The organism is Stutzerimonas stutzeri (assembly GCF_051028275.1).
Taxonomy (GTDB): Bacteria; Pseudomonadota; Gammaproteobacteria; order Pseudomonadales; family Pseudomonadaceae; genus Stutzerimonas; species Stutzerimonas stutzeri_AS.
In genome coordinates this window covers 4,174,243-4,231,609 of the sequence record NZ_CP069269.1, presented here as the reverse complement: position 1 = coordinate 4,231,609, position 57,367 = coordinate 4,174,243, and the positions used below count along the sequence as shown (strand labels likewise).

Below are 57,367 nucleotides of genomic sequence, written 5' to 3'. Positions count from 1 at the left end.
GTGCCTTCGTTGAGGATGGTGAAGTTATCGCCGCCGCCCGCGAGGAAGGAGTTCACGGTGACGCGGTAGGTTGCGGCAGGGTTGATGAGCGCGCCGGTGGCGTCGCGCATTTCGATCACGCGGTTACCTATGGGGCGGCTGGCGGACCAGCTGTACTGGATGCCGGAGGGTTTGAGCAGGCGCGCGTAGCTCTGGCCGATCCACTGCTGTTCGAGCAGCGTCTTGATCTGCGCGCCGGTCAGGTCCATGGACACCAGATCGTTGGCGAAGGGCTGGATAGCGAACAGCTCGCCCCAGGACACCTCTCCGCCCGCCAGATCCGCACGGATGCCGCCCGGATTCATAAAGCTGATCTGCGCGTCGGTGGCCACACGCTGAGCATCGGCAATCAAGTTGCCCAGTGCTGACTCGCCGGCTGGCGTTTCGGTGCGGGTGATGTCGCCCTGGGCAACGCCTACTACGCGCGCTACCAGCGGCTCGACGCGTGTATCGGCCTGTGCCACCAGTGCGGCGACCTCCGGGTCTGGCGTCAGGCCGACGCCCTGGTCGGCCCAGGTGGTGAATACGGCGGCCGATTTCTCGACGACATCGCGGCTGCGGCGGCTTACCGTCAGTTCGATATCGGCATAGGCGGTGCCGGCCGAGAAGGCCTGGGTCACCAGGATCGGTTTGCCGTTGGCGTTGGGCACCAGAGCGTTGGTGAAGCCATGAGCGTGACCGGAAATGACCACATCCACGTCGTCATCCAGGCGCTTGATGATGTCGACCACCGGGCCGGTAACCGTGTCGGCTTCCGGATTGGTCGGCCCCTCATAGCTGGTCTGCTGGCCGCCCTGATGCAGCGCGACGACGATGGCGCGCACACCATGGCGGCGCAACTCGGCCACCGACTGGTTGATGGCATCCGCTTCGTCGATGAAGCGCAAGCCGGCCACCCCGCTCGGCGAGACGATGGAGGGGGTTTCCTTGAGCACGGCGCCGATCACGCCGATGCGCACGCCTTCGCTGTAGTAGATGGAGTAGGGCGGCAACAGGGATTCGCCGGTGCTCTGGTCGATCACGTTGCTCGATACCATCGGAAAGCGCGCCCCTTGCCACGGATCTTCGAGAAAAGGACCGTTGCGATGGTTGCCTCCGGTGTGCAGGCGCAGCAGCTCGTCGCGGCCATCGTCGAACTCGTGGTTGCCAAGCGTACCGATGACGTTGCAGCGCTGCTGGGCAAAAGGCTGCACGCTCCGCGGCATCTGCATTTGCCGGCTGAACGCGCGGCATTGGGCGTTTGCCAGCAGGTTCAGGAAGCTGATGGAGGGTTCGTCCTGCAGCAGCGCGGAGTTGGGCGGGGAAGCGCCCACCTGATCGCCGTCGTGCACGATGAGGGTATTGTCGTTACTGGCGGCCTTCAGATAAGCCGCCAGCACCGCCGCACCACCAGCGGGACGGCCGGCCACGCTCCGGGGCGAAAGCTGGCCGTGGAAATCATTGATGCTGAGCAGGTTGATCGATACCACCGGCTCGACCCGCCAGTCGGGGGCGCGCCAGCTGCGGCGTTCGCTGGCCTGCTGTCGAGCCTTCAGGCCATCCAGACGCTCTTCACGGAAGTCCCGCTCAATGGAACCGTGTTGGGCCTGTACTTGCGTTTGTGCCAGCGTCGGGGCGGCTATGCCGACCAGACAGGCGGCGAACAACCAATCCAGGATGCGCGTGCGCATGAGTGTTTCCTCGGTGCGGTGGGGTCCGACAGAAACTAGAAAGCGCAGGTGGCAAGTTGATGACTGATTCTTGGCGGTTTTGCGTGAGGCGACGTACGGTTGGCTGCAGCGCCGCGTTCGGCTGTCGGTGAACGGGTGCGGGCAAGCTCGGTCGATAGGGAAACTACGTAGCGCCAGTGCTTGAACAGCGCAGGGGGTAATGCGTTTGCTATCGTTGCGCCACTGTCCAGATTGGCTCTCACGGCGAACGGTCCTGCCCGGAGGCGCTGGGGCTCAAAGGCCACGACACCGATGAGGCTAAACATTCAGGGAACAACCTTTTGCTCAGCAATGCAGCTCGCCGACCGGCTCGTCTCATCCCGCTCGCCTTTCTTGCCGCAACTGTGCTGGGCACGGTGCTGCTGTTACTGCCGGTGTCGACCACCGGACCAGACAGCGCGTCATTCCTGACGGCGTTGTTCACAGCGGTCTCGGCCGTCTGCGTGACAGGGTTGATCGTGCAGGACACGGCGACCTATTGGTCCTTCTTTGGCCAGTGCGTAATCCTGCTGCTGTTTCAGGTGGGTGGCTTCGGCATCATGAGTGGCGCGACGCTGCTCGGGCTTTTGGTCAAACGTCGGCTGCAGCTCAGCAGCCGTATCGTCGCGCAGCAGGAGACGCGGTCGTTGGGTCTTGGTGACGTGACCGGTGTTCTGCGGCTGATTCTGCTTGTCACCGTGGGCGTAGAGCTGGTCGTTACGGCCATTCTCACCCTTCATCTGCATTTCACCTATGACCTGTCCTGGCCAAAGGCGCTCTGGGACGGCCTCTTTCACGCTGTATCGGCGTTCAACAACGCGGGCTTCTCAACCTATTCGGACAGCCTGATGAGCTTCGCGACAGACCCGGTGGTGCTGGTGCCCATCATGGTTGCTCTGATCATTGGCGGTCTGGGCTTTCCGGTGCTCTATGAGTTCCGCCGGGATCAGCGCGGCAAGCCATGGACGATCCATACCCGCATCACGCTCTGGGGTTCGGCTGTGCTTCTGCTTGGTGGTACGGCGGCGATTCTGTTCTACGAGTGGAGCAACCCCGGCACGATGGGGGGCATGTCCGTTGGGGACAAGCTGCTGTCCGCTCTCTTCCATTCCGCAGTAGCCCGCACGGCAGGCTTCAACAGCTTGGACGTCGGGCAGTTCGAAGCGCAGACGCTGGCGGTGCACTACTTTCTGATGTTTGTTGGCGGCGGGAGCGCGAGTACAGCTGGCGGCATCAAGGTCACGACGTTCTTTCTGCTGTTCTTCTTCATCTGGGCCGAAATCCGAGGCAATGCCGACACCGTCGCCTTCCGCCGGCGCATTTCCTACCAGACGCAACGTCAGGCGCTGACGGTGCTGTTTCTCGGCTCGCTCACCGTTTGCATCGGCACCATGATCCTGCTCAGTGTGACGGACTACGAACTGGGCATCGTGCTGTTCGAGGCGGTGTCCGCCTTTGCCACGGTCGGTCTGTCCACCGGCATCACGGCGGACCTGCCCCCGTCCGGCCAATTGGTGATCATCGCGCTGATGTTCATAGGCCGGGTTGGGACCATTACCCTGGCGACGGCCCTCGCGCTGCGCAGCGTGACCAAACATTACCGCTATCCGGAGGAGCGCCCCATTGTTGGCTAATCTGTTCGGCAAGAAATTCGAGAATGACAGCGTCGCCGTCATCGGTCTGGGCCGCTTCGGTTCGGCCGTAGCCGACTCGCTGATCTCCATGGGCCATGAGGTGCTGGGTATCGACAGCAATAACGCCAACGTGCAGCAGTGGGTCGATCAGTTGACCCACGTGGCCCAGGCCGATGCGACCGACATCCGCGCGCTGCGCCAGCTGGGTGTGGATCAGTTCCGCCACGTAGTGGTGAGCATCGGTACCGATCTGGAGGCCAGCGTGCTGACCGTACTTGCCCTGCAGGAGCTGGGCGTGCCCGACATCTGGGCCAAGGCATTGACCAAGCGTCACGGCCTGATCCTCGAGCGCACCGGCGCGCACCACGTCGTCTATCCCGAAACCTCCATGGGCGAGCGGGTGGCACATCTGGTCACCGGCAAGATGTTCGAGTTCATCGAGTTCGACGACGGTTTCGCTATCGCCTCGACGCACGCACCGAGCCATATCTACGACAAGACACTCGCCGAGGCCGGCGTGCATAAGCGCTACGGCGTGACCATCGTCGGGGTAAAGCGGCAGCACGAGGATTTCATCTATGCCAAGCCGGAGACGCGGATTCACAAGGGCGACATCCTGATCGTCGCTGGGGAGACCAAGCTTGTGGAGAAGTTCGCCGCGGTCACTGCCTGACCGCTTGCCTTTCGCTTGCCTTTGGAGCGGGATGACCGCTCGGGCATCAGACATGAACGGCAGCTGCTCGGGACCGGTCGCAGATAAAGAGCCCAACCGGAGACCTTGAGCATGACCAATTCGAACAGTGTTCTATGGGGCGCCCTGGCGCTTGGCCTGGTAACCGGCATGCGCAGCATGCTGGCGCCGACCCTGACCAGCCGGGCCCTGGCGGCGCGCGATGACATCGGCGACGCCGACGAGCCCGCCCGCTCCCTCGCCGCACACCGCACACGACAGTTTTTGATGCCTCTCGCCGCGGGCGAACTCCTGGGCGACAAGATGACCTTTGCCCCGGACCGGACGATTGCTGCATCGATAGTGGCGCGTGCCGTCTCCGGGGGCGTTACGGCAGCTGCGTTGGCGGGCGTACGGCGCGAGTCGGTGCTGCTGCCAGCGCTGATCGGCGCGACGGCTGCCTGCCTCTCGGCCAAGATTGGTCTGAATCTGCGTAAACCCTACCAGGACAACCCTGTGACCAACGCCGTGCTAGGGTTCACCGAAGACTGCCTGGCGCTGGCCATCGGCAGTGCAGGGTTGCGGCGGGCGCTGGGTCATCGCTGAGCTCGGGCGGAGTGCGATGGCGTTAGTTGAGGCTGAGCAAAATATAGAAGCGCTGTCGTTTCGAGGCCCTGGGGTCAGAGAACCCTCCACGCCTGTCGGTGGAGCTGGCTAAAACAACGGGCCGCAGCATGCGGCCCGCAGTGGCTGAGGAATGATCAGCTTGAGCGTTGAATCATGCAGATACGGTCGCTGCATGGCTCTTCCCGGGCGCCAACGCTCTCCGTTGCATGATGGGTGCCGACACCTCCACCCAGGCCGGTTATTCCGCCCCCAGTCGGGTTCGCCGTGGCAGTGGTGGTCGGGTAATCCGTACCAGCCCGCTTGGCGCTGCCACCCACATCGTAACGGCCGGTATCGGCAGTTCGCGTGTCGGCGTGAGTCGTCGAGGGGGTTTCGCCTGCGTGGCTTGTGCCTGCTGTGGTGGCCGTTGAGCCACTGGTGCTGTGGTGGCTGGTATCACCGTGGCCGGCCACGGCGGCCGGAGAGCCTACGAATTGCTTGTCGAGATGGCTGTCCCCACCAGTCGCGCCCGCGTAGGGGCTGCTCGGGCCGGAATAGCCGCCTGAACCTCCGGTATGACCCGCGCCGACGCCTTGCTCGTTGACGCTGATGGCGCCGTTGTATTCCAGCGCGTCGCGCGCCTTGGCCAGCTGGTCGTCATCGTAAACGTCGACCGCAATCACCAATGCACCGCGGCGCACCGCTTCGGGGTACGCCTTGGCGTGGTGCCGGTGGCGTTCGTGCGGCTCGTGACCGAACAGCGAGCTGAAGAAGTTCGCGATCTTCGAGTCGTGGTGCGGCCGGTCCACGGTGCTGCTGGTCGTGGAGTAGGGCTCGTCGTACGCATGGATGTCTGCGCTGTCGGCGCCTACGGAATGGATCTGCTCTCGGGCGATGCCACGTGACATCAGGTCACCCTGGGTGCGGTTGGCATCGGTCAGCGTTGGGAACGCTGCAACCAGTGTGTGTTTCATGGTTCACCTCGCGTTGTGTTGAACAACTGGGTATTCCGAGCACTGCGCTTATCCCGGGCCGAATGAGTACAGCTGCCGTAACGATGGCGGCTCATCCGCTCTTCAAGAGCAGCGCTCATGAATATTGGGTCTGGCGGGCCGGCCATAGTTCAGAAAAATAAGCGGTAGCAGGTCGGAGCGCCTCGGTTGAGCAGGCGGCAGCTGGAAGAATAGGATCACCAACGCGTTTTCTGAGCGGAGTTGCGGTAGGGGCTTTCGTAGGCGCGGTCTTGCCCGCGAATGGAGTGAGGCACGGTTTACGAGCCAGTTGGTGCTCAGCGGTATCGGCTTGCGATAAGTCCTGCTCAATCGGGCGTAACGCCCGCGCGGCGCGGCCCCAATTGACGCTCAAGGCCGCTCCCACAACGGAGGTGAGGCCGCCCGCTAGCGAGCGGCCCGCGTCGTTGGTTGGGCGTGGGCGGTCAATCCAGATCCGCCGCGCTGTGGCGTTCAGGTGCCTGTTCGGACTCGTCACCCCAGGTGCGGTTGACCTTGCGTCCACGCACCACGCCTGGCCGCTCGGCGACTTCAGCCGCCCAGCGCTGCACGTGCTTGTAGTCCTGCACGGAGAGGAACTCAGCAGCGTTGTAGAGTTCGCCGCGTACCAGCCCGCCGTACCAGGGCCAGATGGCCATGTCGGCGATGGCGTATTCATCGCCCGCGATGTAGCGATTCTCGGCCAGTTGACGGTCCAGCACGTCGAGCTGGCGCTTGACCTCCATGGCGTAACGGTTGATCGGATACTCGTACTTCTCTGGCGCATAGGCATAGAAATGGCCGAAACCGCCGCCGAGGAAAGGCGCCGAACCCATTTGCCAGAACAGCCAGTTCAGGGTTTCGGTGCGCGCGCGGGTTTCGGTCGGGAGGAAGGCACCAAACTTTTCAGCCAGGTAGACCAGGATCGAACCGGACTCGAACACCCGTAGCGGTTCGCCTTCAACGCTGTGATCGGCCAGAGCCGGAATCTTGGAGTTCGGGTTGACTTCGACGAAGCCGCTGCCGAACTGGTCGCCATCGCCGATCTTGATCAGCCAGGCGTCGTATTCCGCGCCGCTATGACCCAGGGCAAGCAGCTCCTCGAGCATGATCGAGACCTTCACCCCGTTAGGTGTGGCCAGTGAGTAGAGCTGCAACGGATGCTTGCCAACCGGCAGCGTCTTTTCCTCCCGCGCACCGGCCGTAGGGGCGTTGATGCTGGCGAATTTGCCGCCCGAGGGCGCGTCGTGGGTCCAGACCTTCGGTGGGACGTAAGTGCTATCGGGCATGAGAACTCCTCGGGTGGGTGATTGGGACAGTGCGGGACATGCTACGCGTTCGACCGGCGCGGCCGAAATCGAGCCGGTTGATATTGGTCATCGACACCTGCTGGTTTGTTCGGGTGCGCGGGTTGCGAAGACCCGCTACAGCAAACTGCCGACTGCTGGCCAGGAGGCAGGTGACGCTAATCCGCAGTGCCGTGCGCTGAGCGATACGCACGGCGCGATTGGCATACCCGTTCATGATTGGTATCGGCCCATTGCACTAGTGCCAGCATGGGCACCAGGAATCCTCGACCCAGCTCGGTCAGCTGATACTCCACGCGCGGTGGCACTTCTGCATAGAGCGTCCGGTGGACGAAGCCGTCCATCTCCAGCCGCTTGAGCGTGCGCGAAAGCATCTGTTTGGAGATATCACCGATTTCCCGGCTGAGTTCATTGAAGCGCAGCGTGCGCTCGGCCAATGCTTCGAGCACCAGAAAACTCCATTGATCACCAATGCGATCAAGCACGTCTCGGATCGGGCAGGGGTGGTCGAAGATGGGGTTTACGGCATCACCGTGAGGCATCGGGTATCTCCATGGGTGCGTTCAGGTCAGCGTGGCGTGACCAGGTATCAAAAACCTGACTTCTTGTGGGGTAAGGCGGCGAAACGTAGCATTGCTCGCTTCTAAGGTCTACTACACATACCTGGTCCAATTACTAGACGAAAGGATACGCCATGTCTCATATCGCATTGATTGGCGCCTCCGGCTCTGCCGGCTCGCGCATTCTCAAAGAACTAACCGACCGCGGACACAGCGTCACCGCCATCGCTCGCAACCCCGAGCGTATCGCAACGCTCCCGGGAGTCACGGCCGTTGAGGGCGACGCCTTGGATCTGAAAGGCCTGGCCTCGATGCTGCGCGGCCACGATGCCGTCGTCAGTGCGGTCAACTTTATCTCCTCGGAGCCACACATCCTCATCGAGGCGGTACGCACCGCTGGTATCAAACGCTACCTGGTCGTTGGGGGTGCTGGCAGTCTGGAAGTCGCGCCAGGACAGCTGGTGATCGACTTGCCTGATTTTCCCGAGGAGTACAAAGCAGAAGCCGCTGGTGGAGTGTCGTTTCTGAAGCAACTCAGGCAGGAAACGGAGCTGGATTGGACGTTTCTGTCGCCTTCGGCCGAGTTCGTCCCCGGCGAGCGAACCGGGCAGTTCCGCCTTGGCAAGGATGCGCTGCTCAGCAACGAGCAAGGCAGCCGCATCTCTTTTGAAGACTTTGCCGTGGCGCTGGTCGACGAGTTCGAGAAACCGGCGCACGTGCGTCAGCGTTTTACCGTGGGCTACTAAGGAGAACTATTCATGCTTCGCACATTCTTGGTGACAGCGGCGCTGGTGTCCGCTGTGTCCACGACAGCAGTCGCCGGCGACCCGTCGACACGGGATTTCGCAGCCGAGGAAGCCAATCGCGCCTTGGTCATCGAGTTCTATGACCAATTCTTCAACGAGCATAATGTGGATGAGGCTGCGCGTGTCGTAGCTGAAGACTACAAGCAGCACAACCCGGACGTGCCGGACGGGAAAGCCCCCTTCGTTGGCTACTTCACGGGCTTTTTCAAGGACAACCCGCAGTCGCGCGCCCGAATCGTGCGTAGCGCAACGGATGGCGATCTGGTCTACCTGCACGTCCATTCGACCACCGGCCCCCAAGACCGCGGTCAAGCTGTGGTGGATATCTTCCGGGTCGAGGATGGCGTCATCGTCGAACATTGGGACGTGATCCAGGATGTGCCCGCCGAGGCAGCGAACGACAACACGATGTTCTGAACAGCCGTACCGGTGCTCGCCAACGATCCAGAGGTGCAGCATGTCGGATCGTTGGTTTTTTGCACCGCCACATTTTTTCTGAAACCAAGCACGCGTACCGATGGCGCCGACGCGCCTGAGGAGCGGTACGCCTATGTGCACCTGCTCGGAGCTTTTGCGTGAAAGATGCACCGCTGAACCCAGCCACCGATTCGATGGGCCTGAGACTGGTCATCCTGCTTGCCCTGCTGACGGCCCTCGACGCCATGGCGATCGATATGTACTTGCCCGGTATGCCCGCCATCGCAGCGGACTTCGGCGTCACGGATGGCCGTATTCAGCAGACCCTTGCTGTTTTCCTGGCAGGCCTGGCGATAGGCCAGGGCCTGTATGGGCCCGTACTCGATCGATTCGGTCGTCGTCTGCCATTGATTCTGGGGCTGGGGATATTCGTCGCCGGATCGGTGCTGGCGGCGATTGCGCCATCTGTCGAGTGGTTGATGGCTGCTCGTTTTCTCCAGGCCATCGGTGCCGCCGGCGGGCTGGTCGCCCCGCGCGCCATCGTTGCGGACCGTTGCAGTCTGCAGGCCTCGGCGCGTATCTATTCACTGCTCATGCAGGTCATGATGATCGCGCCCATCGTGGCACCGCTGCTTGGCGGCTATGTGTTGGCTCATGGCTCGTGGCGCCTCATCTTCTGGGTCCTCGCCGGGCTTGGCGTCATCGGGCTGCTGTGGAGCATCGCCTCGCTTCCCGACTCGCTGCCCCGGGCGCAACGCGTACCGCTGAGCCTGATCAATACGCTGTCTGCCTACGGCAGGCAGACCCGCCGACCCGCTTTCCTAGCCTACACGCTTGCTGGAGGCTTCATCCTGGGCTCGCTGTTCACCTATATCAGTGCGTCGGCCTTTGTCTTTACCCAACATTACGGCCTCACACCCACCCAATTCAGCTACCTGTTCGCCGCCAACTCCGTTGCGCTCGTCCTCGGGGGAGCGCTCAGCAACATGGCGCTCTCGGTGTGGGCCAATCCACAACGGATCACGCTCGTTGGCGTTGCGCTTCATGTCCTGGCTGGGCTGTCGCTGTTCATGTTGATCCAGACGGACCTCGCTGGCCTCATCAGCTATGGTCTGCTGCTAGGGCTGGCAATCGGGGCGCTCGGCTTGGTATTCGGCAACCTCACTGCGCTGACCATGGGCGATGCCGGTAAACAGACCGGGATCGCCTCTGCCTTGATGGGCGTACTGCAGTACCTGTTGTCTGCTGTCATCGGCTACGTCGTCAGCCTCGCCCCGCAAGGGGCTGGTCTGCTGCCGATAACCATCGCCACCTGCGGCTGCCTCGCGGCGTTGATGACAGTCATCGGCGGCCGCGCCGCTGAACGCGCGCCAACGCAAGCTGAACCGGAGCTGGGGCGTTGAGGGGCTTCGTGCGAGCCTAAATGCAGACCCTCCACGACGCGGCCTCCGAAAAGTTTTGATCGCCAGCAAGCTGGCTCCTACAGGGGAGGCTTGCTGCTGGTCCGGAGAAGCCGCTGCTTTGATCCGGCAGCCGGGCGGGTCGATCAGTAGAGATTCACCGGACGGCTTTTCGTAGGAGCCAGCTTGCTGGCGATCCCGGGCTGCAGGGCAATGTGGGTCGCCCACAAGCCGCTTCCTACAGTGAGATTGGTTACCGCCGTTATGAAAAAGCCGCTGCCCGGCTCATGGTGCAGCGGCTTTGGGTTTCGTTTTGCGGGGGCGCTTAGCTGCGAGCGCCGCGAACCCCTTCGCTCAATTCACGACACAGGCCGAGTACGCCGCTAACGGCTTGTTCGGGCGTTTCGGCACTGGCGATCTGGTCGATCAATGCCGAGCCCACCACCACGCCTTCGGTCAGTCGGGCGATGGCGGCGGCCTGTTCCGGCGTGCGAATGCCGAAGCCGACGCATACCGGCAGATCGGTATGACGCTTGAGGCGTGCCACGGCTTCTTCGACGTGTTCCAGGGTGGCGGAACCGGCACCCGTCACGCCGGCCACCGAGACGTAGTAGACGAAGCCCGAGCTGCCGTTGAGCACGGTGGGCAGGCGCTGGTCGTCGGTGGTCGGGGTGGTCAGGCGGATGAAGTCGATGCCAGCGCTCTGGGCCGGGTCGCAGAGTTCGTCGTTATGCTCCGGCGGCAGGTCGACGACGATCAGGCCGTCGACGCCGGCTTCTTTTGCATCGCTGACGAAGCGCTCTACGCCATAGGCGAAGATCGGGTTGTAGTAACCCATCAGCACCAGCGGGGTACTGCTGTTGGTCTCGCGGAATTCGCGGACCATCTGCAGCGTCTTCGGCAGGTTCTGCTTGGCTGCCAGGGCGCGAATGTTGGCCAGCTGGATCGCCGGGCCGTCGGCCATCGGGTCGGTGAACGGCATGCCCAGCTCGATGACATCGGCACCGGCGTCCGGCAGGCCCTTGAGGACGGCGAGCGAGGTGGCGTAGTCCGGGTCACCGGCGGTGATGAAGGTCACCAGGGCCGCGCGGTTTTCCTGCTTCAACTGTTCGAAGCGCGTCTGCAAACGGCTCATATATGTTCTTCCTGTTCCTCGTAGTGGTGCATGACGGTCTGCATGTCCTTGTCGCCGCGGCCGGAGAGGTTGACCACCATCAGATGCTCCTTGGGCAGCTTCGCCGCGCGCTTGAAGGCTTCAGCCAGGGCGTGGGCGGATTCCAGCGCAGGGATGATGCCTTCCAGGCGGCAGCACTGGTGGAAGGCGGCCAGGGCTTCGTCATCGGTGCAGGGCACGTACTCGACGCGCTTGATCTCGTGCAACCAGGCGTGTTCCGGGCCGACGCCGGGGTAGTCGAGGCCGGCGGAGATGGAATGCGCGTCGGTGATCTGGCCGTCGGCGTCCTGCAGCAGGAAGGTGCGGTTGCCGTGCAGTACACCCGGTGCGCCACCGGCCATGCTGGCGGCGTGCTTGCCGGTGTCGATGCCGTGACCGGCCGCTTCGACGCCGACGATCTGTACCGCTTCGTCATCGAGGAACGGGTGGAACAGGCCGATGGCGTTGGAGCCACCGCCGATGCAGGCGACCAACGAGTCGGGCAGGCGGCCTTCCTTCTGCATGATCTGCTCGCGCACTTCGTTGCCGATTACGGACTGGAAATCGCGGACCATGGCTGGATAGGGGTGCGGGCCGGCAGCAGTGCCGATCAGGTAGAAGGTGTTGTGGACGTTCGTTACCCAGTCACGCAGGGCTTCGTTCATCGCGTCCTTCAGCGTGCCGGTGCCGGCGGTGACCGGGATCACTTCGGCGCCCAGCAGCCGCATGCGGAAGACGTTGGCCTGCTGGCGCTCGATGTCGGTGGTGCCCATGTAGACCACGCACTGCATGCCGAAACGCGCGGCCACGGTGGCGGTGGCCACGCCGTGCATGCCGGCGCCGGTCTCGGCGATGATGCGCTGCTTGCCCATGCGCTTGGCCAGCAGAATCTGGCCGATGCAGTTGTTGATCTTGTGCGCGCCGGTGTGGTTCAGGTCTTCACGCTTGAGGTAGATCTTGGCGCCGCCGAACTCCTCGGTCAGGCGCTCGGCGTAATACAGCGGGCTGGCGCGGCCGATGTAGTCGCGCTGGAAGTAAGCAAGCTCCTCGAGAAATGCGGGATCGTCCTTGGCTTTCTCGTATTCGGCCGCCAGCTGGTTGATCAGTGGCATCAGGGTTTCGGCGACGAACTGGCCGCCGAAGCGGCCGAACAGGCCCCTGGCGTCAGGGCCGCTGCGAAATGAGGTCATGGTCATCTCCTGCGCAATGAGTGACGGCAACCCAGGCGCGAGCAAGGATTGCGCGATGGGCCAGAACTTAACCGACATGGACCGAGAGAAAAAGCGATAAGATCGCGCTGACTTGTCAGGAAAACTCACCTATGCGCAAAGCCCTGCCACCTCTCAATGCGCTGCGTGCCTTCGAGGCCGCGGCACGGCTGCAGAGCGTAAGCCAAGCGGCAGCGGAACTCAGCGTGACCCATGGTGCAGTCAGTCGGCAGATCCGGCTGCTGGAAGACGACCTCGGCGTGGCCCTGTTCAGTAAGGAAGGGCGCGGCGTAAAACTCACCGATGCGGGGTTGCGGCTGCGTGATGCGGCAGGCGAGGCGTTCGAGCGTTTGCGCATCACGTATGGCGAGCTACGCCAGCAAACAGTGGATGCGCCGTTCGTGCTCGGCTGTCCGGGCAGCCTGCTGGCGCGCTGGTTCATTCCGCGCCTGGACAGGCTCAATCGTGACCTGCCGGACCTGCGCCTGCAGCTGTCGGCAAGTGAAGGTGAGCTGGACCCGCGGAGGCCCGGGCTCGATGCCACCCTGTGCTTTGCTGAACCGCCATGGCCGGCCGACATGCAGGTGTTCGAGCTGGCGACCGAATGCATCGGCCCGGTGCTTAGCCCTCACCATCCCAATTGCGCCGCGTTGCGCCAGGCACCGCCGTCGGTGTTGTTCAACGAAGCGCTGCTGCACACCGCGTCCCGACCGCAGGCTTGGCCAGCCTGGGCACAGGGGAACGGTCTTGATCCCAATGCCTTGCGTATGGGGCAGGGCTTCGAGCATCTCTATTTTCTGCTGGAAGCGGCGCTGGCCGGGCTGGGTGTCGCCATCGCGCCGCAACAGCTGGTGGCCGATGACCTGCACCAGGGCCGCTTGCTGGCGCCGTGGGGGTTCGTCCAAACCAGGGCGCGCCTGTCGCTTTGGGTTCCTTCACGGCGCAAGGATCGAAGGGCAGAGCGCCTGGCAGACTGGTTGCGCCAGCAATTGGTGTGATGGGGAGCGGCGCGGATGGTGGCGCATTGAAGCTAGAGCCGTTCCTGCTTCGTTTACAGGTGTGCTGAAGCCCAGACTACGGGAGCGGCAATCCCATACAACAGTGCCGAAAGAGTTTCCATCTAGAAATATTTCGTATCATTTTGGCGCGGTTGCGCGGGAATTTCCCGCAACCGGCACCAAAAGCGCATTTGGCGTTTCGTTTCTTTCGTTGCCGCACGCCACTAAACGGCCGATTCCGTATTTCTCATGAACTCACAAACGGCGCAGGGGCTCACTTTTTATGTGAGCGCCATCCTCTGGTGCTGACGCCCAATCAATCACAGAGGAGAAGCACGATGAATAACAAACTTCACACAATGCTAGGTGGGTATCGCACTCGCAACGGCCATGGCGGCAAGCGCTCCGGCTTTCGCACAAGATGGCGATTTCGGTGTTTGGGACAAGGACAACTCCGGCGTGATCACCATGGGTGAATGGGACACCGGTTTCGATGATGAGAACCTGTTGACCAACTGGGACAGCAACAAAGACGGCATGCTCGACGACAACGAGTACGGTGAAGGTATCTACAACGCCTATGACGCCGACGGTAGCGGCGACTGGAACGAGGAAGAGTACAACGCCTTCCGTGACGACGCTGGCGACGGTGGCTGGCTGGACGTCTAACGTTCTGCACTCATGGAAAAGCCGCCTTGGGCCGTGGCGGCTTTTTCATGATGCGGGCCGCTCGCCGAGCGGTGTCTCGTGAGCATTGAACCCAGGTTCGCCGCTCTACAAAACACCTATCGAAGGAGAGGTTTCTATGAAAACGCTTACGAAAACCCTCGTCGCAACCGTAACCGCCGCTTTGGCTACCTCCTCGCTGGCAGCAGTATCCAGTAACGCACCACGCCCCTACCAGCAGCCGGACGGAACCTGGATAGGTATGAAAGGCACGGTGGAATCGGTCAAGCCGGACTCTTTCATTCTTGACTACGGCATGGGCAGCATCATCGTCGAAATGGACGACTGGGACTGGTACGCCGAAGGTAATGCCTTGAAGAAGGGCGACAAGGTCACGGTCTATGGCGATGTGGATGATGACCTGTTCGAAGTCACCTCGATCGAAGCCAACAGTGTGTACGTTGAAGGTCTGAACAGCTTCTTTTATGCCAGCGCCAACGATGAAGAAACGCTCTGGCGGACGGCGACCTTTGTGCCATCTAGCGAAACCACGATTCAGGGCACCGTCCAGTCAGTCAAAGATCGAGAGCTGACCCTCGATACGGGCGACGGCTCGTTGACCATCAACACCCTGACCATGTCGTATAACCCGGTTGATAAGGAAGGCTTTCAACAGGTCGAAAAGGGAGACCGCATCAGCGTAACCGGGCAGATGGACCCCGCCTTCTTCGGCAATCGCGAATTCAATGCGCAGTCGATCACGACGATTTCCGAAGACAGTAACAAGCCGCAGAACAGCTAACTTCCCATCGTTTTATTTCAGCCCGTTTCGCAGCAGCGAAACGGGCTATTCCACGCGCATGACATCGATAACGCCCTTTGCAGCAACAACCGAGGAGGTTCGGATATTCAGCTGGCCATCGCCGTTTCGGCATTGGCTGCGGGTTGTTCGGTGGCAGTGGCGTCTTTGGCGTAGCCCTGCGGGTTGCTGCTTTGCCAGCGCCAGGCGTCGGTGAGCATTTCCAGCAAACCACGCTCCGCTTCCCAGCCAAGATCGTCGCGGGCTTTGCTCGGGTCCGACCAGCACTGCGCGATGTCACCGGGACGGCGGGCCTTGAACACATGGGGCAGCGGCCGACCGATGACCTCTTCGAAAGCGGTGATCATCTGACGGACCGAATAGCCTCGTCCGGTTCCGAGGTTCCACGTGGAAACACCGTGAACGAGGTCGAGACGCTCCAGCGCCTTGAGGTGCCCTTTGGCCAGATCCACCACGTGGATGTAGTCGCGCACCCCTGTACCGTCCGGTGTCGGGTAGTCCGCGCCGTAAACGCTTAACTCCTTACGACGACCTACCGCCACCTGCAGCATGTAGGGCAGCAGATTGTTGGGAATACCGTTGGGGTCTTCGCCAATCAGACCGGACTCATGCGCGCCAATGGGGTTGAAGTAGCGCAGCAGGGCGATCGACCAGCGTGGGTCGGACTCGGCCAGCCCTTTCAGGACATTTTCAGCCATCAATTTGGACTGGCCATAGGGATTGGTCGGTATGCCGGTCGGGCAGTTTTCGGTGATCGGCATCCTCGGCGAGTCACCGTACACGGTCGCCGATGAGCTGAAAACCAGCTTGAAGATGCCCGCTTCGGCCATCGCCTGGCACAGCGCAATGCTGCCGCTGACGTTGGTTTCGTAATAGCGAAGGGGCTCGCGCACGCTTTCGCCTACGGCTTTAAGGCCGGCAAAGTGCAGCACCGCCTTGACCGGGTATGAGGCAAACAGCGCATTGAGCAATGAGCGGTTGCGCACGTCGCCCTTGACGAACTGAATCTTGCGGCCGGTCAGTAGCTCGACCCGATCCAGCGCGACTTTAGAACTGTTGCAAAGATTGTCCAACACCAGCACTTCGTGGCCAGCTAGCAGGAGCTCCAGCACTGCATGGGACCCGATGTATCCAGCTCCACCCGTGACCAGAATCATGTATCTACCTCGCTTACCAGATTTCGACGCGCACGAGATTGCACGGCTGACCGTATGAGCGCGGCCGCTGCAAGCATCTCCAGGGTTTGGGTCGGCGAGTCGGTCGGTGCTGACTGCAGGAAGCACGCGGGGCCGATGCCGGGTTGAATCAGGCGTCCTGTGATAGGGACGGGGGAAGGTGCAAGCAAGTTCCAGCGAAGCGGCAGTCACCCGATGACCGACCTCTCCGGCAGGGGGCTAGGGAACCTTGGATCATTCGGCGTCGTCCATAGCCGGCGGACAGCGCTTGCGGGTTGGTCTTTTTGTGCTACCGAACGAGCGCCATCAGGTTTTGCTTTGCGCGGGCTGCGCAGGTTTATGCGATGCGGCAGAAGGGAGTCTGGAGGGCATTGCCACCTTTTACGAGGTTTCCATGAGCTGGGCCGGTCCCTACCAATACGAAATTGGCAAATCCCCTGATAAACAAGCGACGCCACCAGAAGTCATCTTCGATGAGCTGGTGCCGACCTTGCTGTGCCTTTCACACCTGCGCTGGAGCTTCGTCTATCAACGCCCTCAGCACCTGATGTCTCGGTTCGCGCGGGACTTCAACGTACTGTTCGTCGAGGAGCCGATTCCCACCGAGGACGCCCAGCCCTGGCTGGAAGTGCGGCCCGAGGAAAATGGCGTGCAGGTACTGATCCCGCGTCTGCCTCAGGGCTGCGGAGGGGACACAGCGCTGCGCGTGCAGCGTGATCTGCTCGACGGCTACCTCGAGAAGCTCGGCGTTAATGAACTCATGCTCTGGTATTACACCCCGATGGCGCTGGGTTATGCCGGTCACCTGAAGCCCAAATTAACCGTTTACGACTGCATGGACGAGCTCTCGGCCTTTCGCGGTGCACCGCCAGAGCTGGTGGAGCGCGAGCGCGAGCTGCTCAAGCGTGCCGATCTGGTGTTTACCGGCGGCTACAGCATCTGGGAAGCCAAGCGCGAGCTGCATGACAACGCGTTCGCTTTTCCCAGCAGCGTCGATGTGGCGCACTTCGCCGAGGCGCGGCGGACCCAGGCAGACCCCGATGACCAGGCTGAAATCCCTCATCCGCGACTGGGGTTCTACGGCGTGATCGACGAGCGCTTCGATATCGAACTGGTCGCTCAGGTCGCCGAGCAGCGTCCGGACTGGCAGTTCGTATTGGTCGGGCCCGTGGTGAAGATAGACCCAGCCGATCTCCCACAGCGGGACAACATCCACTACCTGGGCGGGAAGACGTACGACGAGTTGCCCAGATACCTGGCCGGATGGGATGTGGCGATCATGCCGTTCGCCATGAACGAGTCGACACGATTCATCAGCCCGACCAAGACCCCCGAGTACCTGGCTGGTGGTCGTCCGGTGGTGTCCACGCCAATCAAAGACGTGGTGCGCACTTACGGCGATACCGAGATCGTGTACATCGCGGATACGGCCGAGGCCTTTATCGACGCGGTGGATAAAGCCCTTGCCGATGGCCAGGATCGTGACCATTTGTTGAATACCGCTGACGAGATTCTGGGCGACATGTCCTGGGACCATACCTGGGCGCTGATGAAGGAGAAGATGCTATGCGCGATGTAAGCCTGCGAGACAGCAACCCAGAATACGCAGGCGGTGGCGCCGGCGATGGCTCGTCCAAGCGTCGTGGTTTCGACTACCTCATCGTCGGTGCCGGTTTCGCCGGCAGCGTCCTGGCCGAGCGCCTGGCCGCCGGGCTGAACAAGCGCGTGCTGGTGGTCGATCGCCGCTCGCACATCGGCGGCAATGCCTACGATCACTACGACGAAGCCGGCGTGCTGATCCACCGCTACGGCCCGCACATCTTTCACACCAATGCCCAGCGCATCGTCGATTATCTCTCGCAATTCACCGAGTGGCGGCCATATGAGCATCGGGTGCTGGCGCAGGTAGACGGGCAGGAAGTGCCAATCCCAATCAACATGACCACGCTGAACAAGCTTTACGGCCTGAGCATGACCACCGAGCAGGAAGCGGCGGATTTCCTCGCAAGTCGCGCCGAGCCGGTAGACGACATCCAGACCAGCGAAGACGTGGTGATCAATGGCATTGGCCGCGAGCTGTATCAGAAGTTCTTTCGCGGCTATACCCGCAAGCAGTGGGGGCTGGATCCCTCGCAGCTGGACAAGTCGGTGACCTCGCGGATTCCGACGCGCACCAACACGGATGATCGCTATTTCACCGACACATTCCAGCAGATGCCCAAGTACGGCTACACCAAAATGTTCGAGAAAATGCTCGCGCACCCGAACATCAAGGTGATGACCAATACCGACTACCGCGAGATCCGCGACGAAGTGCAGTACGATCACCTGATCTTCTGCGGGCCGATTGACGAGTACTTCGACTACCGCTTCGGCAAGCTGCCCTACCGCTCGCTGAAGTTCGAGCACAAGCGGCTCGAGCAGGAGCAGTTCCAGGCGGTGGGCACGGTCAACTACCCCAGCGAAGACGTGCCTTACACCCGCATCAGCGAGTACAAGCACCTCACCGGCCAGGTGCATCCACGCACCAGCATCACCTACGAGTACCCTTCGGCCGAGGGTGATCCTTACTACCCGATCCCACGACCGGAAAACGCCGAGCTGTACAAGCGCTACCAGAAGCTGGCGGACGAGACGCCCGGCGTGACCTTTGTCGGCCGGCTCGGCACCTACAAGTACTACAACATGGATCAGGTCGTGGGGCAGGCGCTGGCGCTGTACAAGCGAATCGAGGAGGCCGAGCAGGGCCCTGCGGTGGGCGAGAGCGCAGCGCACAGCCAGTCCCTTGCCGAACAGGCTCCCTGAGAGAGGCACACGGATGCATCAGCCAAGCTTGTTTCAGAGCTTTTTCCTGGGCGGTTTCGAGTGCTCGACCCACCGTCGCAGCGACGGGCGACGGCTCGATCTGCTGGCCGCCACCGGGCATGACCGCTGGGCCGCGCACGACTACGCAGTGCTGCATCGACATGGCCTGCACAGTGCACGTGACGGCCTGCGTTGGCACCTGATCGAGCCGACGCCGGGGCATTACGACTGGTCGAGTTTCTTGCCTATGCTGCACGCGGCGCAGCGCCAGGGCACCCAGGTGATCTGGGACCTGTGTCATTACGGCTGGCCGGATGACATCGACATCTGGCGGCCACAGTTCGTTGAGCGGTTCGCTCGTTATGCCGCTGCGGCGGCGCAGCTGATCAAGGACGAGACCGATACGGTGCCGTTCTACGCGCCTCTGAACGAGATTTCGTTCTGGGCCTGGGCTGGCGGTGACGAGGCCTATTTCAACCCGATGGCACGCGGCCGTGGCTTCGAATTGAAGCATCAGCTGGTGCGCGCCACCATCGCTGCGATGCAGGCGATCCGCGCTGTTGAACCAAGGGCTCGCTTCGTCCAGGTCGATCCGGCGATTCACGTGGTCGCACGCAACGACCGGCCCGGCCCACAGCGTGATGCCGAGCGCTTCCGTCAGTCGCAGTTCGAAGCCTGGGACATGCTTTGCGGCGAGTCCTGGCCGGGCCTCGGTGGCGCGCCGGAGTACCTCGATGTGCTGGGCGTCAATTACTATTCCAACAACCAGTGGTACCACGGCGACGGCGCCACCATTGAACGCGATAGCCCGGAATACAGGCCCTTCAAGGGCATCCTCAATGAGATCTGGCAGCGCTACAAACGGCCAATATTGATTGCCGAGACGGGTGCCGAAGGCGACGTGCGCGGCGACTGGTTGCGGTACGTCAGCGAGCAGGCCGGCCTGGCCATGCAGCGCGGCGTGCCGGTGGAAGGCATCTGCCTTTATCCGGTGCTGGACTACCCCGGCTGGACCGACGACCGACATTGCCCGGTGGGGTTGCTGGGCTTTCCGGACGAAGCGGGCAACCGCTGTGTGCATCAGGGCCTGGCCGATGAGTTGCGGTTGCAGCAGGCGCGCTTCAGCCACCTGAGTCCGGTTTCGCGCTTGGCCGAAGCCTTGCCATGAACGCCCTCGCGCCGCGCAAACCGCCGCTGGTGCCGCTGCTGCCGGATCGGCCGGTCGCTTTTCTATGGCATTACGTCTGCGCACGGCCCTGGCACTTTGGCGGCCTGCTGCTGCTGATCGTGGGCGCTGCAACCTGTGCGGTAGCGGTGCAATACGGCATGAAGCTGCTGGTCGACGCCATGGCGCAGGGAAGCTCCAACCGGGACGCGGCGGATGTGTGGTTTCCGCTGGGGCTGTTCATCGGCCTGATCGTGGTCGAAAACGTGTTCTGGCGCCTTGGTGGATGGCTCGGCTGCCGCACGGTGGTGGCGAGCATGGTGGACATTCGAGTCGACCTGTTCAAGCATCTGACCGGACACCCGATGCGCTACTTCACCGAGCATTTCGCCGGCTCGCTGGGCAATCGCATCTCGGCGCTGGGCCAGGCGGCAGGCGCGATCTATGGTGGCCTGGCCTGGAAAATCGTACCGCCCATCGTCGACTTCATCGGCGCGGTGGTGGTGCTGCTGACCGTCGACTGGCGCATGGCCGTTGCGCTGATCCTGTTCGTCGCTATCGTTGCGGCGCTGATCACCGGGTTCGGCATTCGCGGTCGCTCCAAGCATCAGCGCTTCGCTGCGCAATCGGCACGGGTCGGCGGCGAGCTGGTCGATGCGGTGTCCAACGTCTGGACCATCAAAGCCTTTTCCGCGCGTGACCGGGAGGCCGAACGTCTGGCCAACGAGATCGGGTACGAGGCCAAGGCCCAGCGTCGCAGCTGGATGTACTTGGAGAAGGCCCGTGTCATCCACGATATCTGCCTGTCGTTGATGGCCGGCGGTATGTTGGTCTGGGCCATCAGCCTGTGGGTGGACGGTTCGGTGACCTCCGGCGATGTAGTGCTTGTCAGCGCCCTGACCTTCCGCATCCTGCACGGCTCGCGGGATCTGGCGCTGGCGCTGGTCGACACGACGCAGCAGATCGGAGCCATTGACGACACCCTGCGCATCATTGTCCAGCCCCACGGGCTGGATGATCCCGAAACGCAGCTGATGCTGGCTCAGGGGGACATTACCTTCGACGACATCAGTTTTGGCTATGCCACGCGCGGGATGATCTTCGAGCACCTCAATCTGCATATCCCGGCCGGGCAGAAGGTCGGGGTTGTCGGACCCTCCGGTGCGGGCAAGTCGACCCTGATCCAGTTACTGCAACGTCTCGACGATGTGCATGCAGGGCGCATTCTTATCGATGGTCAGGACATCCGCTCCGTCAGCCAGAATAGCTTGCGTGAACGGATCGCCGTGGTGCCGCAGGAAACGGCGCTATTCAACCGGTCGATCCGCGAGAACATCCGCTACGGGCGCCCTGAAGCCAGTGATGAAGAGGTGGTGGAGGCGGCCCGCCGCGCCTTCTGCGACGGCTTCATACGCGAGCTTCCCCAGGGTTACGACACGCTGGTCGGCGAGCGCGGCGTGATGCTGTCCGGTGGTCAGCGCCAGCGGCTGGGGATTGCCCGCGCGTTCCTCAAGGACTCGCCCATTCTTATCCTCGACGAGGCGACCTCGGCACTGGATACGCAGTCGGAAGGGGAGATCCAGGCGGCATTGAACAACCTCGTACACAACCGCACCGTGGTGGCAGTCGCGCACCGGCTGTCGACGCTGGCGAGCTTTGATCGGATCATCGTGCTGCGCAACGGACTGATCATCGAGGACGGCGCGCCGATGGAGCTGCGCAACCGCGGCGGTGCCTTCGAGGCCTTATGGAAGATGCAGGCTGAAGGCTTCAACCATCAGGCCGATCAGACCGTATGAAGCGGGTCGTGGTGAACTCGAGCAGCCTGCGTGCCCTGGGCTACGACCCGGACGAGCAGGCGCTCGAAGTCGAGTTCCACAATGGCTCGCAGTACCGCTACGAGCAGGTGCCCGCCGACGTGGTGCAGGCGCTGCTGGAGGCCGATTCCCTCGGGCGATATTTCAATCAGGTGTTCAAGGCGCAGCAATACCCCTACCGGCGCCTCGTTTAACCTGCCGTGCGGGTTTGCCATACAGGCTAGGAGTGGACGCGATCGCGAGCAAGCTCGCTCCTACAGAGATACAACGCCGTCTGCCGGTGGGCTGAGGCCCACACCCTACATTTCAGCCGTCTATTGCAGTTCTGTGCATCTTCTTATCAATGTCCGGATTGAGCCGCCTCGCTGAACTTCCGAGGCGCTAAACGGGCCTCAATGGGAGAGGGACGCGTCATCAACGAGCGGAGGCTCCACAGACCAGAAGGGGACAGCGCATGTCAGATCATCACACGTACAAAAAGATTGAAATCGTCGGCTCCTCACGCAACAGCGTCGATGAGGCGATTCAGAACGGTATCGCTGAAGCCAGCAGCAAACTGCAGAACGTCGAGTGGTTTGAAGTCGGCGAAATCCGTGGCCACGTCGAGAACGGCAAGGTCGGTCACTTCCAGGTCACCATGAAAGTCGGCTTCCGTCTCGCCAACAGCTGATCGGCCACCCAGGCGGCCCGGCAGCGGCTGTCCAGTCAGCTGCCTGGGAGGCCTGTTCGGCTCGTCGTGTCAGGCGTGGTCGGTTGGCGACTGGCCGCGGCTGCGCTCATAGCGTCGGAGCAACGGTTGAGTACTCAGGCCGTGCACAACGATGCTCAGCACCACCACCGAAATCACCAGAGAAATGATCGCCTCGGTCTCTTCCGGCAACAGGCCGTGGGTGACCGCATAGCTCAGGTAATACAGGCTGCCGATCCCTCGGATGCCGAACCAGCCGACCGTCAGGCGTTGGGTACGGTCCAGGTAGCGGCGCGGCATCAGCAGCCAAACGCTCAGCGGACGGATCACCACGAACAGTGCCAGCGCCAAGGGCACCGCGCGCCAGTCCCAATGCACCGAGACCAACACGCCAAGAATGGTCACCAGCAGCACTTCGAGACTGCGTTCCAGCTGGCCGCCGAAGGTCAGGATGTCACCGACCATGACGCCTGCCGCAACCCGAGGCTCGGCGATTTTCTCGATTTCAAGCGGTAGCTCTCGAGGCGTCAGTCCGCCTTCGGCCATATGCGGCACCGCGTGCGCGATAAGTTCTTCGGAGGGGGTATCCGACTCGTCTGCAGCGTCTTTTTCTGCATGACGCAAGCCAAGGCCTGCGGCAAAGACCGCGAGAAACCCCCAGGCGCCAATCAATTCCGCCCCTACGTAGGCCAGCGCAATCAGTGCCAGGGCCAATGAGTCGTTGGGTGACATCGAGGTGTCTGCATTACGCGCCCGGAGGTAGATCGCCAATCTGCCGATAAGCCGGCCGAGCAGATAACCAGACCCCAGCCCCGCCGGCACGGCCCAGACCAGCCGATGCAGCGCCCATTCGGTAACCCAGCCGGTCGCCATGGTCTCTTGTTCGATCAGCAGCAGGCCGAATACCACGAAGGGAAAGGCCGTTCCATCGTTGAAGCCGGCTTCGCCGGACAGGCCGTAGCGAACAGGATCGCTGTCGCGAGAATTGTTCACCTGTACCAGGCTGGCCAGTACGGGGTCGGTCGGTGCGAGGATCGCGCCGATCAGCACCGAGATGCCCCAGCTGAGACCGAACAGGTAATGGCAGAGCGCGGCGACGCCGGCAATGCAGGCGAGCATCACCGGGCCGGCCAGGACGTAGGCGCTTTTCCATGCAGCATGGCGCAGCGGCATGCGCAGTTTGAGGCCGCTTACGAACAGTGACACCAGCACTGCGATTTCGGTGAGGTGCTCCATCCAGCTGGCGATATAGATGAATTCCATTTCCCATAAGCCGACACCGAGCTGGCCGATGAGCAGGCCGAAGCCCAGGTAGATCAGTGAAGTCGTGACCGGCAGCCAGCGCAGGTAGGCGGATGCCAGGGCGAGGATCAACAGCAGGATGCCGAGCACAGCCATCCATTCGAGAAAATTCATGCAGTGGTCCGAGACTGATGCGCCGGGAGTTCGGCACGGGATCAATCATTCGAGCCAGCTGCCCAGGCGAGGTTCAGGGCACCCGGCGGACGGCATGGGTGCCCCGAGCCGGTTGTTGGGTGCTAGCACCGCCTACCTTTTGGTCGGAAGAACCACTGTCGACCTGGCATCACGCCGTCAGGCAGCGAGTCGGAACTGATGCAGGCTCACGAGTGGCCTTGCTTGTGCGCGGCTACGAAAAGTCGCTGAGCACACCTCCGCCCCGTGAGCGCTAGGGTGCGCTGGACAAGAATCGTGTCTGTACGCAGCGCCAGGCGTTCGCCGGCGCTGCGATAGCCATCAGCGCAACCCAGCGAGAATATCGAAGGCGCGGTGGCGGTCGGCGGTTTCGTACAGGTCGCAGGTGAAGATCAGCTCGTCGGCCTGAGTCTGCTCGAGCAGGACGTCCAGGCGTGCGCGGATCTTTTCCGGGCCGCCGATCAGGGCCATACCGAGGAAACTGCCTACTGCGTCCTGTTCGTGAGGCAGCCACTTGCCTTGCATGCTGGTAACCGGAGGTACCAGCACCAGGCTCTGGCCACGGATCAGCGCGAGGATGCGCTGGTAGGCCGTGGTGGCCAGGTACTCGGCCTGCTCGTCGGTGTCGGCGGCCATCAGCGGCACGCCGAGCATCACGTACGGCTTGTCCAGTACCTCTGAGGGGCGGAAGTTCTCACGGTACAGACGAATCGCGTCATGCATGTACCGCGGCGCGAAATGCGAGGCGAAGGCGTAGGGCAAGCCCTTGGCGGCGGCCAGCTGAGCGCTGAACAGGCTCGACCCCAATAGCCAGAGCGGCACATTGCTGCCGGCACCGGGCATGGCGATGACGCGCTGGTTGGGCTGGCGCGGGCCCAGCAATCGCTGCAGTTCCTCTACGTCTGCTGGAAAGTCATCGGCGCTGCCCATGCGGTCGCGGCGCAAAGCATGGGCGGTGAACTGATCGGCGCCTGGTGCGCGTCCCAGCCCCAGCTCGATTCGGCCCGGATAGAGCGCTGCCAAGGTGCCGAACTGCTCGGCCACTACCAGCGGCGCGTGATTGGGCAGCATGACGCCGCCGGCCCCCAGGCGAATCCGTGACGTGCCGGACGCCAGATAGCCGATCAGCACCGAGGTGGCAGCACTGGCGATGCCGTCCATGTTGTGATGTTCAGCGACCCAAAAGCGCTCGAAGCCGAGTTTCTCGACGTGTTGGGCCAGTGCCAGCGAATTGCGCAGGGCTAGCCCTGCGTCGCCGTCATCGCGGATCGGCGCCAGGTCGAGAGTGGAAAAACGGGTGTGTTCGATACGGGACATCGTCTACCTCTTTGCTGACGGGCTCAGGCTGTTGCCTATGGTTCGACGAGAAGTGAGCCGCTCAATAGCAGTGCTCGGCTTCGGCGCGTGCCAGGATGTTGTAATCCTCGTCGCGCAGCCAGCCTTGGGGAGTGAAGCCCAGCGAGCGGGCCTGGAATAGATAGCGCCGTCCGGGCTGGAAATCGTCGTAATTGATCACCATGGTACAGCGCAGGTATTGGGTATCGCCAAAATCGCCGAAGCCGCCACTGCTGATTTCGAATTCATAGCGCGCTTCGAGTTCATGCGCACCGGGGCTGACCTGGAAATAGCGACCATCGGGGGTGCGTTCGCCGTCTAGCTGATCGGACATGAAGATGTCGCTGGGTTGGGCGGTCAGCTCGACCCAGGCCATTTCGGGATCAGGTGCAGGTAGAGGGCCAGCACAGCCCGACAGGCCAAGAGCCAGAACCAATGCGGGAAGCAGACGCATGTTGAATCCTCCGGATAGACCGCAGGATCAGCGCGTGCTGTCACGGTCAGCCAATGAGCCTGAGCCAGATGGGGCTCTTTTTCAACGACTGCACCGCGACAGAACGGTTCAAAGCGAACGTCAGCGGCTGGCAACCCCGCCGCACCCGCGCTCGGTGGCTTTGGCCAGTAACTGGTCGTTCTGGTCGTAGAGTTTCGCCCAGGGGCGGAAACCATAGCCACCGGCGACCAGTCGATAGCGTGCGCCGGCATTGAAGCTGTCGTAGCTCAGGGTCAGCCGGCAGTCCCGGGGCAGTGCCTCGCTGTCGCTTCCCACATTGGCCGGCCCGACTTCGAAGCGGTAGCGCATGCCCAGCTGGTGGCTGCCCGGTTCCACCTGGAAATAGCGGCTGTCATCGAGCGGCTTGTCATCGACCGCGACGGCTACCAACTCAGTGTCGCCATGCGGAGCGAGGTCGATCCAGGCCTGGTTCGGGTCGGGTTTGGGCATCCACATGGCGCAACCGCCCAGGCTGGACAGCGCAAGAGCAAATATCAGGGTTCGCATGAACAGGGTCTCCGACCGGTAGCGGCCTGCTATGTCGCGTCTGCAATTCGGTGGTTGGGTGGGCTTCGATGTCGTTGTAGGCTCATGCGCACCGACCCCTTGGGTCATGCAGGTGGACAAGCGTTTGTTCAGGAAGCCGAAAACCGCCCTTGTCGACAATCGAATCCCTGGTTGGGTTCCGCTATCGCTGAGTATTTTTCTGAGCGGGTGCAGCACCTATTACGGTCAGCTGGCGGTTGGCCAGCTGGATGTGCTGCGTCAACGTGAGTCGGTCGCTGCCATTATCGAGCGGCCCCAGACCGATCCGCAGTTGCGGCAACGGCTCGCCCTCGCGCAGCAGGCCAGACGCTTCGCCAGCTCCACCCTGGCGCTGCCGGACAACGGCAGTTACCAGGTCTACGCAGACATCCAACGGCCCTATGTGGTGTGGAATGTATTTGCCACCGAAGCGTTTTCGGTGGCGCCGCTGACGCACTGTTTTCCGATAGCCGGTTGCGTCGCGTATCGCGGCTACTACCAGGAAGGTCGCGCGCGGGGAGCGGCGGCGCTGCTGAAGGCCAGGGGGTACGACACCACTGTTGCCGGGGTGGAGGCTTACTCCACGCTCGGCTGGTTTGACGACCCGCTGCTCAGCTCGATGCTGCGCTGGGATGACGAGCGGTTGGCCGGGCTGATCTTCCACGAGCTGGCGCACCAGCAGGTTTATCTGGCTGATGACACCGCATTCAACGAATCCTTTGCGTCATTCGTCGAGCATGAAGGGTTGCGGCAGTGGCGCGTAAGTCGCGGCCTGCCGCCAAGAAGCGAGGCCCTACGCAATCAGTATGCCGACCTCAGCAAGCTGGTGCTGGCGACCCGAGACCGCTTGGCCGCGATCTATGCGTCCGGCTTGAGCGAGCCCGCGATGCGTGCCGCGAAGCGTGAAGAATTCATGCGGATGCGTCAGGCCTATCGGCAATTACGCGACGGGCCGTGGAAGGGCAATGGCCGCTTCGATCGCTGGATGGCCCAACCACTGAACAACGCCAGCCTGGTTCCGTTCGGCCTTTATGATCGCTGGGTGCCTGCCTTCTCCGCATTATTCAAGCAGGCCGGCGGCGATTGGCTGCGTTTCTACGAGGAAGTTGCTGCCCTGGGTCGCCTGCCTCCCGACGAGCGGAACCGGCAGTTGGACGCGCTTCGTTGAACCCCTATGCCGCTTCGTTTGAAGCGCGATGCGGCAAGGCGCCGCGGCCAACTCCGGTTCGCTGAATCGAAGCCTGTTCGAAGGGGTTGGGCGCTGCCGCTTGTCGACTCTTTGCATGTTCGCGCCAATATTCACGGAATTGTTTTCCGCTTACCTCCGTCCATTTTTTAGCCGCCAGCTCAGCTGGCCCGTGATCTGGCCGTGCGGAATTCGTACGCCTAGCCAATACAAGCCGTTCAAACGGAGGCTCCATGGATAACCTATCCGGCATTCTCGACAACAAGGGCACGCCCCTTGAAAAGCAGAAGTTCACCTGGAAAGAAATGGCTGGTAAGCCGATCAGCAAGCTAGACGATGATGCCTTCACCCGCGTGCGCATCATTCTCATGAACGGGATCGAAACCGACGCGCTGCGCCTCAAGCATGGCATCGCACGGATTACCGGACAGCTGCGTGGCCCGCTCGCGGAAATCCGCCGCGTCGAGCAACATCAGGCGACGATGGTCAATTGGCTGATTTCTGCCGACCATTCGCCGCTGGAAACCACGGTCGCCTACGAGCAGGTCGCCATCGAGGTGACTGCAGCCGTCGCTCAGACCGAGCCAGACCCCTACCAGGCACAGACCTATCGATTCGGCCTGCTGGAAGATTTCGATCACCTGTACCGCTATTCGGCGATGCTCGATCGTCTCGAAGGCAAGGATGCGAACAACATCCTGCAGGGCTACACCGACATCGTGCCGGGTCGGCAAACCTCCGAGCACCATCGTCATCCGGACAACGACCTGCGCGAAAGCTACGAGAAAGAGCAGGCCGCACTGATCACCAAGATCCATGCGGCGATGATTACGGCCGCCGAGTTCCAGACCCACGACTATTACATGAACATCGGTCCGCTGTTCGCCGATCCGCTGGCGCGTCAGCTGTATGCTGAAATCGCTTCGGTCGAAGAGCAGCATGTGACCCAGTACGGCTCGCTGGCCGACCCGCAGGAATCCTTCATGGAGAAGTGGCTGGTGCACGAGGCGATGGAAGTCTATGCCTACGCCAGCTGCGCCGAACAGGAAACCAACCCGCGCATCAAGGCGATGTGGGAGCGCTTCCTCGATTATGAATTGGGCCATCTGAACGTGGCCTGCGAGCACTTCAAGAACATCGAGCGCCGCGATCCGGCGGAAATTCTCGGCGGTCCGCTGCCGAAGATGATCGAGTTCAAAAGCCAGCGCGATTTCGTCCGTCAGGTCCTGGCGGCTGAGGTCAACCTGCGTACCAGCGGCACCCAGTACGTCGACAAGAGCGAGGAGCCGCAGAACTCCTTGGACTACCGTGCGCAGCTCAATTCCGACGGCATCGCTTCGAACATCGTGTCGGCGGGTTACCAATGGGCGCCGGGCGGCGAACTGATGAAGATGCGCAAGGTTTCTTGAGGAGAGAAGGACATGGCTAATTCAGCAAAACTGGGCACCAACTTCACTGGCGTACAGATGTCCCCGAAGGACACCAAGCGCCTGCTCGATGCCGTCAATGAAATCCATCCAGACGTGCCAGGCGACTCCAAAGGCTTGATGATGGAGCGCGCCACCCGTGCCGAGGAAGCCGATCGCATCGGTTCCGTACCGGTTCCTGGTTCCGCCAAGGGGATGCTCAAGTCGACCTTCGACATGGCGCTGGGCAAGAGCCCTGAGCTTCTGGTCGACAAGCTCGGCGAGCGCCTGGCCTTCGAGCGCAGCGGCGTGCGCATGTACGACGCCATGATTGCCAAGGCAAAGGCCATCAGCATGGCGGATTCCGATCTGATCGGCGTGCTGCAACACATTCGCGACGAAGAGTTCGAACACATGAACATGGTCGCCGAGGCCATCGAAACACTGGGTGCCGACCCGACTGCGCAGACACCCTGTGCCGACGTCGTAGGGGTCAAGTCGATGGGCGTCATGCAGGTGCTCACCGATCCGCGAACCAACATCGCTCAAGGCATCAACGCGTTGCTGACCCTCGAACTCGAAGACAACGCCGCTTGGGAACTGTTGATCGAACTGGCCGAAGCCGGTGGCCATCCCCGGATCGCCAAGGGCTTCCACAAGGCCAAAGAGCAGGAAGACGACCATCTGATCAAGATCAAGACCCTGCTGCGTCGGGACCTGATCAGGCAAGTCCAGTAATACGCGTGCGCTTCAAAGCTTGGCGCGCCTTCGGGCGCGTCTTTTTTATGGGCGCTATTTCAGGCGCGGCAGTTGCTGCAGCATTCAAATCACTCCACCGCTGATTGCTGCGAGGCGCAGTCCGTGCTCGGCTTGCATCAAGCCGCCGCGCCGCGGTTGATCTGTTCGATAACAGCCACGATGGCGTCCGCGTCCGCATCTCCAAATGCCCCGTCCAGCCCCTCGTAGTGCACGGAAGTAAATGGCGGCTCGTACAGCTGCCCCGGCTCGATGGTGCCGTGCCGCGTCAGGCGCTCAATGATCATCTCCACGAAGCGGATCTGTTGGCTGCTGTAGCGGCTGCCGTCGAGGAACCGCGCGAACGCCTCTAATGCGGCGTTGCGATCCAGCCCCACCAGGGAGCGGATGAATAACGGCAGCGGCTTGTCAGTGCCGTAGCACTCGACGAAGCGTTCCCGGCTCTCCACCGGCTCGGATTGATAGACGAAACGCTCCAGTTCCTCGAGGTCCACGGGCGTCAGCGGGCGGTTGTGCTTGAGCTTGGCGATGGCAACGTGGTTTTCGTTAGCGCGAATGTAGGCCTCGACTTTCTTGCGGTACTGCGCCAGGTTGATGCCGGTACTGAAGTTCTGGAGTACCACCTCGGTGGCTTCGCCGATCTGGTCGGTCAGCAGCGTGTAGACCGGGTTGGAGGGCTTGCGCTCGATCAGCTGTATCAGGTTGCGTAGCTTGCGGCGCACCCGCTCGATCATCGGCAATGTGACGTCCTGCCAGAAGTCCTCGCCCTGCACCTCCTGTATGAAATCGAGTTCTGCACGAACGGCCGGAACACTCTCCAGCAGTTCCAGTTGGCTGGCCAGCTCGCGGATGCGATCGCGATAGGCGACGAAGTCATTACTGGCGCGCAGCACAGCCAGTTGGAGATTGGTACAGAGAAGGTCGAACAGCCGGGCGGTGATGTGCTCGGCCTCACGCGCGCTGGGCAGGCCGGCTACATGCGCACGTAGGTCACCCAGCGCCGCGTCGTCCAGCTCATTCCAAACGGTGCGGTCGGCGTAGCGAACCACATGCTCGCGCTCGGTGCGGACGATGAAATTGTCGAGGTTCATCGCTGCGACCTCGCTGTGCAACTCGTTCGTTACGCCCTGACGCAATCCCTCGAACTGGTCGTAGCCGCCGATGGTTTCGGCGACATCATCCGGCACGCGAGTGTCTTTGCCCGAGAGCAGCGAAAGCAGGTCCAGCCGCGCCTTGAACAGGCGCTTGCCCACCGGCTCGGCGACGCTGCCCGGCGCGCCCTTGGGGTGTTCGTTGAAGTATTCAAAGTTGCCGCAAAAATCGAATATGTAGAATTCGCTCTTGTCCGCGCCGGGCGCGAACAGGTCGGGGCACAACCGCGTGCCGCGGCCGAGCATCTGCAAAAACTTCACCTTCGAGCGCACCGCCTTGAAGAACACCAGGTTGAGCACCTGCGGCACGTCGATGCCGGTGTCGAGCATGTCCACGGAAATAGCGATCTGCGGCAGCTTGTTCTGCTTGCTGCCGAAGTCATCGATCAGGCTCTGTGCGTACTTCACCGCGTGGGTGATCACGCGGGCGAACTCGCCCTTGTAATGCGGATAGTTGTGGTCGAAGCGGCGGGCGATGAATTCGGCATGCTTCTGGTTCACGGCGAAGATAATGGTCTTGCCTAGGTTGTCGCCGCCTTCCACCTTCAGGCCGTGCTGCATGAGGTGCTGCAGCATCAGGTCCACGGTGTGCTCGTTGAACAGCTGCTTGTTCACCTCGGCCGCCAGCACCTCGGTCGGTGCATCGCCATCTTCGGCGCGGTCACCCCAGTCCAGCGACTCCCAATGCTCCTTTTCCTCTTCAGTGAGCTGGTCGTAGCGGATGCCCTCACGCACAAACCGGATCGGCACCGACTGCGCCTTCGGCGGCACCAGGTAATTGGCCGCGACCGCCTCGTCGAGACTGTAGGCATCGGTCGGCACGCCCGTCTCGAGGCCGAACAGGTGGTAGGTGTCACGATCCACTTCGTCTCGCGGCGTAGCGGTCAGGCCCACCAGATAACTGTCGAAGTAGCGGAAGATCGCGCCGTACTTCTGGTATACGCTGCGGTGGGCCTCATCGATGATCACCAGATCGAAATGGCCGATGCCATAGCGACGCTGCTCGCCATCCATCTCGTCGATCAGGCCCATCATGGTGGGATAGGTCGAGAGGTAGACGCGGCCCTGGCCGTTCTTTTCTGTCACCAGGTTGACCGGGTTGGAATCCGGCAGATAAGCCTTGAAGGCGCCGACGGCCTGATTGACCAGCGCCACGCGGTCGGCCAGAAACAGCACCCGCTTGGCCCAGTTGGCGCGCATCAGCAGCTCCACCAGGGCGATGGCCGTGCGGGTCTTGCCGGTGCCGGTGGCCATGGTCAGCAGGCCGGCACGCCGACCCTGGCTGAACGTCTCGGTCATGGCCCGGATGGCCCGCTGCTGGTACGAGCGCCCGGCGATCTCGGGGTTGACCGGCAGAGGGCTCAGGTCGCCTTGGAGCTGGCGGCGCTGTACCGCCAGTTCCAGCTCTTCACGGGTATAGAAGCCCTGCACCTCGCGCGGTGGCGCCCGGCGATCGTCCCACAGCCAGGTGTGGTTACCGTTGGAATAGAAAATCAGCGGCCGCTGGCCCTTCTCGGCTTCCAGGCAGTCGGCATAAAGCTTGGCCTGCTGCCGGCCGATATCGGCGTCCTTCAGGCTGCGTTTGGCTTCCACCACGGCCAGCGGCTTGCCATCGGTGCCCCACAACACATAGTCGGCAAAGCCTTCTTGCTTGCTGTTGGGCATGCCCTTGAGCGGCACCTCGATGGAAAGGCTCTTGCCCGCTACCCAGCCGGCTTCGCGCAGCAGCACGTCGATGAAGAAGCGGCGCGTGTCCGCCTCGTCGTAATCGTGGGTATCCGGCACCGCGATGTTCGCCGACTTGGCCTTGGCCAGCTCGGCGCGCTTGGCAGCCAGTTGGGCGTCGAGCTGCGCCAGCAACGCTTCGCGCTCGGCCAGGGTTGCGGCCTGCTCGGCGATGGCCGCTTCACGCTTCTCCAGCTCGGCGTGTTGGTCCTTGAGCTGTTGCTGGAAGCGCTCTTCCTGCTTCTTTAGCTCGGTACGGGTGAAGGCGGCAGCGTCGCTGGTGCTCACCAGCTGCGGCACGCGCTTTTCATCGAAGCCCGCAACAATGCTCTTCGGGTCACTGGTGCGGGTGTAGGTGCGTGCCAGCCAGAACAGCACATGGAACAACTCGCGCACCAGCTTCATCGAGTCGCTGAAACCAACCGCGCCGTTGCCATGCACCGCCTGGTTACCCATGCGCTGGATCAGGCGCATCTTCTGGTGCACTTGCACCGGCACCAGCGCCTCGAATTCCCGGTCCGTCAGCAGTACGTTGAGGCTACGGTCATACGGCATGCGCAGATCGCGGTCGTTCTCGTACAGCCAGTGCACCGTCTGCTCCAGGGCATGGCGGGTGCGCATGCAGCAGGCACGCGGGTCGGAATAGACCAGTTGCTCGGCCCCTTTCGCCGGTTCCAGAAGGGCTTTGAATTCGGGCTCGAGAAACTGGAAATTGGTCATCGTCTCGTCACTTCCTTTGTACGGCGGGCTTGCGCCTTCCAGGGGCCGGACCTAAGCTCGCGGCAAATGGATTGGGGGTTCCCGGTCGGCGTTATGGCCTCGGTGCGATCACCGGGGCCTTTCGCTTTTCAGAGGCGTAATATTGATTCATGGCTGTTCGTCTTCCGTGCTGCGGTATGCCTGCATCTGGTGCGTAGGAGCCGTGGGGAAGGCCAAACGCAAACGGCCCGTTTGCACCAGCTGTTTCAAGTGCTGTTTGCGCAACGAGTCGGCATTGCGCTTCAGTAGTTCGGCGAGGCAGCTCCCAGTGACGTAATGACCGCGGCAGACCTGCAAGATGATGCGCTGCATCTCATCGGCATCCAGCTTTCGGTAAGCGCGCGCCGATAAGGCTTGTCTGATGAGCTCCCTATGGAATTCGTCGTCGAGCATTGCCAGGTCGTCGATCATGGGGGCGTCCAGCTTCTCTGTCAGCCTTCTTCCCTGTGTGTCTCTAGGGCAGTCCGTGTCCCCTGTACCACTCAAATGTCCGGAGCTGCCAGCTGAATGTCCGGAGCTCTCGATCAAATGTCCGGAGCTACCCGCCAAACCTCCGGAGCTGCCGACCCAGTGTCCGGAGCTATCCGGTAAATGTTCGGAGCTGACGGCCAGATATTCGGAGCGCGCCGGTAAATGTTCGGAGCTACCCCCGAACACGTCCTCCGGCGTTGGTAAGCCTGCGCCTGGTAAACAGTAGACGGCGCCGCGACCGGGATTGTGGCTTTCCAAGAACCCCGCGCGCACCAGCCCCTGCAACAGGCGGGACGCTTCCAGTGACTGCATGCCGACCATCTCCATGATTCGCCCATGGCTGACGGTGCGCTCCGAAGCGGCGGCCGCCAGTGTCAGGCGTTCGTCGTGGGATAGCTGATCGAAGCCCGATCCAAATTGCCGCCGCAGGGCTGCCAGCACGTCATCCGGCAGCAAATCGACCATGCGCAATTCGAGCAATGTCTGGTTATAGGGCTCATTGCGCTCGAAAAGCGCGGGAGCACGCCAGTGCTGGTCTTTCCAGCCGGAATAGATCTTCGGAATCCCCGAGCCCGCCTGCTCACCGACCCCGACGAAGCGGAACATCTTGTGCAACGTGCGGTTACGGCAGTCGTGTTCGCCGCCGTGGATCGCCACTTCCGGTGGCACGCGCATCAGGCCGGGGTTGCGGAAGCCGAACATGTCCGGCCGCTTGACCACCAGCACCGAGGCACGGTCCGAGTAGTCCGCATGCACCAGCACGTTGGCCAGCGCTTCGCGCAGCGCCACATGCACGGGCGTCTCGTCCTGCCGTTCGCCCTTTTCCAGCTTGAACGGCACCTTCAGGTCGGCGGTGAGCTTAAGATAGACCTTGCGGTAGAAGTCATAGAGGTTGCCGGACCATTTGCCGTCCAGCGTGACGCGATCCACCCAGCGCAATTCGGTGCGGGCTTCCGGACGTTCCTGATAGTCGAGCATGTAGTTCGGCAAGGCTTCCTGAATGTTCGTCATCCAGCCGAACATCAACAGACCCGCCAACGTCAGCCCTGCCGTATCGGTTTCCCGGTCACGGCGCCAGCCGCCGATCTGGCGCAGAAACTCCTGATCGTCCAGCGCGTTCCAGGGGTGCGCCGGCTCGCGGTTGGCGAACACCTGGCGGTAGGCGCGCAGCGTTTCTTCGCATAGATCGTCGAGGTGATAGCCCTTGAGAATACGGTCGTCGCGGCTGTCTTCTACCTGTTCGGCAAGCATACGCTTGACGTCTTCATCGGGCAGCACCCGGTCGCCTTCATTCAGACGGCGATAGGTATGGCCGAAGGGGTTGGGCGTCAGGTGCACCGGCCGTTGCTTGCGGTTGGCGCGGGGGATTTCCACCACCATCAGCGTGCGCCCGTCCAGCTCGACCTCCTGGACGGAGGCATCGCTGAGCAGGTTGGCGCTGACCTGTTTGCGGTTGTTCAGGTTGTCGAACAGCTCCTTGCGCACCTTCGCGGGGTTGGCGATGCCCTCCAAGTGGAACTGCCCCTTCTTCTCCCGCACACCGAGCACCACCACACCGCCGCTGGTATTGGCGAAGGCGCTGTAGGTCGGCCAGAAATCTTCCGGCAAGGCGCCCTTGCCGTCACGACCGGCCGCGAGTTTGCATTCGAGGTCGATCGACTCGCGGAGGAGTTCGAGGTCGGCGGGGGAGTGGAGGTCAATCATCTCTTACACCATTCGACAGGTGACGAACACCAGGCGACAGCGCATATTCAAACTATCTGCGAGAACTACCATCGACGCAGGTGCGAGTTCTTGTTTCTTGATCATTTATATAGCTCCTGCAAACGAGGCATCTTGCAGGGCCTCAAACAGACTGGCTACCTTTTGGCTTGCTTCTCTATAGCTATCAAGCTGCGCTCGGATTTTGTCCGCTATATAAACAAATTCTTTTTGCATAGCTAGGGGAGGTACGGGGATATCTAAATCCGATGCTTGAGCCGCATTAATATTAAATTGAACTGCTGTCGCCCCGCCCTTGCGTTGAAGTATCCGCTTTCCAGAATCACTTGAAATTAGCGAGTAGAGCCATGCTGGCTCAACTTTCTCTGGATTTGGGCGTAAGCGCATTACATGTGAGTCAATACAAACTGGTTCAGAGTTTCCTGGGAAATATGAGCATTTTCCTAATTGGTCTTTGCTGCCAATGGCACGAGCTAATACTATATCGCCAGTTCGCAGGAGGAACTTCTTCATAACTTCATTATCCAGAACCACTCTCGAGCTTTTTTCTAGCTCAATCCTATATGCTCCCAATTCCCCGACGCGGACAACCAAGTATCCGTCGCCCGTTGCAGGTTTAGTTGTGCCAATACGAGGCTTTTCAGCGAATAGGCTTCCGCTTTTGACCACTTTCCACCCTTTAGGATTTTTGGCCGGGTCTCCGAACATTTCCAGAAATACGGACTGCAGCAGCAGATCGAGCTTGGCGATGGCTTCGCGGCGCTTGGCGCGCAGCGCGTCGGCCTTATCTAGAATCGCTGCGATGCGGCGTTGTTCGGGGAGCGGTGGGAGCGGAATTTGCGCACCGGTTAGGTTGCCAATCTTTATATATTTAATGATTCCGCCAATGCTCTGCTCTCTGAGGGAGGACAGATAGCTATCCATGAAATAGTACAGATACCGCGTGTTAAGTTTTTCGGGGTCTGCTGTCTCGATAATGTAGGTTCGTTGGTAAGCGTCAAATTTGCCTTCGTAATATTTGACATTCAAATCACCATTGCCAGCGACCAAAACACACTCACAGTCATAACTGTACGATGCGATTCTGAGTGGTTCGCTCGCGCAAGTAAAAAATGGAAACTCTCCGTTAGGTGAGCTTGCATTTGCATCGAGTTTACCCGTGCGTATTTTCGTCAGCTCGCCGAGAGCTACATGGCTTGGCGTCACTTCAACATCCCCTCCAACTCTTCCATCCCCCGCATAATCTCCGCCTCCAGCTCTTTCAACCCCGCCAATATCTTCTGCGGCGGTTCATGCTCGACCTGCTCGTACACCACCTGCTTGTAGCGGTTGATGGAAAGGTCGTAGTCGTTGCCGACAATTTCGGCCTTGGGGACGAGGAAGCTTTGGTCGGTGCGTAGGCGAGCGGTTTCGTCGTCGCGGTTCTGCCAGCGGGTCAGCAGGTCCGGCAGGTTGTTGCATTCGTGCTTGTTCGCATCCAGCGGGTTGCGTTTGTCGTCCAGCGAGAAGCCGTCGGCCTGCATGTTGTAGAACCAGACGTTATCGGTGCCGCCGCTGTTGGTCTTGGTGAACAGCAGGATGGCGGTGGAAACGCCGGCGTAGGGGCGGAATACGCCGGAGGGCATGGAGACGATGCCGTCGAGCTTGTGGTCTTCCACCAGCAGTTTGCGTAGGGTCTTGTGCGCCTTGCTGGAGCCGAACAGCACGCCGTCCGGCACGATCACCGCGGCGCGGCCGCCGGTTTTCAGCAGGCGCAGGAACAGGGCGAGAAACAGCAGTTCGGTCTTCTTGGTCTTGACGATTTCCTGCAGGTCCTTGGCGCAGCTTTCGTAGTCCAGGCTGCCGGCGAAGGGCGGGTTGGCGAGGATCAGGCTGAACTGGCCTTCGACGCTAGCGTGGCCTTCGCTGAGGGAATCGCGGTTTTCGATGGCGGGGTTTTCCACGCCGTGCAGCAGCATGTTCATGGAGCCGACACGCAGCATGGTGCTGTCGAAGTCGAAGCCGTGGAAGGTTTCGCGGTTGAAGCGCTTAGCCGATTCCCGGTCGCGGTAGATCTCGTCGCGGTGGTGCCTGTCCAGGTATTCCGCCGCAGCCACGAGGAAGCCCGCAGTGCCGCAGGCCGGGTCGCAGATGGTATCGCTGGGGCGCGGCGCCATCATTTCCACCATCAGCTTGATGATGTGGCGCGGGGTGCGGAACTGGCCGTTCTGCCCGGCGCTGGCGATCTTTCCGAGCATGTATTCGTAGAGGTCGCCCTTGGTGTCGCGATCCTCCATGGGAATGGCGTCGAGCATGTCCACCACCTTGACAAGCAGGCCCGGCGTGGGAATGGTGAAGCGCGCATCCTTCATGTGCGTCGAATAAGTGGATTCGCCGTCTTCGCTGCCGAGGCTCTTGATAAAGGGAAAGACCTTTTCCGAGACCAAGGTGTAGAGGCTGCCCGGATCACCCAGCAGCTTGAACTGCGACCAGCGCAGGTGAGCCTGGTAGGGGTTGAAGATGGGGTTATCGATGGGCTGGCCGGTGCGCGCAGCTTTCTTTTCTTTCACCGTTTGCAGCTCGTCGAGCCGCTTGATGAATAGCAGGTAGGTCATCTGCTCGATGACCTCCATGGGGTTGGAGATGCCGCCGCTCCAGAAGGCGTTCCAGATCTGGTCGACTTGGGTCTTGATGGTGCCGGTAATCACGAAAGATGCTGCCTGACTGGCTGGGAATGGGCGCGAGCTTAAGCGGGGTTGCCGGTATGTCAAACACTGTTCGGATGCACAGGTCGCCACTTCGCGCAGATGCGGTTGGTCGCCCTGTGGTCGAGTCTCCTACAGTTGGACCCGAATGACCTTGACGGTGCTTCACTCCGCAAGCGTCGAAATGGATCTACAGCAGCCCAACCGCCCTGCGATACAAGCTGCCATTTTGCGAGTGGCGGACCTTACGTAAGCGATTCGAGGGATACATGACAATCCTTTTGCCGCGGTGGAGCCAGGTGCCGGGTAGCTGACCAAACGGCATCATTCACGGTCAAGACACGGTCTCCCCAACCGCCCCCACAGCAGGGCGCCGCGATCGCTTTGGGGGAGCGGTCTCTACCGCTAAAGACTGCAGGCAGGTTTCGGTGAGCCGGCGGGGCACAGCGACCCACACCACGTCGAACCGGCCGCATTCGTTACACTCTGATGCAACATTGCCGCCCACGAGCCGTTGCATGCCCATCCCCGCACCATCCGACACCGCTGCTTCCCTTCCCCTTGTGCTTGCCGGGCCTATGCTTCGCCGGCTCGAGGCGGGGCGGCTGGTGCTCTGGCTGGTGGCCAGCGAGCCGCTGGCGTTGCGCCTGTGCTTACACCCCGAAGGAGACGCGTCGGTTTCGCTGGCAGTGGAAGGCGAGGCCTGTCGCCAGCTTCGCGTCGGGACGTCGGCCTGGTTGCACCTGATTGATGTCCGCCTGGATGCGCCGCTGCCGGTTGATCGGCTGATCGAGTACGACCTGTTGATCAGTCATGAGGCGACGGAACAGCGCATCGCCGAATGGGCACCGCACCTGATCCATGAAGGGTTCGAGCGCCCGGCGTTCGTCATCCGCTCGCGCTACGATGATCTGCTGCATGGCTCCTGCCGCAAGCCGCACCACGCCTCGGCGGATGGGTTGGTCACGGTCGATTCACTGGTCGCCCAGGCCCGCCAATCGCCCGAACGCTGGCCCGCCGCGCTGCTGATGACCGGCGACCAGATCTATGCCGACGATGTTTCCGGCCCAACCCTCGTGGCGATCCATGCGTTGATCCGCCGGCTCGGGCTGTACGGCGAGTGCCTCGTGGGCGCGACCGTTGCTGACAGCGATGAGCTGATGGCGCATCCAGCCACCTATTATCAACGCGAGCAGTTGCTGCCGGCCATCAAGTCCAACGAAGCCTTGCGTGAGCGCTTCTTCGGTGGTGTCGAGAAGCCGGTGTTTACCACCGCCAGCGCGCACAACCATCTGGTGTCCCTGGGCGAGGTGCTGGCCATGTACCTGCTGGTTTGGTCGCCGGTGCCCTGGTCACTGATCGAACTCCAGGTGCCGCCGCTGGATGAGCAGATGGCCCAGCGCTACGCGCGCGAAGCCGCCTGCATCGATGCGTTCCGCAAGGGCTTGCCACAGGTGGCGCGGGGGCTGGCGCATCTGCCTTCGCTGATGATCTTCGATGACCACGACATCACCGATGACTGGAACCTCAGCGCGCGCTGGGAGCAGACCGCCTACGGCCATCCGTTTTCGCGACGCATCATCGGCAACGCGTTGTTGGGTTATCTGCTGTGCCAGGCCTGGGGCAATGCACCGGATGCCTGTGTCACGTCGTTGAGCGCGGTGGAGGCGCTGCTGGATAGCGGCGAAGACGGGCGACTCGATTGCGCGCTGCATGATCGGGTGGTGGATGAGCTGCTGGCGCGCGGCGACTGGGGCTATGTCATTCCCAGCGAGCCGGCGCTGGTGGTGCTCGATACCCGGACCCGACGCTGGCGCAGCGAGCGCAACCTGAGCAGGCCTTCGGGGCTGATGGACTGGGAGGCACTGACGGACTTTCAGCAGGAATTGCTCGATCATCGGTCGGTGGTCATCGTCTCGCCGGCGCCCATGTTCGGCGTCAAGCTGATCGAGACGGTGCAGCGCGTGTTCAGCTGGGCCGGGCTGTCGCTGCTGGTCGACGCCGAAAACTGGATGGCCCACCGCGGCGCCGCGCAAGTGATGCTCAACATCTTCCGCCACACCCGCACGCCGGGCAATTACGTGATCCTGTCCGGCGACGTGCATTACTCGTTCGCCTATGAAGTACGCATTCGAGGCCGTGCCGAGGGCCCGCGGTTATGGCAGATCACCAGCAGCGGGGTGAAAAACGAATTCCCCCCGCGCCTGCTGGACCTGTTCGATCGGCTCAACCGCTGGTTGTATTCACCCCGCTCACCCTTGAACTGGTTTACCAAACGCCGCCGGGTGAGGGTCCAGCCGTGGCTGCCCAGCCGCAGCCGGTCCGGCGAACGGCTGTGGAACGGCTCGGGCATCGGCCGCATCCAGCTCGACGCGGAGGGTCGACCCTCAAAGGTCCAACAGATCAACGCCGATGGATCGCCGCCTGTAAGCTTCGCGCCCGAACGCAACCAGACGCCCTAGCCGAACGCCGCGCGCAGCGCTGGTAGCGTGGCGTAGTAATAAGCCGGTGACTGCGCCATCAGCTCGGCATGGCTGCCAAAGCCGTACCCCACACCGACCGCCTGCAAGCCGTTGCTGTGTGCACCGATCAGGTCATGCTTGCGGTCACCGATCATCAACGTCTGCTCTGGAGCGAGCCCTTCTTCTGCAATCAGATGGGCAATCAGCTCGACCTTGTTGGTGCGGGTGCCGTCCAGTTCGCTGCCGTAGATCACCTTGAAGTGATGATCGAATGCGAAATGCCGCGCGATCTCGCGGGCGAACACTGAAGGCTTCGAGGTGGCAACGTAGAGCGTTCGCCCCTGGCCGCGCAGGTGTTCGAGCATCTCAAGCACGCCATCGAACAGCAGGTTTTCATACAGGCCGACCGTCTTGAAACGCTCACGGTAATGACCCACCGCCTCCCAGGCGCGCGCCTCGTCGAAGCCGTAAAACTCCATGAACGCCTGCAGCAGCGGCGGCCCGATGAAGGGCTCGAGCTTGGTCAGATCCGGTTCGTCGATGCCCAGCTGCGCCAGTGCGTGCTGAATCGAACGGGTGATGCCCTCACGTGGGTCGGTGAGGGTGCCGTCGAGGTCGAAGAGGATGGTGGAGTGATGCATGGGGAGCGGGCCGGCTGCTGGATGGCCGACAATTGTCCCGAACCCGTCGCGACAGGGCAAACAGCGGCGGCCCTTCGCGCAGATTGGCCTACAGCAGCGACGCACTCACCAGTGGCAGAACGACAAACCGAAGCCCACGCAGCGCCCAGAAAAAAGCTGTCTCGAGCATGAACTCTGCTGAATCTCCCGCCACCAGAGGGCTCGGTCTTCACAGGCTGACCGCTTTGCAATCCTCAGCTTGAGGCAAAGTTGCTGCGCCATCTACAGCTGCCGGATGACACTTTAATGACCGTCTGTCGGCCTGGTTAGGGGCCGGCGGGATACCCGTATCTCTGTTGATTTGGATCAAGTTTGGCGCCTCAACAAACTTCCTGCACCGTCGATAAGTGCGGTGACACGGGCACTACGCGAGCCCGCAGTTTCACAGCGCCCGCAATGGAGGTGTGGGATGGCAGCAATTTATAGATCCGGCTTTGGCTTCGATAGGTCCACAGCCCGTAAATGAAGGTGTACGACGGTGCTCAACAATATATCCCTGCGTTACAAGCTGGTGATGATCCTCCTGCTTCCCCTGATTGGCTTCATATGGCTGGCCGGATTGTTCGTGAAAGATAGTTATCAGACGCTACGAAGCATGGAGGCAACGGAACAGGCAAGCACATCGGCACAGGAAGTCAGCCGCTTGATTACCACCTTGCAGCGTGAGCGCGGCGCGAGCGGGGTATTCATCGGCAGCCAGGGTACCGTGATGAAAAGCCGTTTGCCTGTCATGCGACGGGATACGGATGAGGCCCTTGAGGCCGTACGCGGCCTGTCTCAGGACGGTGGCGGTCAGGTCGAAAAGGCCCTCAACGCGCTGAATGCCTTGCCGGGCATACGTAGCCAGATCGACGCGCTTTCCATCAACGGCAAGGAGTCGGGGGCTCGCTTTACTGAAATCATTCAGAGCCTGATCGGCTTCACTTATCAGCTGGAGCACAGTGTTCAGGATGCACGGCTGTCGCGCTTGCTGGGCTCATTGAACCAGTTCATCGAGATGAAGGAACGGGCAGGCCGCGAACGGGCCATGCTGGGGGTAGTGTTCAACCAGGATCGGTTCGATGCCGCCTTGCTGTCGAGCTTCAGCCGTAACCTCGGTGAGTTCTCTGCCTATCAGGACAGTTTCAAGCGCTCGGCATCGGAGACGTTCGTACGCCAACTTGAGGAGAAGCTTCAGCAGCCCAGCTCGCTCGAAGTGGCAAAGCTTCAACGTCTGGCTTTCGACAAGCCGTTGGGTGAGTCGCTGGGGATCAAGCCTGAAGCCTGGTTCGAGACCTCTACCGCGCGCATCGACTTGATGGGCGAGGTTGAAGAAGCGTTGGCTCAGGGTGTGGGCGCTGTCGCTCGCCAAGCGCGGGACGATGCCCGCCTGGCCCTGTGGTTTGCCGCCTCGATGGTGCTGCTTGCCCTGATTGCGGTCTCAGTGTTGTCGTATCTGATCATTCGAAACATCAACCTTGCCGTTAGAGACGTAAACCAGGCGCTGCTGGCCTTGGCCGACCGAGACCTCACCGCGCGAGCGTCCTACCAGGGAACCGACGAGTTCGGCGTGATTTCGAGTAGTCTCAATGCCATGGCCGATCAGCTCGCCCACGTTGTACGTGATATCGGCAGTGCTACCGGCCAACTGGCGACCGCCGCTGAAGAGTGCTCGGCCGTAACCGTGCAGACCAGCCAGAGTGTCGAGCGCCAGCGTGAGGGCACTGAACTGGTGGTGACCGCAATCAACCAGATGAGTGCAACCGTTCGCGAAGTGGCCCTCAGCACAAGTGATGCGGCCGAGCTGTCGCAGCGGGTCAACCACAACACCGCTCAGGGCAAAAATGAAATCGACAGCACCATTGATCTGATCCGCCAGCTTTCACGCCAGGCTGACCAGACCGCGGCCATCATCACTGACCTCAAGAACGAGAGCGACTCGATTTCCTCGGTTCTGGACGTTATCCGCGGTATCGCCGAGCAAACCAACCTTCTGGCATTGAACGCCGCGATCGAGGCGGCCAGAGCGGGTGATCATGGACGTGGTTTTGCAGTGGTGGCCTCCGAAGTACGCGTACTGGCGCAGAAGACGCAAGAGTCGACCGGCGACATCCAGCAGATGATCACCAACTTGCAAGCTGGCTCGGACCGCGCCGCACGCTCGATGCAGGACACCCTTGCCACCGTGCAGGCGGGCACAGACAACATCGTGCGTGCCGGGGAGCTTTTGGCCGAGATTGCCGAAGGCGTGGCCGGCATCAGCGATCGCAACATTCAGATCGCCTCGGCGGCAGAGGAGCAAAGTGCGGTCGCCGAGGACATCAACCGCAACGTCACCGAGATCAACGATGTGGCCATCCAGGTCAGCGCCGGTGCCGAGCAGACCGCCGCGACCAGCCTGGAGCTAGCGCGGCTCGCTGAGCAGCAACAGCAGCTGGTGAGCAGATTCAAAGTCGCATGACTGAACGGTTGCCAGGCGACCAACAAGTCCGGAAGGCGCTGTAACATCAAGTTGTCGACCAGCAACCGCAGGTGGGCTTTAGCCCACCTCTTTCATGGCAGCCAGCCAAACGCCGCGGTCAGCTAGGACGCGCCAGCCTGCAGGCGCTGGGCAAGGGCATGTGCGGCGGCGATGTCTTGTTCGATCAACGCGGCCAGCCAGTTCATGAATGCGCGTACGCGACGCGGCAGATTGCTGCGGTGGGCGTACAGCAGCGAAGCAGCCATGGGCGCAGGGACATGATCTGGCAGCACCATCTGCAGTTCGCCATTCTCGAGCGATTCGCGGACGCCGGCGAGCGGCACCTGAATCAGGCCAAATCCGCCGACGCAGGCCAATCTGTAGCTGTCGCTGTTGTTTACGGTGACCCGGCCTTTCATCGGCAGACACATCGGCTTGCCATTCTCCTGGTATTCAAAGCCGGCCGAACGCGCCCCGAGTACCGGGACGTAGTGGATCAGCTCGTGGTCGGCAAGATCTGCCAGCGTTTCAGGCACCCCGTGCACCTTCAGATACTCAGTGCTGGCGCAGTTGACCAGCGGATAGCTGCCGAGCCGGCGTGCAACCAGGCCGGTGTCTGCAACCTCCCCGATGCGCAACACGCAATCGAAGCCCTCGCGCACCAGATCGACCCGACGGTCGGTGGCGCTGACTTCGATCTCGATGGCCGGGTGCTTGTCGAGAAACTCACCCAGCCGTGGCACTACCAGGCTGCGCGCCAGAGCCACCGGCAGGTCGATGCGCAGACGCCCGGCCAACAGGCTGTCTTCACGAAACAGACCTTCGACTTCCTCTACCTGATCGAGCATGTCGCGGCACCGCTCGTACAACAACTGGCCGTCCTGTGTCGGCTGGACCCGTCGCGTGGTGCGCTGCAGCAGTCGGGCACCGAGCCGCTGCTCCAGCGCGCGGATATGCTCGGAAACGGTGGAGCGGGGCAGGCCAAGGCTATCGGCGGCACCGGTAAAGCTGGCCAGTTCATGGACCCGAACGAAGGTCCGTAGCAGTTCAAGGAGGTTCATTTCGCTGCCCGATTAGTCGGAAATATCGATCGGTCTATCCAGAAGTGGCGGATTTATCCGGTCCAGTCTGAACAATATCTTGATCCTCGTCTTCAACCAGTCGGGAGATCCAACATGAAAAACAAACTCGCATTGATCACCGGTGCAAGCCGCGGGCTTGGGCGCAGCGCAGCCCTGCATCTTGCCGCAGAAGGTGTAAACATCATCGGTACTTACCACAGCAAGGCCGCCGAGGCCCAGACCGTAGCGGACGAGGTCGAGCGTCTCGGCGCGCGGGCGCTGATGCTCCAACTGGATGTCAGTGAAAGCGCAAGCTTCTCAGGCTTTGCCGACCGTCTGCGCGCGGCGCTGCCGGAGCGTTTCGGCCGTACGGACATCGACTTTCTGTTTAATAATGCCGGCATCGGCCAGACTGCCAGCTTTGCCGAAACCAGCGAAGCGCAGTTCGATCTGCTGATGAACCTGCACCTCAAAGGTCCGTTTTTCCTGACCCAGACCCTACTGCCGCTCATTGTCGACGGTGGACGCATCCTCAACGTATCCAGCGGTCTCGCACGGTTTTCGCTGCCGGGCTATTCGGCCTACGCGGCGATGAAGGGCGGCATTGAGGTGCTGACCCGGTATCAGGCGCGTGAGTTGGGTGCACGCGGCATTAGCGTCAACGTGCTCGCGCCGGGTGCCATCGAAACCGATTTCGGTGGCGGTGCAGTGCGTGACAACGCCGATCTCAACGCGTTTGTTGCCAGCAGTACGGCGCTCGGGCGGGTAGGGCAAGCCGACGACATCGGGCTCGCCGTGGCCGCATTGCTTGGCGAAGGCGGCCGCTGGGTCAATGGCCAGCGCATTGAGGCGTCGGGCGGGATGTTTCTCTAATCCAGACCCGCGATCGCGAGCAAGCTTGCTCCTACAACAGCCGCGTCGCATTCGCGCCGTGAGTCAACCGTATGAGCCAGCTTGCTGGCGACCAGCCTCACCCGCTCAATCCATGTTACCTTCAGCCAAGTGCTGATCCTTCAGCTTCACGTAGTTTCCGGCGGTGTAGCTGAAAAAGCTGCGTTCCTTGTCTGTCAGGGGCCGGGCCTGTTTCACCGGGCTCCCGACGTAGAGGTAGCCGCTTTCAAGGGTCTTGCCTGGCGGCACCACGCTACCAGCGCCGATGATCACTTCGTCTTCTACCACCGCGCCGTCCATCACAATCGAGCCCATCCCGACCAGAATACGGCTGCCCAATGTGCAGCCATGCAGCGTGACTTTGTGGCCGACGGTGACTTCGTCGCCGATGGTGAGCGGGAATCCGTCCGGGTTGAACGGGCCGGCGTGGGTGATGTGCAGCACGCTGCCGTCCTGAATGCTGGTGCGTTTGCCGATGCGGATGCGGTGCATGTCGCCGCGGATCACGGTAAGCGGCCAGACGGAGCTGTCCTCGCCGATCTCGATATCGCCAATGAGCACGGCGCTGGAGTCGACGAAGACTCGCTCGCCGAGTGCTGGTGTGTGGCCCTGAAACGTTCGGATGCTCATGGGTTGCTCCTGTAAGGCGCGTGTGTAAGGGCGGCCGGTCATTGATAGACCTGGCCGTCGACGGCATTGCTGCCGGAGCGGAAGAATTCGCCGGGCGTGGCACCGAACTGTTCACGAAAGGCGGCGATGAATGCTGACAGCGATTCATAGCCGCAAACCAGCGCAACGTCGGTGACTCGCTCGCCGCGCTCCAGTGCTGGCAGTGCACTGAGCAGCCGAAGCCGCTGGCGCCAGGCACGGAAGGTCAATCCGGTTTCGCGCAAGAACAGTCGGCTCAGGGTGCGCTCGGAGACACCCAGCGTCCGGCTCCAGTCAGCGAGTCCCTCCTGCGAATCCGGATGCGCCTGCAGGCTTTTGCACAGCCGCTTGAGGCGCGGCTCGGCCGGAAGCGGCAATACGAGCTCGACTTCCGAAGCACACTCCAGCTGATCGAGCAGGACCTGTACCAATCGACCCTCGGCACCGTCTTCGGCATAGGCCTCAGGCAGGGTGCTGAAATGCCGGATCAGCTCGCGTAGCAGGGGGCTGACCTGAAGTACCCGGCAATGCTCTGGCGCATCGCTGGCTACACTGCGGTCGATGTACAGGCTGCGGATGCAGGTATTCGGCGCGCAGAACACCTGATGGGTGACGCCTGCTGGAATCCACACCGCGCGCAACGGTGGCGCAATGAAGCGGCCCCTGTCTGTGCGTACCTCGAGCACGCCCTCGACCGCATGGGAAAGCTGCACCCACGGGTGGCTGTGACGGTAGCCGAGCTTGAGGTTGGGGGGCGAGTCGAGCTGCCCATAGACTGGCCGCGGTAACGCTTTAAGCTCACTGAGGCGCGTGATCAGGACGGCTTCTTGTCCGGTTGGCGACATTTCATGCCTGCTTGGCGTTAGTCGGAAGACAGCACTAACGGTAAGGTCCATCCCTGTTGCCTGCAAGCCCCAAGGAAATCACTCATGGCCAAGCTCCGCCTACTCTTCGATAACTTTACTCTGGCCCTGCTAGCAGTGGTTGCGATTGCCACACTGTTTCCCTGCGAGGGGCAGGTCGCGGTGTTCTTCGAGTGGCTGACCGCCGCCGCCATCGCCCTGCTGTTCTTCATGCACGGCGCCAAGCTGTCGCGCGAAGCGATCCTGGCGGGCGCCGGGCATTGGCGCCTGCACCTGCTGGTCTTCGCCTGCACGTTCATCATGTTTCCACTGCTGGGGCTGGCGCTCAAACCGGTCCTGACGCCGATGGTGGGCGACGAGCTGTACCTGGGCATGCTCTATCTCTGCGCGCTGCCTGCCACGGTGCAGTCGGCCATCGCTTTCACGTCGCTGGCTCGCGGCAATGTGCCCGCCGCGATCTGCAGCGCCGCCGCGTCCAGTCTGATCGGTATATTCCTCACCCCCTTGCTGGTGTTGCTGCTGATGGGCGTCGAGGGCGAAACTGGCTCCACATTGGATTCCATCGGCAAGATCGTCATGCAATTGCTGGTGCCCTTCGTCGCCGGGCAGATCGCACGCCGCTGGATCGGCGCCTGGGTGACGCGCAACAAGACCTGGCTCAAGACGGTCGACCAAAGCTCCATCCTGTTGGTGGTCTACACCGCGTTCAGCGGCGCGGTCGTCGAAGGCCTGTGGCAGATCGTGCCGCTTGGCCATCTGCTGGGACTGACCCTGGCGTGCTGCCTGTTGCTGGCGATCGTCCTGTGGCTGACGAGCGTGCTGGCCAAGGTGTTTGGCTTCACTCTGGAAGACCGCATCACCATTCTGTTCGCCGGCTCGAAGAAGAGCCTGGCGACCGGCGTGCCCATGGCGCAGGTGCTGTTCGCCACCAGTGCGGTCGGCATGATCATCCTGCCGCTGATGCTCTTCCACCAGATTCAGCTGATGGTCTGCACCGTGCTGGCGCAGCGCTATGCCCGGCGCCCCGAACTGCCTGTGGAATCGCACGTGACGTCCTAGGTGCTGCATGCCTTGATCGCGAGCAAGCTCGCTCCTACAGGGGCGCTGTCGCGGCTCCGCATTAAGGAGCCGTAGCCATCGAGGCCAGTAAGAGCCAGGGGGACGCCTAGTCCTTGCTGGCGATCCATGGCATCGGCATACAACGTGGCCGAAGCGGTGCACGTGTCGCCCAGCAAGCTCTTTCCTTTCGCGGGAACCCGCGCTGCAGGAAACCGTCGCAGTTATAAGCCTTCCAGCCGGGCGGGGCGGGTTCGATGATGCCAAGTGACGCCGCACATTCCTGATCGCATCACACCTGCGGTTTGGTTATTCATAGTGTCACGCTATCGACCCGTTTGCTGGCTGCGCAGTCGAGCAATAGCCTTTAACATGCCTGGCTGAACACTCATTCAAAAGGGGCAACTGCCGTGACCGATACCAATCCGCTGCTTCGGGATTTCGACCTGCCGCCGTACTCCGAGATTCGTCCGGAGCACGTCGAGCCGGCAGTCGATACCGTCCTAGGCGAGAACCGCGTCGCCCTGCAGGAGTTGCTCAGCCGCCCGGCCGAGAGCCTCGACTGGAGCACCCTCGTTGTGGGCCTCGACGAAATGAACGAGCGTCTCAGCCGCGCCTGGGGGCCGGTCAGCCACCTCAATGCGGTGCGTAACAACGCTGAGTTGCGCAGCGCCTACGAGGCCTGCCTGCCCAAGCTGTCTGCCTACGCCACCGAACTGGGTCAGAACGCTGAGCTGTTTGCCGCGTACCAGGCGCTCTCGCTGAGCCCTGAGGCTGACGGCTTCGATGTCGCGCAGAAGACCATTCTCGAGCATACGCTGCGTGACTTCCGCCTGTCCGGTATCGACCTGCCGCCGGCCGAGCAGCAACGCTTCGGCGCGATCCGCATGAAGCTTGCCGAACTGGGCAGCACCTTCTCCAACCAGCTGCTCGACGCCACCCAGGCCTGGACCAAGCACGTCACCGACGAAAGCCTGCTGGCCGGCATCACCGATTCGTCCAAGGCGCAGATGGCCGAAGCCGCCAAGGCCAAGGAGCTGGATGGCTGGCTGATCAGCCTGGAATTCCCCAGCTATTACGCCGTGATGACCTATGCCGACAACCGCGCGTTGCGTGAAGAGGTCTATGTCGCCTATTCCACCCGTGCCTCCGACCAGGGGCCGAATGCCGGCCAGTTCGACAACGGCCCGGTGATGGAGCAGATTCTCGACCTGCGTCAGGAACTGGCGCAGCTGCTGGGCTTCGGCAACTACGCCGAGCTGTCGCTGGCCACCAAGATGGCCGATAGCACCGACCAGGTGCTGGGGTTCCTGCGTGATCTGGCCAAGCGCAGCAAGCCGTTCGCCGAGCGCGATCTGAAGGAGCTGCGCGCCTTTGCCGCCGAGCAGGGCGTCACCGACTTGCAGAGCTGGGACGTCAACTACTTCGGTGAAAAGCTGCGCCAGGCCCGCTACAGCCTGAGCCAGGAAGAGCTGCGTGCCTACTTCCCCGTGGACAAGGTGCTGTCCGGCCTGTTTGCCATCGTCAAGCGCCTGTACGGCATCGAAATTCATGAGCTGGAGGCCTTTGACGGCTGGCATCCGGACGTGCGCCTGTTCGAGATCCGCGAGAAGGGCGAGCACGTCGGGCGCTTCTTCTTCGACCTCTACGCGCGGGCCAACAAGCGCGGCGGTGCCTGGATGGACGGCGCGCGGGACAAGCGCCGTACTTGCCTCGGCACGCTGCAGACGCCGGTGGCCAACCTGGTTTGCAACTTCACCCCACCGGTCGGCGAGCGCCCCGCGCTGCTGACCCATGACGAAGTCACCACGCTGTTCCACGAATTCGGCCATGGCCTGCACCATCTACTGACCCAGGTCGAGCATGCCGGGGCCTCTGGCATCAACGGCGTGGCCTGGGACGCGGTCGAGCTGCCGAGCCAGTTCATGGAGAACTGGTGCTGGGAGCCTGAAGGGCTGGCGTTGATCTCTGGTCACTACCAGACTGGCGAAACGCTGCCCCAGGACATGCTCGACAAGATGCTGGCAGCGAAGAACTTCCAGTCCGGCCTGATGATGGTGCGCCAACTCGAGTTTTCCTTGTTCGACTTCGAACTGCATGCCACCCACGGCGATGGCCGCAGCGTGCTCGAAGTGCTGGAAAGCATCCGCGACGAGGTGTCGGTGATGCGTCCGCCGGCCAGCAACCGCTTCCCCAACAGCTTCGCGCATATCTTCTCCGGTGGGTACGCAGCGGGGTACTACAGCTACAAGTGGGCTGAAGTGCTGTCGTCCGACGCCTTCTCGCGTTTCGAGGAAGAGGGTGTATTCAACGCCGACACCGGGCGCGCCTTCCGTGAGGCCATTCTGGCCCGCGGTGGTTCGCAGGAACCCATGGTGCTGTTCGTCGACTTCCGGGGCCGCGAGCCGTCTACCGACGCCTTGCTGCGTCATCTCGGCCTGACCGAGGACGTGGCATGAGCGACGCGCCGAAAGTGACCACCAAGCGCTTCATCGCCGGGGCTGTATGCCCGGCGTGCAGCGCCAGCGACAGCATCAAGATGTGGGACGTCGATGGCGTTCCGCATCGCGAGTGCGTCGAATGCGGCTACGCCGACACCCTCAATGCCCAGGGCCAGTCGGTGCCGTCTGAACTGGGTACGCGGGTCAACCAGGCCAAGCCAAAGGCGCCCGATCCGCAGGTGCAGGCAGTGCAGTTCTTCCCCAACCCGAAACTGAAGAAAAAACCCGACTGATCGACCGGAGCGCGCCATGTGGCATATCACCTGTGGCGATCTCGCCGCTGACAGCGTTCGGCAGCTGCTGGCCGAGGGCAATGAAGTTCGCGTGCTGCGAGACGATCTGGCGGTCGGGCCGCTCGCGGACATCGAAACCCCACCTTGCAGGATGCGTGTGGCGTTCTGGAAGGGGGTCTGGCCGGTCGGGTTGACGCCTCGGCCTGATTTCTCGGGCATTGCCAGTGACGCCGAATGGCTGGAGGGGCTGCCTGACCAGTCGCGGCAAATAACGGTCTGGCATGGCGACAGCGCCTCCGAACAGTTGATGCTGGCGCGGGTGGCGGCGGCTATGGAAGGTTCGGCGATACCCTTGCACGAGGTTGCATGCGGCACCGGTGACAGTCGAGTCGGCACACGCATGGCAGTGTCCATGCATGCGCCGGATGCCTTGGCTGCGCTTTATCAGCCACGTCTCGTCGAACCGGCTCGCATTGCCGGCCTCGCCAGGCAATGGCGGGAAGCGGTTGAAGAGAACGCTGCGGTACGTCGCTGGATCGATGGGCGTTTCGTTGGTGAAGACAATGCGCAGATTGACCGCGAACTGGTAGCGGCCTGCCGCGACGACTGGATGCCGTTGGCCCGAGCCATGGCGGAGGTCATGGGCCACTGCGACGGCTTCTTTCCCACTGACCTGTTCCTCTACTGGCGGGCTCGTGAGCTGGCAAGGCGCGGGGACATACTGCTCAGCGATGATGCCGAGGCCGAGTACAGCAAGGTGCAGGTGCGTCGGCCTTCAGCCTGACAGGCGCCGCAGTTTCGCGCCCACTGATGCCTTGCTGTGTATTCCGACTGGCGGGGCGGTGGTGGATCGGTGAAGCGTGATCCACACTACGGGGACCGACCTAGCGTGGAGTCGCCGCTTGGTCGCTGTTGTATCCCCGATTGCTCGCCGCGGGCGTTGGTTCGATAAGACGCGATTCACCCGACCCTACGCGACGGGCGGCACGGGGAGGTTGGAGATCCTGCACCGTCTTCTGGTACTGTATGCATATACAGCATTCGGAGCTTGGCATGTATCCGCCAAACAGCACGCCGCGCGGCCGCGGCACAGCCATCAATCCCGACAACCGTTTCGCCCCGACACGCAGTGAAGTCTATGACGACGGCTGGGAACAGGACGTGCCGCCGATGCAAGCCACCGAGGTACGGTTCGAGACGGCCAAGAGCGTGCTCACCCGTAACCAGTCGCCTGATGTCGGCTTCGATCGTTCGGTCAATCCCTATCGAGGCTGTGAGCACGGCTGCATTTACTGTTTCGCGCGGCCCAGCCACGCGTACTGGGACATGTCGCCCGGCATTGATTTCGAGACGCGGCTGATCGCCAAGACCAACCTCGCCGAACGCCTTGAGCAGGAGCTGAGCAAGCCCGGGTACGTGCCGCAGCCCATCGCGCTGGGTGTAAACACCGATGCCTACCAACCCATCGAGCGCGAGCAGCAACTGACCCGAAAGGCGCTGGAAATCCTGCTGCGCTTCAAGCATCCGGTACACATCATCACCAAGGGCTCGCTCGTGCTGCGCGACCTGGATCTGCTGGTGCCGCTGGCCGAGCAGCGACTGGTCAGTGTCTCGGTCAGCCTCACCACATTGGACGACGAACTCAAACGCATCATGGAGCCTCGGGCGGCGTCACCTTCGGCGCGGCTGCGCGTGTTGCGCACGCTCCATCAGGCAGGCGTGCCGGTCAGCGTGATGTGCGCGCCGATGATCCCGATGATCAATGACATGGAGCTCGAGCGCATGCTCGAAGCCGCGCGGGAGGCCGGCGCGCGGTCGGCCGGTTATGTGCTGCTGCGGTTGCCTCACGAAGTAGCGACCCTTTTCGATGAATGGCTGCAGGAGCATTTCCCGCAGCGAGCCGCCCATGTCATGAGCCTGGTGCGCCAATCGCGAGGCGGCAAGGATTACGACAGCCGTTTCGGCAGTCGCATGCGTGGCGAAGGGCAGTTTGCGCAACTGCTCGCCCAGCGCTTCCAGCTGGCCTGTAAGCGACTCGGCTATAACCGCCGTGATCAGAACTACGGCCTGGATTGCACCCGTTTTGCGCCGCCCGGGCAGCAGATGAGCCTGATTTAACCCCCGAAAGAGCGTGGGTTCCGGTTCGCCAGCAGGCTGACGCCTACAGGAAACAAGCTGCCGGAACGAAGCGCCGGGTCATGTGCGGGTGCTGCAGGAGCCAGCGTGCTCGCCAATAGCGTGCGCTCAAGCTGTCCCAGGCAGCGCTTGCATCAGTCTGGCAGGCTGGCGGGAACTAATCACAGCGGTTAGCCCCTGATCTTCAGTCGCAGGCGTGCGTTTGGCGCGCCTTTTTTGCCAGCAGCGCAACGGCGGCCCCGTTGCGCTGCTGCTCGTTCTGGAGAACCGAGTTGGACGTTTTTATCGATTTTCTTCAATGGCCGGCCATGGTGGTCACGGTCCTGGCAGCGTGGCTGATCGGCTCGCTCAAGCCGCAACGACGCACGGTGGGGTTCTGGTGTTTCCTGCTGAGCAATCTGCTTTGGGTGATCTGGGGCTGGTCCGCCGAAGCCTGGGCGCTGATCACGCTGCAGGTGTGCCTGGCCTTGATGAATATCCGTGGGGTCAAGAAAAACGATCACCCCGCAGAGGCCGAAGCCAGGGCCTGAATTGACTAAATTGCCAGTCTTCAAACGCTGTCTATACTCCGATCGTAGGCGTACTGATCGAATCCGACTGTGCGTGCAAAGCGAAGCCTGGCAACCAGGAATTGGGGGGAGCCAGATCGGAGCCTAGTCTGAATGCAGGTGTGAGCGAATGGCTTGCCCGCAGCCGGACAGCAACAGTCGGCGGGATAACAAGAACCATAAGGGGAACCCGCAATGCCGCTACATCCACGAGCCTGGATGGGGATTGGACTGTGTTTGCTATTCGGTCAGGCCCAGGCAGCCTGGGAAGTGAATATGCGCGCTGGCGCCACGGACGTCAGTCACTCCGTATTCAATCTGCACATGACCATCTTCTGGATCTGCGTGATCATCGGCGTGCTGGTGTTTGCGGTGATGTTCTGGTCGATGATTGCCCATCGTCGGTCCAAGCGGCTGGAGTCGGCGCACTTCCATGAAAACACCAAGGTCGAGGTGCTCTGGACCATCATCCCCCTGCTGATTCTGATCGGCATGGCGGTGCCCGCGACCCGCACGCTGATCCATATCTACGACACCAGCGAGTCGGACGTGGATATCCAGATCACCGGCTACCAGTGGAAGTGGCATTACAAGTATCTGGGCGAAGACGTCGAGTTCTTCAGCAACCTCACCACCCCGCGTGAGCAGATCAACAACCTGGCGCCCAAGGGCGAGCACTACCTGCTGGAAGTGGACGAGCCGCTGGTGATTCCACAGGGCGCCAAGGTGCGCTTTCTGATCACCGCGGCGGATGTCATTCATTCCTGGTGGGTGCCGGATCTCGCGGTGAAAAAGGACGCCATCCCAGGCTTCATCAACGAGTCCTGGACCCGTGTCGAGCAGACCGGCATCTACCGCGGGCAGTGCACCGAGCTATGCGGCAAGGACCATGGCTTCATGCCTGTGGTGGTAGAGGTCAAGTCCCAGGAGGACTACGCCACCTGGCTCGGCGAGAAGAAGGCCGAAGCTGCCAAGCTCGCCGAGCTGACCAGCAAGGAGTGGACGCTGGAAGAGCTGACCGCTCGCGGCGAGCAGGTCTACCAGACCAACTGCGCCTCCTGCCACCAGCCAACCGGCCTCGGGCTGCCGCCCATGTTCCCGGCACTCAAGGGCTCGCCGATCGCCACGGGCGATGCGGAAAACCATATCAGCATTGTCGTCAAAGGGTCGCCGGGCACCTCGATGCCGGCGTTCGGGCCGCAGCTGTCGGAGGTCGACATTGCCGCCGTGGTGACCTACGAGCGCAACGCCTGGGGTAACGACACGGGCGACATGGTCACGCCGAAAGACGTGCTCGTCTTCAAACAGGCCGAAGAAGCCACCCAGTAAGAGGATCAGGCGATGAGTGCAGTGATCGACGATCATGGTCATGCCGGGCATGACCATCACCATGGCCCGGCCAAGGGCCTCTCACGCTGGCTGCTGACCACCAACCACAAGGACATCGGTTCGATGTACCTGTGGTTCAGCTTCTGCGCGTTTCTGCTGGGCGGCTCGATGGCGATGGTGATCCGTGCCGAACTGTTCCAGCCGGGCCTGCAGATCGTGCAACCGGAATTCTTCAACCAGATGACCACGATGCACGGCCTGATCATGGTCTTCGGCGCGGTGATGCCGGCCTTCGTCGGCCTGGCGAACTGGATGATCCCATTGATGATCGGCGCACCGGACATGGCGCTGCCGCGGATGAACAACTTCAGTTTCTGGCTGTTACCCGCCGCGTTCGGGTTGCTGGTTTCGACCTTGTTCATGGAGGGTGGCGGGCCGAACTTCGGCTGGACCTTCTACGCGCCCCTGTCGACGACCTTTGCGCCGGAGTCGGTGACCTTTTTCATCTTCGCCATACACCTGATGGGCATCAGTTCGATCATGGGCGCGATCAACGTGGTCGCCACCGTGCTCAATCTGCGCGCGCCCGGCATGACCCTGATGAAGATGCCGCTGTTCGTCTGGACCTGGCTGATCACGGCGTTCCTGCTGATCGCGGTGATGCCGGTGCTGGCGGGTGTGGTGACCATGATGCTGATGGACATCCATTTCGGCACCAGCTTTTTCAGCGCTGCCGGCGGTGGCGATCCGGTCTTGTTCCAGCACGTGTTCTGGTTCTTCGGCCATCCCGAGGTGTACATCATGATCCTGCCGGCGTTCGGCGCGGTCAGCTCGATCATCCCCGCATTCAGCCGCAAGCCGCTGTTCGGCTACACCTCGATGGTCTACGCCACCGGCGCGATTGCGTTCCTCTCGTTCATCGTCTGGTCGCACCACATGTTCACGGTCGGCATCCCGCTGACCGGCGAGCTGTTCTTCATGTACGCCACCATGCTCATCGCGGTTCCCACCGGGGTGAAGGTGTTCAACTGGGTGTCCACCATGTGGCGCGGGTCGCTGACCTTCGAGGCGCCGATGCTGTTCGCGGTAGCCTTCGTCATCCTGTTCACCATCGGCGGGTTCTCCGGGCTGATGCTGGCCATCGCTCCGGCGGACTTCCAGTACCACGACACCTACTTCGTGGTCGCGCACTTCCACTACGTGCTGGTACCGGGCGCCATTTTCGGCATCTTCGCCTCGGCCTACTACTGGCTGCCAAAGTGGACCGGTCACATGTATGACGAAACCCTGGCCAAGCTGCACTTCTGGATGAGCTTCGTCGGAATGAACCTGGCGTTCTTCCCGATGCACTTCGTCGGGCTGGCCGGCATGCCGCGTCGGATTCCGGATTACAACATGATGTTCGCCAACTTCAACATGGTCTCCAGCATCGGAGCCTTCATGTTCGGGGCGACTCAGCTGTTGTTCCTGTTCATTGTCATCAAGTGCATTCGCGGCGGCCCGGCCGCACCGGCCAAGCCCTGGGATGGTGCCGAGGGGCTGGAGTGGAGCGTGCCGTCACCGGCGCCTTACCACACCTTCAGCGTGCCGCCGACCATGGATGAATTGCACGAGCACCGCACGGGGCCGAAACATGACTAGCCTGTCGGCTTCGGGGGCCAGGGATGAGCGCTGAGCTACCGTTGGGGCGCCTGGTACGCCGGTTGTTGCTGGTGGTCGTGGCGATGTTCGCTTTCGGCTTTGCGCTGGTGCCGATCTACGACGTCATGTGCAAGGCCTTCGGCATCAACGGCAAGACGGCAGGCGCCTATGAAGGCGCTCAGACCGCAGACGAGGCGCGCGAAGTGCGGGTGCAGTTTCTCGCCACCAACGCTTCGGGAATGGTCTGGGAATTCAAGCCAGTGGCCGACCAGCTCAGCGTTCATCCCGGTTCGAGTCGGGAGATGCGCTTCATTGCCTACAACCCTACCGACAAACCCATGACCGCCCAGGCGGTGCCCAGCGTGTCGCCATCGAAGGCCGCGGCGTATTTCCACAAGACCGAATGCTTCTGCTTTACCCAGCAAGTGCTGCAACCCGGTGAACGCATCGAAATGCCGGTGCGCTTCATCGTCGATCGTGATCTGCCTGCGGATGTGCGTCACCTGACGCTCGCTTACACCCTGTTCGACATCACGTCTCGCCAACCTCCTGTCGCCGTAATTGATCAGGCGTCTCTGGTGGTGGCCAAGGAGAGTCTGCAATGAGCCAACAGACCACCA

Annotated in this window: 50 protein-coding genes (2 of these 50 running past the window's edge); 31 read left to right on the top strand and 19 right to left on the bottom strand. The window is 61.8% G+C overall.

Annotated features, from left to right (window positions below; genetic code table 11):
• A protein-coding gene (locus JQR87_RS19695) for a bifunctional metallophosphatase/5'-nucleotidase (protein ID WP_407294014.1) crosses the window boundary here: on the bottom strand, window positions 1–1,709 show its 5' portion. It extends 109 nt beyond the left edge of the window; the window shows 1,709 of its 1,818 coding nt (coding positions 1–1,709); it begins with the start codon at window positions 1,707–1,709; its stop codon lies beyond the left edge, outside the window.
• A gap of 320 nt (window positions 1,710–2,029) precedes the next feature.
• Between JQR87_RS19695 and JQR87_RS19690 the strand changes: the two genes are divergently transcribed.
• The 3 genes from JQR87_RS19690 (at window position 2,030) to JQR87_RS19680 (ending at window position 4,637) form a co-directional block, all read left to right on the top strand.
• The gene (locus JQR87_RS19690; protein WP_407294016.1) at window positions 2,030–3,361 is read left to right on the top strand and encodes a TrkH family potassium uptake protein; all 1,332 of its coding nucleotides are present in this window, start codon (window positions 2,030–2,032) and stop codon (window positions 3,359–3,361) included.
• Complete coding sequence (locus JQR87_RS19685; RefSeq protein WP_407294018.1) at window positions 3,351–4,034, top strand: potassium channel family protein; 684 nt, start codon at window positions 3,351–3,353, stop codon at window positions 4,032–4,034. The genes JQR87_RS19690 and JQR87_RS19685 overlap by 11 nt, the downstream gene beginning before the upstream one ends.
• 111 nt (window positions 4,035–4,145) lie before the next feature.
• Window positions 4,146–4,637 carry a DUF4126 domain-containing protein gene (locus JQR87_RS19680; RefSeq protein WP_407294019.1) on the top strand — a complete coding sequence of 164 codons (492 nt, stop codon included), beginning with the start codon at window positions 4,146–4,148 and terminating at the stop codon, window positions 4,635–4,637.
• Between the two features lie 155 nt (window positions 4,638–4,792).
• Here the strand turns inward: JQR87_RS19680 and JQR87_RS19675 are convergent, their stop codons facing one another.
• The 3 genes from JQR87_RS19675 to JQR87_RS19665 form a co-directional block, all read right to left on the bottom strand.
• Window positions 4,793–5,611 (bottom strand): hypothetical protein, encoded by an 819-nt coding sequence (locus JQR87_RS19675; RefSeq protein ID WP_407294022.1) that lies wholly within the window; start codon window positions 5,609–5,611, stop codon window positions 4,793–4,795.
• Between the two features lie 461 nt (window positions 5,612–6,072).
• Window positions 6,073–6,915, bottom strand: coding sequence for a glutathione-dependent disulfide-bond oxidoreductase (gene yghU, locus JQR87_RS19670; RefSeq protein ID WP_407294024.1), 843 nt, complete (start codon window positions 6,913–6,915; stop codon window positions 6,073–6,075).
• A 176-nt stretch (window positions 6,916–7,091) separates the two neighbouring features.
• Complete coding sequence (locus tag JQR87_RS19665) at window positions 7,092–7,475, bottom strand: winged helix-turn-helix transcriptional regulator (RefSeq protein WP_407294026.1); 384 nt, start codon at window positions 7,473–7,475, stop codon at window positions 7,092–7,094.
• A 152-nt stretch (window positions 7,476–7,627) separates the two neighbouring features.
• Between JQR87_RS19665 and JQR87_RS19660 the strand changes: the two genes are divergently transcribed.
• The 3 genes from JQR87_RS19660 (at window position 7,628) to JQR87_RS19650 (ending at window position 10,119) form a co-directional block, all read left to right on the top strand.
• The gene (locus JQR87_RS19660) at window positions 7,628–8,239 is read left to right on the top strand and encodes an NAD(P)-dependent oxidoreductase (protein ID WP_407294028.1); all 612 of its coding nucleotides are present in this window, start codon (window positions 7,628–7,630) and stop codon (window positions 8,237–8,239) included.
• Window positions 8,240–8,251: 12 nt separating this feature from the next.
• The gene (locus tag JQR87_RS19655; protein WP_407294031.1) at window positions 8,252–8,716 is read left to right on the top strand and encodes a nuclear transport factor 2 family protein; all 465 of its coding nucleotides are present in this window, start codon (window positions 8,252–8,254) and stop codon (window positions 8,714–8,716) included.
• A 158-nt stretch (window positions 8,717–8,874) separates the two neighbouring features.
• Window positions 8,875–10,119, top strand: a complete 1,245-nt coding sequence (locus JQR87_RS19650) for a multidrug effflux MFS transporter (RefSeq protein ID WP_407294033.1) — start codon at window positions 8,875–8,877, stop codon at window positions 10,117–10,119.
• A gap of 322 nt (window positions 10,120–10,441) precedes the next feature.
• On the opposite strand, the gene trpA is transcribed toward JQR87_RS19650, so the two are convergent.
• Window positions 10,442–11,251 (bottom strand): tryptophan synthase subunit alpha, encoded by an 810-nt coding sequence (trpA, locus tag JQR87_RS19645; RefSeq protein WP_407294035.1) that lies wholly within the window; start codon window positions 11,249–11,251, stop codon window positions 10,442–10,444.
• Window positions 11,248–12,459: a tryptophan synthase subunit beta gene (trpB, locus tag JQR87_RS19640; RefSeq protein WP_407294037.1), complete on the bottom strand. Its 1,212-nt coding sequence runs from the start codon at window positions 12,457–12,459 to the stop codon at window positions 11,248–11,250. Before trpB ends, trpA begins: the two co-directional genes overlap by 4 nt.
• A 131-nt stretch (window positions 12,460–12,590) precedes the next feature.
• Here trpB and JQR87_RS19635 point away from each other — a divergent pair, with 131 nt between their 5' ends.
• The 3 genes from JQR87_RS19635 to JQR87_RS19625 all read left to right on the top strand — a co-directional run bounded on the left by JQR87_RS19635 (window position 12,591) and on the right by JQR87_RS19625 (window position 14,943).
• On the top strand, window positions 12,591–13,475 hold the full coding sequence (locus JQR87_RS19635) for a LysR family transcriptional regulator (protein WP_407294038.1): 885 nt from the start codon (window positions 12,591–12,593) through the stop codon (window positions 13,473–13,475).
• A gap of 366 nt (window positions 13,476–13,841) precedes the next feature.
• On the top strand, window positions 13,842–14,144 hold the full coding sequence (locus JQR87_RS19630) for a hypothetical protein (protein ID WP_407294041.1): 303 nt from the start codon (window positions 13,842–13,844) through the stop codon (window positions 14,142–14,144).
• Window positions 14,145–14,280: 136 nt separating this feature from the next.
• On the top strand, window positions 14,281–14,943 hold the full coding sequence (locus JQR87_RS19625) for a NirD/YgiW/YdeI family stress tolerance protein (protein ID WP_407294042.1): 663 nt from the start codon (window positions 14,281–14,283) through the stop codon (window positions 14,941–14,943).
• A 107-nt stretch (window positions 14,944–15,050) separates the two neighbouring features.
• Here JQR87_RS19625 and galE read toward each other — a convergent pair whose 3' ends face one another.
• On the bottom strand, window positions 15,051–16,118 hold the full coding sequence (gene galE, locus JQR87_RS19620; protein ID WP_407294044.1) for a UDP-glucose 4-epimerase GalE: 1,068 nt from the start codon (window positions 16,116–16,118) through the stop codon (window positions 15,051–15,053).
• 412 nt (window positions 16,119–16,530) lie between these two features.
• Between galE and JQR87_RS19615 the strand changes: the two genes are divergently transcribed.
• From JQR87_RS19615 to JQR87_RS19590, 6 genes are all read left to right on the top strand, one after another.
• Complete coding sequence (locus JQR87_RS19615; protein WP_407294046.1) at window positions 16,531–17,715, top strand: glycosyltransferase family 1 protein; 1,185 nt, start codon at window positions 16,531–16,533, stop codon at window positions 17,713–17,715.
• Complete coding sequence (gene glf / locus JQR87_RS19610; protein ID WP_407294049.1) at window positions 17,703–18,941, top strand: UDP-galactopyranose mutase; 1,239 nt, start codon at window positions 17,703–17,705, stop codon at window positions 18,939–18,941. The genes JQR87_RS19615 and glf overlap by 13 nt, the downstream gene beginning before the upstream one ends.
• Window positions 18,942–18,954: 13 nt before the next feature.
• A complete protein-coding gene (locus JQR87_RS19605) occupies window positions 18,955–20,109 on the top strand; it encodes a beta-glucosidase (protein WP_407294051.1) in 1,155 nt (384 codons plus the stop codon).
• Window positions 20,106–21,905 carry an ABC transporter ATP-binding protein gene (locus JQR87_RS19600; RefSeq protein ID WP_407294052.1) on the top strand — a complete coding sequence of 600 codons (1,800 nt, stop codon included), beginning with the start codon at window positions 20,106–20,108 and terminating at the stop codon, window positions 21,903–21,905. Before JQR87_RS19605 ends, JQR87_RS19600 begins: the two co-directional genes overlap by 4 nt.
• Window positions 21,902–22,117, top strand: coding sequence for a KTSC domain-containing protein (locus JQR87_RS19595; RefSeq protein ID WP_407294054.1), 216 nt, complete (start codon window positions 21,902–21,904; stop codon window positions 22,115–22,117). Before JQR87_RS19600 ends, JQR87_RS19595 begins: the two co-directional genes overlap by 4 nt.
• A gap of 260 nt (window positions 22,118–22,377) precedes the next feature.
• On the top strand, window positions 22,378–22,593 hold the full coding sequence (locus tag JQR87_RS19590) for a dodecin (RefSeq protein WP_019341430.1): 216 nt from the start codon (window positions 22,378–22,380) through the stop codon (window positions 22,591–22,593).
• Between the two features lie 69 nt (window positions 22,594–22,662).
• Here the strand turns inward: JQR87_RS19590 and JQR87_RS19585 are convergent, their stop codons facing one another.
• The 4 genes from JQR87_RS19585 to JQR87_RS19570 form a co-directional block, all read right to left on the bottom strand.
• Window positions 22,663–24,027, bottom strand: a complete 1,365-nt coding sequence (locus tag JQR87_RS19585; protein ID WP_407294055.1) for a cation:proton antiporter — start codon at window positions 24,025–24,027, stop codon at window positions 22,663–22,665.
• Window positions 24,028–24,366: 339 nt separating this feature from the next.
• Window positions 24,367–25,362: an LLM class flavin-dependent oxidoreductase gene (locus JQR87_RS19580; protein WP_407294057.1), complete on the bottom strand. Its 996-nt coding sequence runs from the start codon at window positions 25,360–25,362 to the stop codon at window positions 24,367–24,369.
• Between the two features lie 61 nt (window positions 25,363–25,423).
• The gene (locus JQR87_RS19575) at window positions 25,424–25,834 is read right to left on the bottom strand and encodes a hypothetical protein (protein WP_407294058.1); all 411 of its coding nucleotides are present in this window, start codon (window positions 25,832–25,834) and stop codon (window positions 25,424–25,426) included.
• A 120-nt stretch (window positions 25,835–25,954) separates the two neighbouring features.
• Window positions 25,955–26,380, bottom strand: a complete 426-nt coding sequence (locus tag JQR87_RS19570; RefSeq protein ID WP_407294060.1) for a hypothetical protein — start codon at window positions 26,378–26,380, stop codon at window positions 25,955–25,957.
• Window positions 26,381–26,486: 106 nt separating this feature from the next.
• Here JQR87_RS19570 and JQR87_RS19565 point away from each other — a divergent pair, with 106 nt between their 5' ends.
• The 3 genes from JQR87_RS19565 (at window position 26,487) to JQR87_RS19555 (ending at window position 29,728) form a co-directional block, all read left to right on the top strand.
• Window positions 26,487–27,566, top strand: a complete 1,080-nt coding sequence (locus JQR87_RS19565) for an aminopeptidase (RefSeq protein ID WP_407297883.1) — start codon at window positions 26,487–26,489, stop codon at window positions 27,564–27,566.
• A gap of 251 nt (window positions 27,567–27,817) precedes the next feature.
• Window positions 27,818–28,993: a hypothetical protein gene (locus tag JQR87_RS19560; RefSeq protein WP_407294062.1), complete on the top strand. Its 1,176-nt coding sequence runs from the start codon at window positions 27,818–27,820 to the stop codon at window positions 28,991–28,993.
• Between the two features lie 12 nt (window positions 28,994–29,005).
• Window positions 29,006–29,728 (top strand): ferritin-like domain-containing protein, encoded by a 723-nt coding sequence (locus JQR87_RS19555; RefSeq protein ID WP_407294064.1) that lies wholly within the window; start codon window positions 29,006–29,008, stop codon window positions 29,726–29,728.
• A gap of 137 nt (window positions 29,729–29,865) precedes the next feature.
• Here the strand turns inward: JQR87_RS19555 and JQR87_RS19550 are convergent, their stop codons facing one another.
• From JQR87_RS19550 to JQR87_RS19535, 4 genes are all read right to left on the bottom strand, one after another.
• Window positions 29,866–33,342: a DEAD/DEAH box helicase family protein gene (locus tag JQR87_RS19550; protein WP_407294066.1), complete on the bottom strand. Its 3,477-nt coding sequence runs from the start codon at window positions 33,340–33,342 to the stop codon at window positions 29,866–29,868.
• Window positions 33,343–33,489: 147 nt separating this feature from the next.
• Window positions 33,490–35,556 (bottom strand): RNA-binding domain-containing protein, encoded by a 2,067-nt coding sequence (locus JQR87_RS19545; protein WP_407294067.1) that lies wholly within the window; start codon window positions 35,554–35,556, stop codon window positions 33,490–33,492.
• Between the two features lie 105 nt (window positions 35,557–35,661).
• Window positions 35,662–36,780, bottom strand: a complete 1,119-nt coding sequence (locus JQR87_RS19540) for a restriction endonuclease subunit S (protein WP_407294069.1) — start codon at window positions 36,778–36,780, stop codon at window positions 35,662–35,664.
• On the bottom strand, window positions 36,777–38,261 hold the full coding sequence (locus JQR87_RS19535) for a type I restriction-modification system subunit M (protein ID WP_407294071.1): 1,485 nt from the start codon (window positions 38,259–38,261) through the stop codon (window positions 36,777–36,779). Before JQR87_RS19535 ends, JQR87_RS19540 begins: the two co-directional genes overlap by 4 nt.
• A gap of 515 nt (window positions 38,262–38,776) precedes the next feature.
• Between JQR87_RS19535 and JQR87_RS19530 the strand changes: the two genes are divergently transcribed.
• Complete coding sequence (locus tag JQR87_RS19530; protein WP_407294074.1) at window positions 38,777–40,720, top strand: alkaline phosphatase family protein; 1,944 nt, start codon at window positions 38,777–38,779, stop codon at window positions 40,718–40,720.
• Here JQR87_RS19530 and JQR87_RS19525 read toward each other — a convergent pair.
• Window positions 40,717–41,361 (bottom strand): HAD family hydrolase, encoded by a 645-nt coding sequence (locus tag JQR87_RS19525; RefSeq protein ID WP_407294076.1) that lies wholly within the window; start codon window positions 41,359–41,361, stop codon window positions 40,717–40,719. The genes JQR87_RS19530 and JQR87_RS19525 overlap by 4 nt on opposite strands.
• Before the next feature lie 517 nt (window positions 41,362–41,878).
• On the opposite strand from JQR87_RS19525, the gene JQR87_RS19520 reads away from it, so the two are divergent.
• Window positions 41,879–43,840, top strand: coding sequence for a methyl-accepting chemotaxis protein (locus tag JQR87_RS19520; protein ID WP_407294078.1), 1,962 nt, complete (start codon window positions 41,879–41,881; stop codon window positions 43,838–43,840).
• A gap of 122 nt (window positions 43,841–43,962) precedes the next feature.
• Here JQR87_RS19520 and JQR87_RS19515 read toward each other — a convergent pair whose 3' ends face one another.
• Entirely contained in the window at window positions 43,963–44,901 is a 939-nt protein-coding gene (locus tag JQR87_RS19515; RefSeq protein ID WP_407294081.1) for a LysR family transcriptional regulator, read from the bottom strand.
• Window positions 44,902–45,015: 114 nt separating this feature from the next.
• Here JQR87_RS19515 and JQR87_RS19510 point away from each other — a divergent pair, with 114 nt between their 5' ends.
• Window positions 45,016–45,774, top strand: coding sequence for an SDR family NAD(P)-dependent oxidoreductase (locus JQR87_RS19510; RefSeq protein ID WP_407294083.1), 759 nt, complete (start codon window positions 45,016–45,018; stop codon window positions 45,772–45,774).
• Window positions 45,775–45,879: 105 nt separating this feature from the next.
• On the opposite strand, the gene JQR87_RS19505 is transcribed toward JQR87_RS19510, so the two are convergent.
• Both JQR87_RS19505 and JQR87_RS19500 read right to left on the bottom strand, forming a co-directional pair.
• Complete coding sequence (locus tag JQR87_RS19505) at window positions 45,880–46,422, bottom strand: gamma carbonic anhydrase family protein (RefSeq protein ID WP_407294085.1); 543 nt, start codon at window positions 46,420–46,422, stop codon at window positions 45,880–45,882.
• 38 nt (window positions 46,423–46,460) lie between these two features.
• On the bottom strand, window positions 46,461–47,285 hold the full coding sequence (locus JQR87_RS19500) for an AraC family transcriptional regulator (protein WP_407294088.1): 825 nt from the start codon (window positions 47,283–47,285) through the stop codon (window positions 46,461–46,463).
• Between the two features lie 84 nt (window positions 47,286–47,369).
• On the opposite strand from JQR87_RS19500, the gene JQR87_RS19495 reads away from it, so the two are divergent.
• The 10 genes from JQR87_RS19495 to JQR87_RS19450 all read left to right on the top strand — a co-directional run.
• Entirely contained in the window at window positions 47,370–48,362 is a 993-nt protein-coding gene (locus JQR87_RS19495) for a bile acid:sodium symporter family protein (protein WP_407294090.1), read from the top strand.
• A 407-nt stretch (window positions 48,363–48,769) separates the two neighbouring features.
• The gene (gene prlC / locus JQR87_RS19490; RefSeq protein WP_407294092.1) at window positions 48,770–50,818 is read left to right on the top strand and encodes an oligopeptidase A; all 2,049 of its coding nucleotides are present in this window, start codon (window positions 48,770–48,772) and stop codon (window positions 50,816–50,818) included.
• Window positions 50,815–51,093, top strand: coding sequence for a YheV family putative zinc ribbon protein (locus tag JQR87_RS19485; RefSeq protein WP_407294094.1), 279 nt, complete (start codon window positions 50,815–50,817; stop codon window positions 51,091–51,093). Before prlC ends, JQR87_RS19485 begins: the two co-directional genes overlap by 4 nt.
• A gap of 16 nt (window positions 51,094–51,109) precedes the next feature.
• Entirely contained in the window at window positions 51,110–51,877 is a 768-nt protein-coding gene (locus tag JQR87_RS19480; RefSeq protein WP_407294096.1) for a DUF1835 domain-containing protein, read from the top strand.
• A 269-nt stretch (window positions 51,878–52,146) separates the two neighbouring features.
• Window positions 52,147–53,211: a PA0069 family radical SAM protein gene (locus JQR87_RS19475; RefSeq protein ID WP_407294098.1), complete on the top strand. Its 1,065-nt coding sequence runs from the start codon at window positions 52,147–52,149 to the stop codon at window positions 53,209–53,211.
• A 290-nt stretch (window positions 53,212–53,501) separates the two neighbouring features.
• A complete protein-coding gene (locus tag JQR87_RS19470) occupies window positions 53,502–53,759 on the top strand; it encodes a hypothetical protein (protein ID WP_407294099.1) in 258 nt (85 codons plus the stop codon).
• A 213-nt stretch (window positions 53,760–53,972) separates the two neighbouring features.
• The gene (coxB, locus tag JQR87_RS19465; protein WP_407294101.1) at window positions 53,973–55,106 is read left to right on the top strand and encodes a cytochrome c oxidase subunit II; all 1,134 of its coding nucleotides are present in this window, start codon (window positions 53,973–53,975) and stop codon (window positions 55,104–55,106) included.
• A gap of 12 nt (window positions 55,107–55,118) precedes the next feature.
• A complete protein-coding gene (gene ctaD / locus JQR87_RS19460) occupies window positions 55,119–56,747 on the top strand; it encodes a cytochrome c oxidase subunit I (RefSeq protein ID WP_407294103.1) in 1,629 nt (542 codons plus the stop codon).
• Between the two features lie 23 nt (window positions 56,748–56,770).
• Window positions 56,771–57,352, top strand: coding sequence for a cytochrome c oxidase assembly protein (locus tag JQR87_RS19455; protein WP_407294105.1), 582 nt, complete (start codon window positions 56,771–56,773; stop codon window positions 57,350–57,352).
• Window positions 57,349–57,367, top strand: the start of a protein-coding gene (locus tag JQR87_RS19450) for a cytochrome c oxidase subunit 3 (protein WP_407294108.1). 881 nt of this gene lie beyond the right edge of the window; 19 of the gene's 900 nt are visible here — the first part of the coding sequence; its start codon is at window positions 57,349–57,351; the stop codon falls past the right edge of the window. The genes JQR87_RS19455 and JQR87_RS19450 overlap by 4 nt, the downstream gene beginning before the upstream one ends.

What these genes read in the sequence shown, in the direction of transcription:
- JQR87_RS19515 (WP_407294081.1), bottom strand. Translation starts at nt 44,901, where the DNA reads ATGAACCTCCTTGAACTGCTACGGACCTTCGTTCGGGTCCATGAACTG.
- JQR87_RS19590 (WP_019341430.1), top strand. Translation starts at nt 22,378, where the DNA reads ATGTCAGATCATCACACGTACAAAAAGATTGAAATCGTCGGCTCCTCA.
- JQR87_RS19455 (WP_407294105.1), top strand. Translation starts at nt 56,771, where the DNA reads ATGAGCGCTGAGCTACCGTTGGGGCGCCTGGTACGCCGGTTGTTGCTG.
- JQR87_RS19510 (WP_407294083.1), top strand. Translation starts at nt 45,016, where the DNA reads ATGAAAAACAAACTCGCATTGATCACCGGTGCAAGCCGCGGGCTTGGG.
- JQR87_RS19600 (WP_407294052.1), top strand. Translation starts at nt 20,106, where the DNA reads ATGAACGCCCTCGCGCCGCGCAAACCGCCGCTGGTGCCGCTGCTGCCG.
- JQR87_RS19505 (WP_407294085.1), bottom strand. Translation starts at nt 46,422, where the DNA reads ATGAGCATCCGAACGTTTCAGGGCCACACACCAGCACTCGGCGAGCGA.
- JQR87_RS19660 (WP_407294028.1), top strand. Translation starts at nt 7,628, where the DNA reads ATGTCTCATATCGCATTGATTGGCGCCTCCGGCTCTGCCGGCTCGCGC.
- JQR87_RS19665 (WP_407294026.1), bottom strand. Translation starts at nt 7,475, where the DNA reads ATGCCTCACGGTGATGCCGTAAACCCCATCTTCGACCACCCCTGCCCG.
- JQR87_RS19500 (WP_407294088.1), bottom strand. Translation starts at nt 47,285, where the DNA reads ATGTCGCCAACCGGACAAGAAGCCGTCCTGATCACGCGCCTCAGTGAG.
- JQR87_RS19580 (WP_407294057.1), bottom strand. Translation starts at nt 25,362, where the DNA reads ATGTCCCGTATCGAACACACCCGTTTTTCCACTCTCGACCTGGCGCCG.
- galE (WP_407294044.1), bottom strand. Translation starts at nt 16,118, where the DNA reads ATGATTCTGGTCACGGGTGGAGCTGGATACATCGGGTCCCATGCAGTG.
- JQR87_RS19575 (WP_407294058.1), bottom strand. Translation starts at nt 25,834, where the DNA reads ATGCGTCTGCTTCCCGCATTGGTTCTGGCTCTTGGCCTGTCGGGCTGT.
- JQR87_RS19565 (WP_407297883.1), top strand. Translation starts at nt 26,487, where the DNA reads ATGCAGGTGGACAAGCGTTTGTTCAGGAAGCCGAAAACCGCCCTTGTC.
- trpB (WP_407294037.1), bottom strand. Translation starts at nt 12,459, where the DNA reads ATGACCTCATTTCGCAGCGGCCCTGACGCCAGGGGCCTGTTCGGCCGC.
- JQR87_RS19625 (WP_407294042.1), top strand. Translation starts at nt 14,281, where the DNA reads ATGAAAACGCTTACGAAAACCCTCGTCGCAACCGTAACCGCCGCTTTG.
- JQR87_RS19480 (WP_407294096.1), top strand. Translation starts at nt 51,110, where the DNA reads ATGTGGCATATCACCTGTGGCGATCTCGCCGCTGACAGCGTTCGGCAG.
- JQR87_RS19605 (WP_407294051.1), top strand. Translation starts at nt 18,955, where the DNA reads ATGCATCAGCCAAGCTTGTTTCAGAGCTTTTTCCTGGGCGGTTTCGAG.
- JQR87_RS19495 (WP_407294090.1), top strand. Translation starts at nt 47,370, where the DNA reads ATGGCCAAGCTCCGCCTACTCTTCGATAACTTTACTCTGGCCCTGCTA.
- JQR87_RS19615 (WP_407294046.1), top strand. Translation starts at nt 16,531, where the DNA reads ATGAGCTGGGCCGGTCCCTACCAATACGAAATTGGCAAATCCCCTGAT.
- JQR87_RS19530 (WP_407294074.1), top strand. Translation starts at nt 38,777, where the DNA reads ATGCCCATCCCCGCACCATCCGACACCGCTGCTTCCCTTCCCCTTGTG.
- JQR87_RS19680 (WP_407294019.1), top strand. Translation starts at nt 4,146, where the DNA reads ATGACCAATTCGAACAGTGTTCTATGGGGCGCCCTGGCGCTTGGCCTG.
- JQR87_RS19550 (WP_407294066.1), bottom strand. Translation starts at nt 33,342, where the DNA reads ATGACCAATTTCCAGTTTCTCGAGCCCGAATTCAAAGCCCTTCTGGAA.
- coxB (WP_407294101.1), top strand. Translation starts at nt 53,973, where the DNA reads ATGCCGCTACATCCACGAGCCTGGATGGGGATTGGACTGTGTTTGCTA.
- JQR87_RS19555 (WP_407294064.1), top strand. Translation starts at nt 29,006, where the DNA reads ATGGCTAATTCAGCAAAACTGGGCACCAACTTCACTGGCGTACAGATG.
- JQR87_RS19485 (WP_407294094.1), top strand. Translation starts at nt 50,815, where the DNA reads ATGAGCGACGCGCCGAAAGTGACCACCAAGCGCTTCATCGCCGGGGCT.
- JQR87_RS19595 (WP_407294054.1), top strand. Translation starts at nt 21,902, where the DNA reads ATGAAGCGGGTCGTGGTGAACTCGAGCAGCCTGCGTGCCCTGGGCTAC.
- JQR87_RS19475 (WP_407294098.1), top strand. Translation starts at nt 52,147, where the DNA reads ATGTATCCGCCAAACAGCACGCCGCGCGGCCGCGGCACAGCCATCAAT.
- JQR87_RS19655 (WP_407294031.1), top strand. Translation starts at nt 8,252, where the DNA reads ATGCTTCGCACATTCTTGGTGACAGCGGCGCTGGTGTCCGCTGTGTCC.
- trpA (WP_407294035.1), bottom strand. Translation starts at nt 11,251, where the DNA reads ATGAGCCGTTTGCAGACGCGCTTCGAACAGTTGAAGCAGGAAAACCGC.
- yghU (WP_407294024.1), bottom strand. Translation starts at nt 6,915, where the DNA reads ATGCCCGATAGCACTTACGTCCCACCGAAGGTCTGGACCCACGACGCG.
- JQR87_RS19560 (WP_407294062.1), top strand. Translation starts at nt 27,818, where the DNA reads ATGGATAACCTATCCGGCATTCTCGACAACAAGGGCACGCCCCTTGAA.
- glf (WP_407294049.1), top strand. Translation starts at nt 17,703, where the DNA reads ATGCGCGATGTAAGCCTGCGAGACAGCAACCCAGAATACGCAGGCGGT.
- JQR87_RS19545 (WP_407294067.1), bottom strand. Translation starts at nt 35,556, where the DNA reads ATGATTGACCTCCACTCCCCCGCCGACCTCGAACTCCTCCGCGAGTCG.
- JQR87_RS19570 (WP_407294060.1), bottom strand. Translation starts at nt 26,380, where the DNA reads ATGCGAACCCTGATATTTGCTCTTGCGCTGTCCAGCCTGGGCGGTTGC.
- JQR87_RS19675 (WP_407294022.1), bottom strand. Translation starts at nt 5,611, where the DNA reads ATGAAACACACACTGGTTGCAGCGTTCCCAACGCTGACCGATGCCAAC.
- JQR87_RS19635 (WP_407294038.1), top strand. Translation starts at nt 12,591, where the DNA reads ATGCGCAAAGCCCTGCCACCTCTCAATGCGCTGCGTGCCTTCGAGGCC.
- ctaD (WP_407294103.1), top strand. Translation starts at nt 55,119, where the DNA reads ATGAGTGCAGTGATCGACGATCATGGTCATGCCGGGCATGACCATCAC.
- JQR87_RS19585 (WP_407294055.1), bottom strand. Translation starts at nt 24,027, where the DNA reads ATGAATTTTCTCGAATGGATGGCTGTGCTCGGCATCCTGCTGTTGATC.
- JQR87_RS19525 (WP_407294076.1), bottom strand. Translation starts at nt 41,361, where the DNA reads ATGCATCACTCCACCATCCTCTTCGACCTCGACGGCACCCTCACCGAC.